Genomic DNA, 57671 nt, shown 5'->3' on the forward strand with positions numbered 1-57671 from the left:
TTCTTTTTCCAGACAACGCAGCACTGCCGCCTCCAATGCCGGCGGAATGTCTGGGCGTACCGTGCGCAGCGGCGTCGGTCGCGATTGCACCTGCTTGATCGCTATCTCGATCGGTGTGGCGCCGGTGAATGCGCAACGCGCTGTCAAACACTCATAGAGCGTAAGGCCGAGCGCATAGATGTCAGTGCGTGCATCGACCGCCCGTCCTTGCGCCTGCTCGGGCGCCATGTAGGCCGGCGTACCAATTATGGTTTGCGTCGTCGACGTGTCAACCGAACGGGCGATGCCGAAGTCCATCAGCTTCACGACACCGGACTTGGCGATCATGACGTTTTCCGGTTTGAGATCGCGGTGGACCACGCCCTGGGCATGCGCTTCGCGCAGACCGGCGCAAATTTGCAGCGCGATAGCGATCGCACGCGACGGCGCCAGCGGACCACTGCGATCGATCAGCGCGCGCAGCGTCTCGCCCTCGACGTACTCCATGGTGATGAACGCGAGCGCGTCGGTGCGGTTGAAATCGTAGATGCGACAAACATTCTTATGCGTGATGCGACGTGCCAATCGCAACTCATTCTTGAAGCGCTCGCTCATGCCCGGATCGGCGGCCAGCTCCGGCTTCAATGTTTTGAGCGCAAGGATCTCGCCGGTCTCGCGGTCACGCGCGCGATAAACGCGGCCCATGCCGCCGGCGCCGATTTCACCGAGCAACTCATAGCGTCCCGCCAGCAGTGTGGGTTCGGTGCCGCTTTCTGGCGTTGATATCAGCGTCGGATTTACCGGAGGCTGGGTCATACCTCTAAGTATAAGAAACTTGTACTAGGTCGGTTGGGCGACACGCCGACGATGTCGCCTCAACAACATGCAGTCCATCGCGAGCGGACGAGCTCCGAACACGAACCGTCTGCAGCAGCGATGGTCCGATTAATCGGTAATCCTTTATTCTAGGAAGAAACGTCACGCCATGGCCATCCTCGTCTTTAACGCCGGCAGTTCGTCGCTCAAATTTCGCGCCTTCGCCGACGACGCCGAGCTGACGCTCCTGGTCGCCGGTGTCGTCGAATCGTTCGGTGCACAAGCCAAATGGACCTGGGAGATCCATGGACAAAAGCACCACGGGCACGCGCGCGCCCGACACCTCGGCGAGGCGACGCAGTGGTTACTGCATCGGTTGCGCGAGGAATCGGTTGGCGTAACGCCGATCGCAATCGGTCACCGCATTGTTCATGGCGGCGATATTTTTCGTGAACCGGTGCTCCTGACCGACGATGTCATCGTGCGCCTCGCGGCGCTCACATCGCTGGCGCCATTACACAACCCGCCGGCACTCGACGTCATCGACATCTGTCGGCGCGAGTTTGGTGAGGCGCTGCCGATGGTCGCCGTGTTCGACACGGCATTTCATACGACGCTACCAGCGGCCGCCCGTTGCTACGCGTTACCGCACGCGTGGACCGAACCGCACGCCATTAAACGCTACGGCTTTCATGGTATCGCTCACCGTTACATGTATGAGCGCTACTTGGCACTGCGTCACAACACGATCGCCGAGCCGCGCGTTATTACCTTTCAACTCGGCAATGGCTGCTCGGCGGCGGCGATATGCAACGGCCGCTCGATCGATACCAGCATGGGCTACACGCCGCTCGAAGGACTCATCATGTCCAACCGCTGCGGCGATGTTGACCCCGGCGCGCTGCTGTCGCTCGTTGCCGCCGGTATGGACGCGGCAACGTTGAGCGACGGTCTTTATCGCTCATCCGGTTTGCAAGCGCTGTCGCGCGCCAGCGGCGACATGCGCACGTTGCTCAAGCTCGAATCCGAAGGGCACGTCGGCGCGATCCGCGCGATCGACGCGTTCTGTCATCGCGTGCGCAAGTATCTGGGGGCATATCTCGCGGTATTGGGCGGTGCGGAAGCAGTCTTATTCGGTGGCGGCATCGGCGAGCATGCACCGTCGATTCGGTCGCGCATCTGTGCCGACATGCAGTGGTGTGGATTACGTCTGGATACGAACGTGAATGCAACGGCACCCACCGAACAACCGCTAACAACGAGCGAATCGACGATTGCGGTGTATGTCATCCCAGTGAACGAGGAACTTCTAATCGCCCACGACGCGCGCACGTTACTGCAGCGCGGGTCAGGGGCGAGATGATTTTATTATGGCTGGGCGGCGGGCGACTTTAGGCGCCCTTGGAGGTTATGCATAAAATCCTCCAATCCCTTACTGATCACCTTTTCCCAGCTCGGAAACGTTACATCGGTCGCATGACCGACAATTTCCACGCCGCTCTGCAGCCCACTGAGCGGTGCTCTTATGTTGACTGTCGCTTTGAATTCATAGGTCGTAAGAAAAGTATCCAAGGGGAACCACGCCCAAAATTGAACGATGTCGGCGTAAACGGGGATCGCACCGGCATTCGATTCGCCCTTCATGACTACTCGATAACCCGCCTCCCTAAACGATTTCGCGATCGCCTCCTCCACAAGGTTCTCTACCGTACGCCCCTGTGGTAGCACGACGTCGCCCATCGCCTTACCGTAGTTATTACGTTTGCGGGCGATGGCGCGCGAGGTAATGGCTTTGTTTTGAATTTTTCCGTCCTTTAATGACGGCGTGGCAGGGTCAGTCGGTTTTAGCTCAAACGTTCGATGATCCGTAACCCGGACAATTTGCACAGCCCTTCCGGTTTGACTGTTGGTCGACGGTGAGATGCGCAAATCGAGCGTCTCTCGGCCCGATATGCACCCACTCAAAAAAACCGCCAGCACGACGATCGCGTTATGAAGAGAAAGGATCGGGCCTCGCGCCCGGCAATAAGTGATTGACATGATTGTCGTTCCTGGTAGGTCGCGTTAGGACACGGGCCTTCTAGAAAGTAGTAGCACAACCATAAAACAACGCTATTCAGCGGGGCATTGCAGCAGTGCCATTAGTGCGTGAACTGCCATAGAAGCGCAAGCCTTTCGAGGCGAGGCGCTTTTTGCCACAATCCACCCCGCTCCCCATTTAAACGATAAAAGGATTGTCCATGACCGCTCTCATCTGCGGATCGTTCGCGTACGACACCATCATGGTGTTTCGCGATCGCTTCAAGAATCACATCCTGCCCGACAAGATTCATATTCTGAATGTGTCGTTCCAAGTGCCGGACATGCGCCGCGAGTTCGGCGGCTGCGCCGGCAACATTGCTTACAACTTGAAGCTGCTCGGCAGCGAGCCATTGCCGTTGGGTACGGTCGGCATCGACTTCCGGCCGTATGCCGAGTGGATGGATCAATGGCAGATCGATCGCCGTTATTTGCGCGAGGTCGATGGCAGCTATACAGCGCAAGCCTTCATCACCACCGATTTAGATGACAACCAGATCACCGCTTTCCACCCAGGCGCGATGAATCACTCGCACACCGTGCAAGTACCACGCGACAGCGGTGCGCGTATCGGCATCGTTGCGCCGGACGGCCGCGATGGCATGGTGCAGCACGCCACGCAGTTCGCCGAAGCGAATATCCCGTTTATCTTCGATCCGGGTCAGGGCATGCCGCTGTTTAATGGCGCTGAACTGCTGCGCTTCATCGATCAGGCGACGTGGGTGACGCTAAACGACTACGAAGCGCAACTTATGCAAGAACGCACTGGCAAAACGCTGGCCGACCTGGCCGACCGGGTCGAGGCGATTATCGTGACGCTCGGGGCACAAGGCTCGAAGATCTATAGCAAGGGCCGCGTCATCGACATTCCAGCGGCGAAGACGCGCGACGCGCGCGATCCGACCGGTTGCGGCGATGCTTACCGCGCCGGCCTACTGTATGGACTGACCAACGAACTCGATTGGGAAACCACCGGACGTATCAGCTCGTTACTCGGCGCGATAAAAATCGCCCATGCCGGTACCCAAAATCATCGCTTCACGCGTGATGAATTTTTTAGTCAGTTCAAAAGTAATTTCGGTTACACCCCTTAAGTCTTTTCGTCCGTACTCCCGCGATATCTAGCGGTCTATGCCCGGCGGCACACGCCGGGCATGCCGACTTTTACCCATATATAAAGGTGCGCAACTTATGTGACGGCTTCTTGACGACACAACATGTAGCGACTACTCTTCCCATCGAACTCTACATGTTGTGTTTTCCCACTTTATCACCCATTTTTTAACGACCCGACCTAGCAGCCGCGGTCTGAACCCAGCAAGGATTATGGAGGGGAGAGAATGAACGCAGTTCCCTTACAGGCTGTCCCGGCAGTATCGACCGAGATTCCCTATCAACCCGCGTCTTACGACATTTGGGACAAAAAATATCGTCTCAAAGCCAAGAACGGGGAAGTCGTCGACCAAGATATGCAAGGCACCTACACCCGCGTCGCCCGCGCATTAGCCGAAGTTGAAATAACCGAAGACAAACGCAGTTTGTGGTATGAGCGCTTTTTGTGGGCGCTGCAGAATGGCGCGATTCCAGCCGGCCGCGTAACGTCGAATGCCGGCGCGCAAGAACATAAGCCGGCCACCAGCACGATTAACTGTACCGTCTCCGGCACAGTGCCGGACTCAATGGACGGCATTCTCGCCGCGGTGCATGAAGCGGGCTTGACCCTCAAGGCCGGCTGCGGCATCGGCTACGAATTCTCCACCTTGCGTCCCAAGGGGGCGTTTGTCAGCGGCGCCGGCGCCTATACCTCGGGCCCACTTTCCTTCATGGATATCTTCGACGCCATGTGCTTCACCGTTTCGTCGGCCGGCGGCCGCCGCGGTGCGCAGATGGGCACGTTCGATATCTCGCATCCCGACATCACCGACTTCATCCGCGCCAAGCGCGAGAACGCGCGGCTGCGCCAGTTCAATTTGTCTTGCCTCATCACCGATGAATTCATGCAGGCGGTGAAGAGCGATGGTCCCTGGGAGTTAGCGTTTCCGGCGAGCCAATCGGAATACGACAACAAGGACACCAAGATCGTTTGGCGCTATTGGCCGGAGAACCACAGCTACATTACCGACGACATCGGTCGCATCGCCTGCCGGGTTTACAAAACCCTGCCGGCGCAGCGCTTGTGGGACTTGATCATGGCGTCGACCTACGACTACGCCGAACCCGGATTCATCCTGATCGACCGCATCAACGAGATGAACAACAATTGGTTCTGCGAGAACATCCGCGCCACCAATCCCTGCGGTGAGCAACCGCTGCCACCGTACGGTTCGTGCTTGCTCGGATCGGTCAACCTGACGAAATTCGTCGAGGACGCATTCACCGATCGCGCCCACTTCAACTGGCAGAAGTATCGCGAGGTCATCGGCATATTCACCCGCATGCTCGACAACGTCGTCGAGATCAATGGCTTGCCGCTTGAGCGGCAACGTTATGAAATCGAACACAAGCGCCGCCATGGCATGGGTTTCTTGGGCCTCGGTTCGACCCTCACTCTGCTCAAGATGAAATACGGCTCGACCGAATCGCTCGCCTTCACCGAACGAGTGGCGCGCGAGATGGCGGAAGTCGGTTGGGAAGTCGGCGTCGAGTTGGCGGAAGAAAAAGGGCCCGCGCCGATTATGGTTGATGAATTCGAAGTCACCGAAGAGATGCTGGTGCGTCGCCCGGAGATGCGCACCGACGGTTACAAAGTCGGCGACAAGGTACCGGGTCGTATCCTACTCGGACGTTACAGCCGCTACATGCAACAGTTCGATAAGTCGTTGACCGAACGCATCGCCGAGAAGGGTGCACGCTTCACACATCACACGTCGATCGCACCGACCGGCACCATCTCGTTGTCGCTCGGCAACAACGCCAGCAACGGCATCGAGCCATCGTTCGCGCACAAGTACTCGCGCAATGTTATTCGCGAAGGCAAGAAGAGCAAAGAGAAGGTCGATGTGTACTCGTACGAGCTGTTGGCCTATCGCACCTTGATCAACCCGGATGCCGACCCAGAGACACAAGATCCGCAAAACAAGCTGCCCGACTACTTCGTCGCCGCCGACGATATCTTGCCGCGGCAACACGTCGATATTCAGGCGGCCGCGCAAAAATGGGTGGATTCTTCGATCTCGAAAACCGCCAATGTACCGACGGACTTCCCGTTCGAAGACTTCAAAGACATTTACATGTACGCCTACGACAAAGGCCTCAAGGGTTGCACCACCTTCCGCTTCAACCCGGCGGCGTTCCAAGGCGTCCTGGTCAAGGAAAAGGATCTCGAGAACACGACCTATCGCTTCACACTGGCCGACGGCAAAGTCGTCGAAGTGAAAGGCAACGAAGAAATCGAGTACGACGGTGAAATGCACACGGCCGCTAACCTCTATGACGCCCTCAAAGAAGGGTACTACGGCAGATTCTAACTAACGCGTCTCACATACTTCCCCTCAGGGGGAGGATAAAGGGTGGGGGTGGGTTTTCTCGAACAAAGCGAAACTCGCCCTCGCCAAATTTTGGAGGCCACTATGGCTATCAAGATCAGCGAAAAGATTACCGGTTTCGATGTCGTCAAGAACGAGGAGCCGGCGCGTCCTGAGAGCAACGTCGTGCACATGCACGAGAAGCTCGAGCGTCCCGACCTGCTCGAGGGCTCGACCTACAAGATCAAAACGCCGCTTACCGAGCATGCGCTCTATGTGACGATTAATGACATCATCCTCAACCTGGATACGCCGAACGAACGTCGCCGGCCGTTTGAGATCTTCATTAATTCCAAGAACATGGACCACTTTCAGTGGGTGGTAGCGCTAACGCGCGTCATCTCGGCAGTGTTTCGCAAAGGCGGTGATTGCACGTTCTTGGTCGAAGAGCTGCGCTCCGTGTTCGATCCGCGCGGCGGCTACTTCAAGAAGGGGCATTACACACCGTCGTTGGTCGCCGACCTCGGCGATGTCATCGAACGACATCTGAAGAAGATCGGTTTGATACCAACGGAAGAGATGGATGCGTCGCGCAAACAATTTCTCGCCGAGAAGCGCGCCGAAGTTTCGAATCGTAACGCTGCACCAAGCGCTGATAGCAACGGTGAGTTCCCCGCTGACGCTCAGTTGTGTGCCAAGTGTTCGGCAAAGGCAGTCATCCGCTTAGATGGATGTGTCACCTGTCTCAACTGTGGTGACTCGAAGTGCGGATGAGTTGTTCATCGCGCGTGATCGCATGATCACAACGCGTCACGCGCGATGATGTGTCGTTGTGTTTTCCAAAAAAGGTTTGCAATTTTGTATTTCTTGTTTTAATGTTCTTGACACATCAAGGAGATCTGCTAAAGAAAGGATGAGCTCGAGACATGGAACGTCGACCGCTGAATGAAGTTGAGCTGTGAAGCGAACGATTGCGATAGCGCGATCGCAGAAACAGCAAAAGCGGAACAGACAACAAGACGAGGCTAACGCAGATTGTTGGATCGATTGCGAAGTAACACAACCGCGAGTCACCGCGCTCTGTCAGAAAAAGAAAAACAAAAGACAATTGAGCGCCGGGCAACCGTCGAACAATGGAACGGATTGCAACCGAAGTGGACTTACCGCGGTCTCGCTCTCTCACTTACCGAATCCCTGGAAGAGATGGTCATGAGCCGTCTCTTGTCTTGCGCCACGAGCAGTACCGCAGGGGCGTCGCCCCTGTTTTAACTCCCTTAAACCTAAACCAAGGAGCCCATCATGGCCGCAAAGAAAAAGGCTAAGAAAAAAGCAGCAAAGAAGAAGAAGTAACGCTAGAGGCGGGAGTCTTCTAGTAACTGCTAGAGAGGGTGTGCGGGAAACCGCCGCTGTCTCGGTAAGGTCGAAAGGCTGCAGTTATTTGGATGAATCGCCCGCCTCGCAGCAGAATGAGCCGGTAGCATCGCCCAACCCCAAATCGGTGCGATGCTACCGGTTTTTTATCACCCTTAAACCTATCAACCCGCGCCACCCAAACCAGGCGGCGGAACCCGCTTCCTTATTTTGGCTGCATTCGCGACTAACGCCTAGCAAAAGTTTTCCCTTACGCATTAATAGCTTATGCGAACCTGCCTAAGAATCGGCCGTTATCGACCCCATACCTATTACTAATTGCCGGCCCGGCTAAGCAGCCGGTCGAGCTCTTGAAGTCGGGTAGGAGTGCCAACATCCAACCAGTATCCCGAATGGTGTTCGCCACTCACATGTCCATTCTTCATTGCTTGCCGCAACAACGGCGCTAACGGGAACCGCCCCGGCTGACATTGGGCAAACAATGCTGGCCGATAGACGCCGACACCGGCGAATGTAAACCGCGGCAAGCCGTCATCGCCGACGATACCTTCTCGCAACGCGAAGTCTCCCTGCGGATGATGCGAAGGATTGTCGACCAACACGAGATGCGCGAGATCGATCGAGATCGCTAGAAGCTTTTCAAAAGGATAATCAGTCCAGACATCGCCGTTGATCACTAAGAAAGGAACGTCACCCAGCAGTGGCAAGGCGCGATGAATACCACCACCCGTCTCCAACGGACCGTCCGACTCGGGTGAATAACGGATACGTACACCGTACTGCGCGCCATCAGCCAATGCGTGTTCGATGGCGCTTCCCAAATAAGAATGATTAATAACGATATCGCGCAAGCCGGCACGCGCCAACTTCTCGATTAAATGCACGATCAACGGCCGACCCCCGACAGGGAGCAATGGCTTCGGTAAGGTATCTGTCAGCGGTCGCATGCGCTCGCCGCGGCCGGCGGCAAGGATCATCGCCTTCATGACCGCCCTTTCGGTACGGCGTCGAGCTCAAGCAATAGCGCGCTCAACGGTGCCAGCTCGTGATAACGCGATGTGACATCGAGCACGTAACCCAACGTCCGCGGAATATCGTTCAAATACCCTGGCTTACCGTCGCGATGATTGAGTCGAGCGAAGATGCCGGTAGCCTTGAGATGGCGCTGTACTCCCATCCAATCGAACCAACGAAGCAAGCGCGCTTGGCTTTCACTCGATAAAAGACCGGCTTGCTGGGCCTTCGCCTGATAGGCCTGTACCCAACCCTCTACCCGCGCCCGCGGCCACGCCACGTAGCAATCGCGCAACAACGACACCAGATCGTAGGTGATTGGACCATGCACGGCGTCTTGAAAGTCGAGCACGCCGGGACTGGAAGTCGATGTCACCATCAAGTTGCGCGAATGATAGTCACGATGTACCCAGACTTTAGGCTGCTCCAACGCCGACTCAATGAGACAAGTAAAGATGTCGTCGAGCACGGCATTGTGCCGTGCCGACAAAGAGCGGCTAAGATGACACCCCAAGTACCATTGGCGGAACAATTCCATTTCACGCCGCAGCAGCTCGGCATCATAGGGCGGCAGGAACACAGGATCGGTGCGCGTTCCTGACTGTAGGACGATGAGCGCGTCGATCGCATCGCGATACAACCGCTCGACGGTCGACTCGTTCAACACTTGCAAATAGAGCTTATCGCCAAGATCGCTGATCAGCAGGAACCCGCGCGCCAAATCTTCGGCGATGATTTCCGGTACATTGAGGCCCAACGCACGAAAACGGCGGGCGATGCGCACGTACGGATGCGAGTCTTCCTTGTCCGGCGGTGCATCCATGACAATAAAAGTTGCACCGCTCGCGGTTTGCACGCGAAAGTAACGCCGAAAGCTCGCATCGGCCGACGCCGGGCGAACGGTACAATGAGAGTCGCTCAAGATTTGTGCCGCCCATTCGGACAGCGCGGTCAGTCGTTGATCAGACACTAGAATAAGTCTCGCGCGTTATGCCTTGATGGAGCGCGCATTGTATGCAAAGTTATCGGGACATCATAAACCTCATGCTTCCCCGTTTCCGCAAACCCCGCGAAGCCGTACGGCTTCTACTCTACGCATTGTGCGTCGCGTCCGGGAGCGTATGGGCAGAAGAATCCGTCGATACCTGTCCCATCGACCGCGTTACCACTCCGCCGGTCCCGCGGACAGCTTCATCGACACCTGGTCCAACTCATGCTCGCGCCGACAGCGTCGTTTCGCACAATGCCGATGTTACCGAGCTCAAGGGCAATGCCGAGGTCGAACGCGATGGAGAGCGGGTAGGCGCCGACTATCTGCGCTACAACCGCACAACCAGCCAAGCAGACGCCAACGGTAACGTCACGATGACCTCGCCGGACGGCGCGCAATTCCGAACGGGCGAGGCCCATCTCAAGCTCAACGATCGCATCGGCTTCACCGATGCCGGCACTTTCCGCCTGCCGACGAACCAAGGCCGCGGCGACATGCAGCACACCGACTTCGAAGGCAAGGACATGACGCGCCTCAAAGATGTGCGCTTCACCACCTGCCCCGAGGGACGCAACGACTGGTACTTACACGCCCGCACGCTCGATCTCGATAACAAAGAAGATCTCGGCACCGCACACCAGGTCACGCTCGATATCGGCGGCGTGCCGCTGATATATCTGCCCTACCTCAGTTTCCCAATATCGAACGAGCGTAAGAGCGGCTTCCTGATGCCGGAGTTCGGTTATGGCAGCGATCTCGGAGTTATCGTTGCCGCGCCGTACTACTTCAACCTAGCGCCTAATTACGATGCGACCCTGACGCCGCGGCTGCTGACCGAACGCGGCCTGCAATGGCGTGGTCAATTTCGATATTTAGGGCCTGGCTTCGAAGGCATATTCGACGGCGAATACCTACACGACGACAAACAGACGGAAGAGGACCGCGCCGCCTGGCGGCTGTTGCACGACCAGACGTTTAATGCCTTTTGGACGGCAAAAGTCGATCTGCGCCGCGTGTCCGATGCAAGTTACGTGAATGACTTCGGCGAGCGTCTTACCGAAACTAGCGCCACCGATTTGCCGCAGAATGCCGAGCTCACTTACCGCGGCGCAATTTGGACGTTTTCCGTGCGCGCTTCCGACTATCAATCGCTCGACCGCTCGGTCGATCCGCTCAGCCGGCCGTATGCCCGCTTACCGCAACTCTTGTTGAGCGCACAACCGCCGGTGACAGTCAGCGGACTACAGTACGGTTTCGATAGCGAGTTCAACCGCTTCAAACGCGATGTCGGCCTAATCGCGAATCGCACGAATTTGAATCCATCCGTCAAGCTGCCGGTGTCGCGGCCATACGGTTTCGTGACGCCCGAGCTTGGTTGGCGCTATATCGATTACTCGCTGGAACGTACCACCGAGCCCGATCCTAATTTCTCTATCGATGCGCCATTCGCCGATCTGGACAGCGGGCTGTTCTTCGACCGCGAATTCACATTCGGTGGCAAGGCCTATTCGCAGACGCTCGAACCCCGGCTTTACTATTTGTATGTCCCCTATCGCGAGCAACGGCAAATATCGTCGAAATTGCTTTTCGATTCCGGGGTACCGGAATTTACCTATGCCAATTTGTTCCGTAACAATCGCTTTGTCGGCGGTGATCGCATCGGCGATGCTAACCAATTGGCCATCGGTATAACCTCGCACCTCATGAACCAGAACGGCGCCGATCTTTTCGCCGTCAGCATCGGCCGTATCCACTACTTCAACGAACGCCGCGTCGTCTTAAGCGGCGGCGAAGGCCTGTTCGACGACTCGTCGAACATCATCGCCGAGGCCATTGCCTACCCGGCGTCAAGCTGGCTGGCGCGCACGACTGTTCAATACGAGCCCGAGATCAATGCCGCGGTACGCAGTAATTCCTACATCGAGTATCAGCCCGGTTCGCACAAGTTCTTTACGATCGGTTACCGGCGCGAACGCGGCTCCAAGGAAGAAGTCGACATAGCGCTCGAATGGCCGTTATGGGGGCCATGGGCATTACAGACCCGATCGCTCTACTCGACGCGCGACAATGAGAACCATGAGAGCACGGTCGGGCTCCAGTACAACGCCTGTTGTTGGGCGGTGCGGCTGTACGCCAATCGACGCCTGACACAAACCGACGAAGATGCGTCCGATGGAACGCCGTTCACCGAGCAGCGCACCAACTTCGGTTTTGAGATCGAGCTGGCCGGCCTCGGCAATTCCGCCCGTCGCTAACGGAATCGTTGGCGACTGTAAAATCAGCCATTTTTCCATTTCTCCAAACGACTACGCCGCGCCACAGCTCCAATAGCAGCGACACCCTGTGATACGCTCGCGCTATCCGGATTCGATCGAGAACTGTCATGCGCTTACTTTTCATTCCTTGTCTGCTTGCCGCACTGCTGGTCCCAGCGACCGCGTCGGCGGTGGCAGCGACCAGCAACCAAGTAAAGGACGTCGATCGCGTCGTCGCGATCGTCAACAACGATGTCATCACGCTTACCGAGCTCGAGGCGCGGCTGCATGAAGTAAAGGAGCAGCTCGCCGCGCAAAAGATCAAGTCGCCGCCGGATGACGTGCTGCGCCGACAGCTGCTGGAGCGGATGATCGTCGATCAGCTGCAGTTGCAGCTCGCCGCGCAAACCGGCATCCGCGTCACCGACCAGGACATCGAACAGGCGCTGCAGTCCATCGCCAGCCGCAATCAGATGACGGTCGACAAGCTCTATGAAACGGTTAAGCAACAGGGGATCGACCGGGCGGCCTATCGCGCGCAGCTGCGCGATCAAATAATGATGCAGCAGCTCACCGAGCGCGAAGTCAACAATCGCATCAACATCAGCGATAGCGAGATTAACAATTTCATCGAGCAAAGCCGCGCGCAACCGGCCGCCGACGAGTTCGAGCTGTCGCATATTTATCTCCCCATTCCCGAATCGGCCACCCCCGAGCAAATTCAAGCGGCGAAGAAACGCGCCGACGACGTCTCTCGGCAGATCAAAGCCGGTGAAGATTTCGCGCGCGCCGCGGTGACTTATTCGCAGGGCGCGGAAGCGCTCAAGGGCGGCCACATCGGTTGGAAGAGCGCCGGCCAACTGCCGGAGCTGTTCGTCGGCGCCCTCGAAAAATTAAAGCCGGGCGAGGTCAGCGACGTGCTGCGTGGCCCGAACGGGTTCCATCTGCTGCGACTCAATCAACGTCGCGGCGGCGCCATTAAAGAAGAAGCGGTACAACAAACGCGCGTCCGTCATATCCTCATTAAGCCCACCGAAATTCAAACGCGCGACGAGGTGACCCAAACTTTGCGTCGCCTGCGCGAGCGCATCAGCAACGGTGAAGATTTTGACCAACTGGCGCACGCCTATTCCGAAGATCCGCTATCCGCCAGTAAGGGCGGCGATCTCGGCTGGATAAATCCGGGACAGGTCGTGCCCGAGTTCGAGCGCGCCATGAACGCCCTAACGCCGGGACAAACCAGCGAGCCGGTGGCTTCGCCGTTCGGCTTGCACCTCATCCAAGTGCTCGACCGCCGCCAAGCGATGACGGACGAGCGCGCCCGTCTGACAGCGCGCAAACAAATCCACGCACGCAAGGCCGACGATCGTTATGAGCAATGGCTACGGCGACTGCGGGATGAGGCCTATGTCGAGGTTATGCTGGACGAAGTTGACTGATTTGCCGCTCGCCCTTCGTTAACTCTCTGCTCCTGGGAGAAGGGCTAGGAATGCATACGGTATTTATCGTCGGGGCGAACTGCGACTTCCCTCACCCCATCCCTCTCCCGAAGGGAGAGGGGGAGTTAGTACGCTGATGCGACCTGTAATAGTTGCCCTAACGCCGGGGGAACCTGCCGGCGTCGGACCCGAGCTCTGTGCGCGGCTCGCCCTGCAGCCGCGCGATTTCGGGTTGGTCTTCATCGGTGATCCGACGGTATTACAAGCGCGGGCGCGCTTGCTCAATCTGACATTGCCGTTGTCGCCGTGGCCCGGACGCACCGCCGCGGCCGCCGCCGGAACCTACGTCCTGCCGATCAACGCCGCCCACCCAGTCACACCCGGCCGACTCGATCCGGCGAATGCCGCGTACGTACTCGAAACGTTGCGGGTGGCGGTCGACGGCTGTCTGCATGACGAATTCGACGCGCTGGTCACCGGGCCGGTACACAAAGGCATCCTGAACGACGCCGGTATTCCATTCACCGGCCATACCGAGTTCTTCGGCGAGCGCACGAGCGCACAACCGGTGATGATGCTCACCTGCCCCGGTCTACGTGTGGCGCTTGCGACCACGCACCTGCCGCTAGCCGAGGTTAGCCGCCATATCACGCCGGAGCTGCTGCACCGCGTACTGACCATTCTGCAGCGCGACTTGCGCGAAAAATTCAACATCGCCGAGCCACGCATCGCCGTCTGCGGCCTGAACCCGCATGCCGGCGAAGGCGGACACCTAGGACGCGAAGAAATCGATGTGATCGAACCGGTGCTGAAACAGCTCAATGCCAGCGGCATGCGCCTGCGTGGGCCGTTACCGGCCGATACCGCGTTCCTGCCGTCGAACTTGGCTGAGGTCGACGCGGTACTGGCGATGTATCACGACCAAGGCTTGCCGGTGCTAAAGCATCGCGATTTCGCGCACGCGGTGAACGTGACCTTAGGATTACCGTTCATCCGCACCTCGGTCGATCACGGCACCGCGCTCGAACTCGCCGGCAGCGGCCGCGCCGATCCGTCAAGTCTGCTGGCGGCGCTGGCGCTCGCGGTTGAGCTGGCGAAAGCGAAACAGTCGGTACACGGTTCGGCATGACCGATTTCCTAAGACCGCGCAAACGCTTCGGTCAACACTTCCTGCACGACCGCTCGATCATCGAGCGCATCGTCAACGCCCTTAATCCGCGGCCCGGCGAAACCATCGTCGAAATCGGCCCCGGCCGCGGCGCGCTGACATTGCCGTTGCTCGAACGCGCCGGCACATTGCACGCCGTCGAGCTCGACCGTGATCTAGCGGCGCGCCTGCCGGCACTGACTGCCGGTCAGGGTCAGCTGGTGCTGCATCAAGCCGATGCACTCACGTTCAACTTTGCCAACCTCGCGCAAACGCAACCGCTACGCATCATCGGCAATCTGCCGTACAACATCTCGACGCCGCTGCTATTTCATTTGCTCGATCATGCCAGTGCCATCACCGACATGGTGTTCATGTTGCAAAAAGAAGTCGCCGACCGCATGGTGGCGGCGCCGGACATGGAAGACTACGGCCGCTTGAGCGTAATGATTCAGTGGCGCTGCCAGGTCGAACACCTGTTCGACGTCGGCCCCGGCGCATTCACACCGCCGCCGAAGGTCGACTCCAGCATCGTCCGCCTGCGCCCGCGACCGGCAGCCGACATCCAACAAACCCATCCGGAAAATTTCTATCGCGTCGTGAAGGCGGCGTTTGCGCAGCGGCGTAAGACGTTACGCAACTGTTTGCGCGGCTTGATCGACGATGCCGGCTTTGCCGCTGCCGGCATCGACCCGGTGCGGCGGGCGGAGACGTTGTCGTTGGCAGAATTTGCCCGACTCACAGCACAGATAAAAACTAATTCTATGTAGGGTGGGCAACACCTTTCTGCCCACATGTTTCTATTGAATCCGCGTGGGCAGAAAGGCACTGCCCACCCTACATTTTTTATTCGTTGCCGCGCGCGATCTCGCTCAATATTTTTTCACCATACGCTTCGAGCTTTTTCGCACCCACACCAGAAATGCCGCGCAACTGATCGAGCGTACGCGGACACGCATCGGCGATTTCGCGCAGCGTGGCGTCGTGAAAAATGATATAGGCCGGCATACCCTGCGATTTCGCAGTCTCCGAGCGCCACACGCGCAGACGTTCGTACAGCCCCAGTGCGGTGGGCGACAACCCTTCCACGGCGATACCCGCACGTTGTACGCGCTCGGTCCGTTCGCGTCGCGCCGGCGGACGTGCGATTTGCTTGCGCAACATGACTTGGCGCTCGCCCTTCAGCACCGCGCGGCTCGCTTCCGTTAACACCAGCGTGCCGTAAGCGTCGTGATCCACCGCCAGCAAACCGGCGGCAATCAACTGGCGTAACACCGTGCGCCAATCAGTCTCCGACAAATCGGCACCGACACCGAATACCGACAGCGTGTCGTGGCGCCACTGCTTCACTTTGTCGGTCGTTTGACCGCGCAACACGTCGGTCACATGACCGGCGCCAAAGCGCTGACCCCGTTCTTTCCATAAGCGGGCGACGCAGGACAGCACCTTCTGCGCGGCGATCGTGCCGTCCCATACCTGCGGTGGATCGAGACAGTTATCGCAATTGCCGCAGGCCCGTCCGCTTTCACCGAAATAGGCGAGCAAACGCACGCGCCGGCATTCGCTGGTTTCGCAAAACCCGAGCATGGCGTCGAGCTTAGCGCCGGAAATGCGTTTGTAATTTTCGTTGGCTTCCGAACCGTCGATCAGCCGCCGTTGCTGCACCACATCCTGCAAGCCATAGGCGAGCCAGGCGTTAGCCGGTAAACCGTCACGGCCGGCACGACCCGTTTCTTGGTAATAGCCCTCGATACTCTTCGGCAGATCGAGATGCGCCACGAAGCGCACGTCCGGTTTGTCGATGCCCATGCCAAAGGCGATCGTCGCCACCATCACCATGCCGTCTTCGCGTAGAAAGCGTGTTTGATGGCGTTGGCGCGTCCCGCCGTCCATGCCGGCGTGATACGGCAACGCATTGACACCGTCGGCGACCAGCGCGGCGGCGGTTTCCTCCACCTTGGCGCGCGACAAGCAATAAACGATGCCGGCGTCACCGGCGTGCTCGGCACGAATGAAATCGAGCAATTGCTTACGCCCGTTGTTCTTCTCGACGATGCGATAGCGGATATTCGGCCGGTCGAAGCTCGACACGAATATGCGCGCGTCGTCGAGCGCGAGCCGCTTGATGATCTCGGCCCGGGTGGCGCTGTCGGCGGTCGCCGTCAACGCGATCCGCGGCACCGACGGCCAGCGCTCGTGCAACACTGATAACTGGATATATTCCGGACGGAAGTCGTGGCCCCACTGCGAGACGCAGTGAGCCTCGTCGATGGCAAACAGTGCGACCTTGGCGCGATCGAGCAGGCTCAAACAGCGCTCCGTCAGCAAGCGCTCAGGCGCGACGTACAGCAGATCGAGCTTGCCGTCGACCACGTCGCGCTCGACGCGATCAGCCTCGCGCCAATCGAGCGTCGAATTGAGGAACGCGGCGTTGACGCCGACTTCGCGCAATGCCGTCACTTGATCCTGCATCAACGCGATCAACGGCGAGACGACAACGCCGATGCCGTCGCGCAACAACGCCGGAATTTGGTAACACAACGATTTGCCGCCGCCGGTCGGCATCAGCACCAGACAATCGCCACCGGCGCTGACCTGCTCGACGACCTCGGCTTGCTGACCGCGGAACACGGGATAGCCGAAGACGTCGTTGAGAATTTTTAGCGCGCGTTGGTCCATTGCGAATGCTAACTCCGCGCCCCGCTCTCCCGTTGCGGGAGAGCAGAAGGGGGAACGGGGTAATCATAATTGATTTGCATGATACCCCCTCTCCTCTGTCCCCTCTCCGGCAACGGGAGAGGGGAACTCTGTTTGAACGACTTACCCCGCTTACGCGGAAATCCTATTCGAGTAATCGCATCGTTTGGGTAATCCACGCCTCCGCCTCGCGATTGATTTGCTCGGCGGTCTTGCCGCGCGTTTCGATCGCCGGGCCAATGACGACGTCGATCGTGCCGGGGCGCTTGCGCAAACCGTGCCGCGGCCAATAGTGCCCGGCATTATGCGCAACCGGTACCACCAAGCAGCCGCTCTCCGACGCCAGCACCGCACCGCCTATCCCCCAGCGACGACGCTGACCGGGCATGACCCGCGTGCCTTCGGGGAACACCGTGATCCAGATACCTTCCGCCAGACGCGCGCGCCCTTGATGGACGACTTGCTGCATGGCGCGCCGGCCGGAGCGGCGATCGATAGCGATCGGCTTCAATAACGCCAGCGCCCAGCCGAACAACGGAATCCACAACAACTCGCGCTTCAATACCCAAGTCTGCGGCGGAAAGATTTGCGCGAAGGCGAGCGTTTCCCAGGCCGACTGATGCTTGGCCATGATGATCGCCGGGCCGGAAGGCAAATGCTCGCGTCCCTGTACTCGATAGCCAACGCCGCACAACACGCGCACCAGCCACACGTGGAAGCACGCCCAGCGGCTGATGAAATAAAAACGCAGCGGAAACGGGAACGGAAACGTCAGCAGCGACAACGGCGCCCAAATTGCAACCGCGAGCCACATGATGGCGCTAAACAGGAGCCCACGGAGGAAGTGCATTAAGCCGCCGGCAGATCACCCGAAAGTAGCGCGTCGGTAAACGCCGCTAAATCGTCGTACACCGGCACCTCGAGTTGCTTGTTCTTGCGCAGCGTGCGCCGACCTTTGCCGGTGCGCACCAACACCGGCCGCGCGGTCGCGTCGCGCGCGGCGATTAAATCGCGTTCGCTATCGCCGACGGCATAAACGTTTTGCAAATTCACTTTCAATCGATCCGCCACTTCCTCGAACAAACCCGGCAGCGGCTTACGGCAACGACAACCGTCGTCGGGACCGTGCGGGCAAAAATAAATCGAATCGATTTCGCCGCCCTTGGCGCGCACGGCCTCGATCATCTTGGCGTGGATCTGCATCAACATATCGGTGTCGAACAGGCCACGGGCCACACCCGACTGATTACTGATGACGACCACGCGATAACCCTCGCGATGCAAGCGCGCAATCGCTTCCAAACTCCCGGGAACCGGGATCCATTCTTCCGGCGACTTGATGTAATCGTCGGCGTCCTGGTTGATCACACCGTCGCGGTCGAGGATGACGATTTTCATCGCGGTTTATCCTTGCAGTTGCGAGACATCGGCAATTCGGCGGAACTCGGCACGGATCGCCGCCAGCAATTGTAAGCGGGCCGTGCGCAGATTTTCGTCGTCAACCATCACCATGACATGCTCGAAGAAGGCATCGACGGCACCGCGTAATTGCGATAACTCTTTCAATGCAGCCGCATAATCGCCTTTGGCAGCCAGCGGTTGCACCCGCATCGCCGCCTCGCCGAGCTGGCGCGCCAATTCCTTCTCGGCCGGTTCCTGAAATAACGCACCGTCGATCGCGGCAGCGATCTTCTCCGGATCGCCACCGCCGGCCTGGCGCAGAATATTGTGGATGCGCTTGTTGGCGGCCGCCAGCGCCTGCCCTTCCGGCAACGCGCGGAACTTGCGGATCGCTTCCAACCGTGGCAACACCTGATCGAGCCGCGCCGGGTTCAGCACCAGCACCGCTTCGATCTCGTCGGCGGTGTAGCCCTTCTCACGCAGGTACGATCGCAGGCGATCGAAGAAAAAGTTTTGCAGGTCGCGACTGACATTGGCACTAAGCACGCCGCTCTTGAATTGCTGACGCGCGTGGTCGATCAGCTCGCTCAGATCGAGCGGCAGCGACTTCTCGATCAATATGCGCAACACGCCGACCGCGGCACGGCGTAGTCCGAACGGATCTTTCTCGCCGGTCGGGATCAAACCGATACCGAAGATACCCGCCAACGTATCGAGCTTGTCGGCCAACGCAACCGCGACCGCGATCGGCCCTTGCGGTAAGTCACCGGCAGCGGCACGCGGCAAATAGTGCTGCTCGATGGCGTCGGCAATCTCCGCCGGCTCGCCGTCGTGGCACGCGTAGTAACGGCCCATGATGCCTTGCAGCTCGGGGAACTCGCCAACCATGTCGGTCAACAGATCGGCCTTGCACAAATAAGCGGCGCGTTCGGCGGCGGCGATGTCGATCTGCAACATCTCGGCGATCCAATGCGCCAGGCCGATCAGCCGATGTACACGCTCGAGCTGCGTACCGAGCTTGTTGTGATACACCACGTGCGACAACCGCGGCGTGCGATCTTCCAGCGGTTGCTTGCGGTCTTGGTCGTAGAAGAATTTGGCGTCCGACAACCGCGCGCGCAACACGCGCTCGTTGCCATGAATGATATGGCGCGGATCCTTCGGCTGCATGTTGGCGGCGAACAGGAAACGTGCGTGCAATTTTCCATGCGCGTCCGCCACCGGAAAATATTTCTGGTGCTGCTGCATGCTGACGATCAGGCATTCGCGCGGCACATCGAGAAACGACGGATCGAACTCACCGACATACACGTGCGGGCTTTCGACGATGCTCGTCACCTCGTCGACTAGCTCGAGCGCTTTGCCCTGCTGCCAGCTGGCACCCTTACCGAATTTGGTGACGGCCTTGTTGAGCTCGCCGACGATCGCCTGCCGCCGCTCGGCAAATGGTGCAAGCAGCTTGCCTTGCGTACGCAGCGTCTTTTCGTAATCGGTAGCGCGCTTGATGACAACCACGCCCTTGCTCAAGAAACGATGGCCGAGCGTTTTATTGCCGCTCTTTAATCCCAGCACCGTGCCCGCCACGACTTTGGTACCGTGCAACAAGATCACGCCATGCACCGGCCGCACGAACTGGACCTCGCTCACCCCCCAACGCATGAGCTTCGCCACCGGCAACTTTTTCAATGCCGCCTCAACGATCGTCGGCAAATGCTGCGCCAACGGCTCGCCCTTTTGTTTCAGTTGATAAACGAAATACTCGCCCTTGTCGTCTTTGCGGCGTTCGAGCTTGGCGACATCGGCATTGCAAGAACGAGCAAAACCAAGCAGCGCCGGCGTCGGCTGACCATCGGCGTTCAAGCCAGACTGCAGCGACGGGCCTTTGCGCTCGATCGTGCGATCGAGTTGCTTAGCGAGCACGGCACCGACACGCACCGCCAAACGCCGCGGCGTAGCGAACGATTCATGCGCGCTCGACTCGTTGAGAAAATGTTTTTCCTTCAAGCCATCGAACACGCCGTTGGCGAACGCTTCAGACAAACGTGGCAACGACTTCGGCGGCAACTCTTCGGTCAACAGTTCGATCAACAAACTGTCGCCGGAAATTTTGAGCAATTTCTTTTTCAACATTATCAGGCGCGCTTTTTCGTTTTTGCCGGCGCGGAAGCTTTTAGCATCGGAAAACCGAGCTTCTCGCGCGAGTCGTAATAGGCCTGCGCCACCAACCGTGCGAGGTTGCGCACGCGGGCGATATAGGCGGCGCGTTCGGTGACCGAGATCGCGCCGCGGGCATCGAGCAGGTTGAAGGTGTGCGAGCACTTCAGCACCATTTCGTAACCGGGCAACGACAGACCGGCTTCGATCAGGCGCTTGGCCTCGGATTCGTAATCGTTGAATTGCTGAAACAACCACTGCACGTTTGAGTGCTCGAAGTTGTATTTCGACTGTTCGACTTCGTTCTGGTGATACACGTCGCCGTAAGTCACACCCGGCGCCCACACCAGATCGAAGATGCTGTCTTTGCCTTGCAGATACATCGCCAGGCGTTCGATGCCGTAAACGACTTCGCCGGTCACCGGCTTGCAATCGAGGCCACCGACTTGCTGGAAGTAGGTGAACTGCGTCACCTCCATGCCGTTCAGCCACACTTCCCAACCGAGACCCCAAGCACCGAGCGTCGGCGACTCCCAGTCGTCTTCAACGAATCGAATGTCATGCTGCTTCGGATCGATACCGATTGCGCGCAGCGAGTCGATATAAAGATTTTGGATATTGTCGGGCGACGGCTTCAGCACCACTTGAAACTGGTAATAGTGCTGCAGGCGATTGGGATTCTCGCCGTAACGGCCGTCTTTCGGCCGGCGCGACGGCTGCACATGTGCCGCTTTCCACGGTTCCGGACCGAGCGCGCGCAGGAACGTCGACGTGTGAAAGGTACCGGCGCCGACTTCCATGTCGTACGGCTGCAGGATGACGCAACCTTGTTGCGCCCAATACTGCTGGAGCTTGAGGATCAGATCTTGGAAAGTCACGGCTGCCTGCTGGTGATGAAAGCAGCGGCGATTATAGCGACGGCTGGCCGCCGGCGCACCGAGCTTAAATGGCGTCCGGCGGAACTTGATCGGTAGTGACGACCGCCGGCGGTTCGGGGACCTCTTCGTCGGGATCTTCGTCGAACGCCGGCGCCTGCTCGCGGGCGATAGCCTCGGCCGCTTCGCCCGGGTAACGCGTCAACAGGTTCAGAATTTTATGTGAGCGCCGCTGAAAAAAACGCGTGCGCGTGGCCGGGTTGTGCTTGCGCGGGCCCGGCAGGCTGGCGATCAGCTCGGCCGACTGCGCGACCGTAAGCCCGGAGGCGGACGTACCGTAATACGTCTGCGCCGCGGCTTGCACGCCGTAAATACCGGTGCCGAACTCGGCGATGTTGAGATAGATCTCGAGGATGCGATGCTTACTCAAGTTCTGTTCCATGCCCCACGTCAGCACCAACTCATGCCATTTGCGCAACGGCGTCCGCGATGAGCTCAGAAATAAATTCTTGACGGTCTGCTGCGAGATCGTGCTGGCACCGAACTTGAATCGGCCTTCGTCCATGTTGCGATCCATGGCCTCGCGGAACGCGATTAGATCGAAACCACTGTGCTCGTAGAAACGCGAGTCTTCGGCGATGATCGCCGCCCGTTGCAAGTGCTTCGGCACTTGCGACAGCGACACCGGCCGCCAGCGCAACGCCGGCAGCTTCTTGTCCTCGGTCCGGCGCTCCTCGTAGTCGCGTATAAAGTTCGACTTCGGGATCGGCCCGCTGGCCAACGCCTTCCAATCCGGCCAGGTCACCATCAAATAGAACAAATCGATAATGAGGGCGATCAGCAAAATGCGGAACGTCCAACGCAGTACCGCGCTGATGCGGGAAATGTGCGTGCCGACCGCGCGCACCATTTTGCGCCGCTTGGGATTCGGAGATGTCATCGATGCATTCGGGATGTTAGCTGGAGAAAGTGCCCGTCCTGAACGCGGCATTCTAAACCATCAACATTAGTACAGCCGCAATTCCTTGATGGCGGCCCTTTCTCTAGCCGCTGGTATTCCCAAAGGCGGCCCTGCACCCTGTATCGACACCACCATTACCTGCGGAAAAAAGGCCCCCCGGCATCACCGGGGGGCAACTCGCTACGGCGCCGTTTTAAAAAAAGACGACGACAGCGTCTGATTACCACCGGCCTCGAGCGCGAGCACCTCCCATTCGTAGTCGGTATCTGGCAGCAGAAATCCGGGCGGGACCGCCAGGCTCGTTGCTGTCGGCGGCATCATGACGTCCAGAATAGTTTTCGGCAGCGCTGCCGGGCTGGTGCTGCTTTGCGGCTTAACGACTAATACCTGATAACCGATGATGGGGCTGGCGTTCGCGGCACCGACCGGGTTCCATTTCACCACCGCGTTATTGGAATCGACCGGAGCGCCGCCTTCCAGCGGCTCTACCAGCACCGGCCCGTCCGGCAGGTTGTGCGTCAGCGTGGCGCTGCCGACATATATTTCGCCGTTCAGACCTCTTCCCTTGAACGAGTACTTACCTTGCGGGAAGCGCTCGAGAAACGACGCGAGTGGCAGCTCGCTGAAGTCCGGCTCGGCGCTCTCAAGGAACAGCTCGGTTCCCCCCTGCCGGCCCATTCTGCCCGAGGTGGTCGATCGGAAGATGAGCCTGCCATTGGGATCGTAGATATCCATCGACTTCCAGGGATCGGCATCGATGAACACTTGGATGCCGGCGTCGCCGTCGGTAGCGTTCATTTCGATCTTGAGGCGGGCATCCTTGAGGTTGACGATTTTTGGCTTCGACCTTTCGCCCCAGTGGGTAGCAGCGACCTCGTTCATATCGCCTTGTGCCCAACTTGTCGAGGCGCCCGCGGTCAGCGCGACCACGGCGATCGTAACGGGAACAACAGTCAGTCTGCGTAGGAATTTATTCATTTTGCTTTCTCCGGTTTGGCGACGATTGCCACGCACAGGCTAAGGCGCGCACATGAGCGCAAGCTGGTCGGAGAATGAGCGATTGATAATGCCGCGGGCGCGAGTGGTTGCGTCTGCTAGAACGGATAGGTGAGCCTGAAAAAGATGTCGTTCGCGTGCGTCCCGCGAGCAGTGCCAAAGGCTTCGCCGGCGGTAAATACCGCCAGCGCCAATTCGATTTGCACGTCCCGCCACTCGCGGACCTCGACGAGCAGACTCAGCTCGTCGCCGATGTCTTTGCTCGCGCCGGTCAAATCGGCCTCGATACGGGCGGCGCGCAAAAACGTGGCGGGAACCACTTGCCGGAATCGGTGGTACGCCACGGAGAGTCGGGAGTCGTCATGGACTGAAACGCCGAAGTTGGCACCAGCGACGACGAGGTTCGACAACTCGGGTCGCAATAGCTCGCCGTAGGCACGAAATTCTCTATCGGAGTTCTGCAAGCCGGTTTGCCGGAAGGCGTGATCGATGTCGTCACTGGCATCAGCGTCGCCGCTGCCGCGAGCGTAGTTCACTGTCAGCGCCGGCCCACGGTTCGACGCCAACTGCCAGACGGTTCCGAGATCGATCGCTCGGCCGCGAACTCGGTGTTCGTACCGTGCGCTCACGCGACTGGATCCGGGTTCGTCGTCGTCAAACTCGAAAGTCGTTTCGTCGCCGGTCACCATCGCCGCATCGAACCAATACGACAGCGTCGCCGCCTGCGGCAGCGTCACGACGCCGGACGCACGCACACCGGCCCAGCGCAAATCGGCGTCGGCTTCATCGACACGCGCCGTCTCGATAACGCTGTCCACGTCCGACCGTTTTGAACGATCACGCTGTTGTAGAAAAAAAGCGTCGACGACGAGGCCATCCGATAATTTCCAGGTGCCGTGCCCGAACCAACGTCGTACACGTTGCTGCGACGGATCGATGAAATCGTCGGTCGACGAAGTCCGCGCGAGCTCTTCGGCGACACCGGTCGATAGGCGCCACGGCTCATGCACATAGTGAACCCGCACGGCGTCCAACTCGTCGTCCCACCACCACCCGCGCGGCTCGCTGATGTTCTGTCGCCCAATCTGCAACGCACCGCCGCCGTCGAACAAGCGCTCGATGTACAACCAGGTTTCGCCACGCGCCACGCCTTCTGAAGAGATGCGCGGCGATCCGTCAGTGCGCGCTTGCTGCTGGGCATTGAGCTTGACTTCGCCGAACGCGGACCAGAACTCGCTCGATCGATAACTGAGTTGTAATTTGATCTCCTGTTCGGAAACGCGCACGTCGTCTTGCGGCGGCTGCGCCAAGGCGGCGTTGGTCAACTTATCGCGGGTCCATTCAATTTCGCCGGCGACGGTGAACGGCTCATCCGCCGCTACCGAACTCGTCAGCGGCAACCCCAACAGTAGCGACGCGACAATACCTACCCCCGCTGACCGTGCAAAAAGCATCGCGATCAGCCGTCAACTTTTTCAACGATCAGCGCCGCCGGCGACTGCCGCGGTGCGTACCCAGACCGATCATACAGCGACCGCGGCAACATCACCGTGAACACACTGCCGACGCCTTCGTTACTGGTAGCAATAATGTCACCGCCGTGGGCGCGCGCAAACGCACGCGCCAGATTCAGACCTAAACCGATACCACTTTGCGAGCGACTGCGATCGCAGCGGTAGAACCGTTGAAAGATGCGCGGCAGATCCTCGGCCGATATACCGACGCCGGTGTCTTCGATGGACAACAACACGCGCTGGTCGAGCTGCTGCAACACGATCTGTACTTCACCGCCCGCCAGCGTGTACTTAAGGGCATTGTCGAGAAGATTCGCCACCAACCGCTGCAGCCGTTGCCGATCGCCTTCGACTAAACAACGTGCCGGAACGCGCGTCACCAACGTTAGCCGACGGTCTTCGGCGATGGTTTGAAACAACTCGTAAGCGTTATCGACGATCTCGACCAGATCAACCCGACCGAGATTCAACTTGGCGGCACCGGACTCGGCCTCAGCGATGTCGAGCGTGGTATTGACCATGTCCAATAGCCGATCGCACTCTTCGATGGTATTCAGCGCCAGCGAATCGCCAGCGGCGTTGGTGTCGCCATTCGCCAGGCTCATTTCGGCACCGGCGCGAATGCGTGCCAACGGGCTGCGCAGATCGTGCGCCAGGTTGTCGGTCATTTCGCGCATGCCGATGATCAACGCCTGGATACGATCGAGCATAGTGTTGAAGGTCTGCGCCAAATTATCGAGTTCGTCACCATGCGACCGAACCGACACGCGCTGGTCCAACGCACCATGGGCGATTTCGTTAGCGGTGCGCGTCACCGCCTCGACGCCGCGCAACGCGCGCCGCGCCATAAACCAGCCGATCGGGCCGCCCAACAGGAATACGACCGCCAGCGTCATGAGAAACCCGTGCAAAATGGCGGCGAGCAACTCTTCGTCTTCCGCCAGCGTTTGTCCGGCCTCGAACACGACGCCGGCGCCGATGCTGCCGATCATCCGGCGGATGCCGTGTTGATGCGACGGCAAATCGAAAGTTTCGAACCGTGCACCCGTGCCATCGCCGACGTCACGCACGACCTCAGCCGGTAGGTCCGACAGTCCTGACCAAGACGACACATCGGTCGTCACTAGCCGACGACCATCGGCAGTCCAGAGTCGCAAGAAAGTTTTCTCGGCCTCGTCGCCGGCCGTTTCCACCGCCATCTCCTTGCTGACGCGATCGAGTCCACCGGCCGCAAAGAACGCTGAGAACTCAGCGAGCGTCTCCCGTAGATCGTCGTCGGTACGTTCGGTCACGAACGCGGCAATCAATCCGTAGACAAGCGCGAACGCGAGCACCGACGAGACCGCAAAGATAGCGCCGTACCAGATCGTCAGGCGCAGCGCGAGCGTGTGCCGCCACTTATGGATTTTTTTTAAGAACATAACCCATCCCGCGTACCGTATGGATCAGCGGCACGTCGAAGTCCTTGTCGATTTTGTTGCGCAATCGACAGATGCGCGATTCGACGATGTTGGTCTGTGGATCGAAATTAAAATCCCAGACGCGCTCCATGATCATGGTCTTCGACACCACGCGCCCGGCATTGCGCGCGAGGTATTCGAGCACGCAGAACTCGCGCGGCTGCAACTCGATCGCGCGACCGGCGCGCGTGACCGTGCGGCCGAGCAAATCGATATGCAGATCGCCGACCGTGATCTTGGTCGGTTCCGGCACGTCGTTGGCGCGGCGTAGCAACGCATGAATCCGCGCCAACAACTCGGAGAAGGCGAAGGGCTTCGTCAGGTAATCGTCGCCGCCGGCCTGCAGCCCTTGCACGCGCTCGTCGACCGAACGCTTGGCACTGAGAATAATCACCGGCAGGCGCACGCGCCGGCGTCGCAGCTCCTCGATGACGGCAAGGCCGTCCATTCGCGGCAACATCAAGTCGATAACGGCGACGTCGTAGGGTTCCGCGAGCGCCATCTGCAAACCACTGTGGCCGTTGTCGGCGTGCGCCACGACAAAGCCAGCCTCTTTGAGTCCCTTGCCGACGAACGCGACTATCTTGAGATCATCTTCAATCAGCAACAGTCGCATCGTCAGTCAGCCCCCAAGGTCACCCCACTCTATGCGCCGGGCGCGGCGCTTGTCCACGCGGCAAACATTAGCAAATGCTCATGTTCGGAGAATCCTGCGGTTAAGTTGACCCAATAAGCTAGTGATCCTTAGCCGCCAACGGATGCGCCATGCGGTCGACGAACATCTGCAGATTTTGCCGTTATTGCGCGCTCGGACTGGGGCTGAACCTGCTCATTGTCGAATCGATCGCCGACGCCAGCGGTGTGTCGACATCCGCTGCCCTCAGACCTTCGCCGGGTGCCCGATCCAGCGGGGTTCAGTTTGGCGACGGCGTCTTGAGCGTCAATGCCAAAGACGTCGCACTGATCGAGCTGCTGGACGAAATTGGCCGACGCAGCGGTTTGACGGTAGTGCCGTTAGTGACACTGGCGCAGCGCGTGGACGTGACATTCGATCGGCTTCCGCTGGAGCAAGGATTGCGACAAATTTTGCGTCATCGAAGTTTCGCCTTGAAGTACACGCCGACAACGCGCGGGCAAGCGCGCGCCGAAACATTGTGGATCCTGCCACAGGGCGATGAAAAGTATGAGGCACAGGGTCCGCGACTCGCGAACGCGAGCAGCAATAAGGTCGGACAACGGAACATCGACGATGAGATATCGCAGTTGCGATCGACCCTGAGCAACAGCGACAGCGAGTATCGCCAGCAAGCGGCGGTCGAGCTCGGCGCCCAAGCCAATGTGAACGCGGTGTCGCCGTTGCGCCAAGCGCTCACCGACAGCGACGCCGATGTACAGCAGGCCGCCATCTTTTCACTCGCGCAGATCGGCGGCACGGAATCGGCACTGGCACTGGCCACCGCGTTGCACGATAGCAATCCGCGTATCCGCGAACAGGCCATCGAAGCGCTCGGTGACGTCGGCGGCGCGGTTGCCATGGGCCTCATTGAGAAAGCACTCACCGACGACGTCGCCGTCGTCCGCTTAGCTGCATCCGAAACGCTGGAACAACTCCGAGGCACCGGCCGATGACACAACGCCACCCATTCACACGTACCGGCAAACTCGACAATCGCGACGAAAATCGGCCGATCACGGTGACCACGGTTGGACCGCCGGCGAAAGATCTATTACCACCGTTACAACGCTTCCGGCCAGGTCACCACTAGATAAAACAGGTTGACAATAAGGGCGATCAGTAGGATGCGAAAGGTCCATCGCAACATGGCGCTAATACGGGAAAGATGCGTGCCATTGCGCGGGCTATCTTGCGCCGCTTGGAATTAGGAGATGTCATTGGTTCATTAGACGTTAGTACGGCCGCAATTCCTTGACGGTTATCCCCTTAAACTCTAGCCTTTGACGCCATAACACCAAATGCGCAGGGAAAGAGCGTGTGCTAGCACAACAAGGTCGTCTCATTTTTCGTTCCACATATTACCTCCTCACTGCTGTCCACCGGATCGCTCGCGCTGCGCAGCTGGTTGGGAGATGTGTTTTTTGCCAAAAAAATTAAGGGGGGAACCTCATGGAATTAGTGATTAACAAGGCATATGAAATTGCCAAAGACGCTCTCACAGAAATTCTTTTGGAACGCGCAAAGCGCGCGGTCGATGAAAATACGGCGATTGGACCGCAGGCGCTTGAGCATGTGAGAAAGGATATTGAAGCCTTAGAGAAGGAGGTAGAGGACTACGAAATACGCTTTGAAATGGCAAAAGAAGCGGTGCAACGCGGAAAGTTGGACATGTCTACCTACGTCCATACGTGCGTTACAACCTTTGCTTCCTCGGAGTCCAAAGGTATTGATAAGCTCATCAAGATAATAGAAGAAATCAGTGGGACCTCGACCAAGCTTGAGGAGGAAGCCCAGGCACGTATAAGCAAGCAGACGCAACAACTTCGGGATCGCTTAAAAAAGAGAGCGCGCGAATAGCAAACAAAGGGCGTTTGGTATTACACCCTTTGAGATGGGACAGATAGGCGCGGCCATCGAAAAATCCCTAAAGAACAGCATAGCCACGAAGAAAGAAGGGAACAATCTGCAACAGATTTGTGCCGATATAAGCATACGTCTTAGAAAAATCCGCGACGACATGACACATGATACAGATATCGTGTACTTCGCCAGGGAGTGCCGAGGCTGGCTCGACAATAGACGCCGTGCCGAAGGAACGCGCTGAGCCATGCGCACCTTCCTTCAATCAACCATTGCCTCGATATGCATCGTCTTCGCGACGGCATGCATCTCTAATCCCGCGACCTATCACGAACAGCGGGAACTTTGTCTTGGCAGGCTCCCCGGACCAGAAAGTCCGGATATGGACGCCTACTCGCAACGTCAACAGCAGCGCGAAGCATGCCAAACCTTGCTGAACGCGGGCCACGACGATGCGGAGCTGCACTACGCTGTAGGCCGCTTGCTGTATCTGACGGGGCTGACGGAGGAGATGCAGGAAGCGATTAAACATTTGCGCATTGCCGACAAGGCGGGGAATGCGAAAGCCACCACACTCCTCGGCAATCTGGTAAATAACGACCCGAACGTCACCAAAGCCATCGGCGGGAAAGATTCTCGGACGTTTTATGAAGAGGCCGCCGCTCGCGGGGATCCGTACGCGCAGGTGTTACTGACAAGCATTATTCAACAGAACGCTGTCCTCAAAGAGAACCGATTGCTTTCTCCCGAAGAGCGTCAGCATGTGCTTCATCTGTTACAACAGGCTGCGGCCCAAGGTTATATCCTGGCGGAGTACCATCTCGGACGCTTCTACTGGAACGTTGCATCCGATACCGATATGGCGATCGCCATGCACCATCTTGAACGGGCAGCTCGGGGCGGTGTTCGCCAGGCAGCGAAAGAGTTGCAGCAATGGGCCGAAAGGCGGTGCGAGGCGAAAAGAGAGGTCCAAACAGCATCCACCGCAAACTGTAAGGCGGCGGGCAAAAAACCCGAAGCCGAGACGCAGTGCAAAGCGGCAAGGAAGTTTCAGAAGGAGGCCGAGGCCGAATGCGCTCAAATTCCGGACTTCGGCAATCTGGATGCTATGCCCTATCAAAGCGTTATCCCGGACGTCATATTTCGGCCCTAAGCAGGCTCCAGCTCAAATAATTTAATTGTTCGGTATACAACAACCGACGCATACATCCTCTGAAAGGGGGAGCGATTCGTTGGACAACGTGCAGGCATTTGGGCTAAGGTGGCCCCCGCGTGCTAGGGCCGTGCCCGAATCACCCGGAGGAACAACCCGGTCGCTAAAGAACCGGAATGTTATAAAAAAGGCGGGCCCTAAAGGGGCCCGTTTCCATTCCGGACTACTACTACTTATCTATGACTACCTCCGCCAATCCGACACCCCGTAAAGCGGTCGCCCTAATTTCCGGCGGCCTCGATTCTATGTTGGCAGCGCGCGTGATGCAGGATCACGGCGTGCACGTCGAGGGCATCAACTTCTATACCGGCTTTTGCGTCGAGGGGCACACGCACGCCATCCGCAACGAGCACCGCGACAAGCCGAAGCGCAACAACGCGCTGTGGGTGGCGGAACAGCTCGGCATCAAGCTGCATATCATTGATGTGATCGAAGAATATAAGGATGTCGTGCTCAACCCGAAGCACGGCTACGGCTCGAATTTAAATCCGTGCCTCGATTGCAAAGGCTTCATGGTCGGCAAAGCGCGCGAGTGGATGGAGGCGAACGGCTTCGACTTCATCATTACCGGCGAAGTCGTCGGCCAACGGCCTATGTCGCAGCGCAAAGACACCATGCCGGTGGTCGCGCGCGAATCGGGCGCGTTCGATCGGTTGCTGCGGCCGCTGTGCGCCAAGTTATTGGCGCCGACATTGCCGGAAGCCGAAGGCTGGGTCGACCGCGAACGACTGTTCGATTTCAACGGCCGCAGTCGCAAACCGCAGATGGCACTAGCCGCGCACTTCGGCATCGAAGAATACGCCCAGCCCGCCGGCGGCTGCTGTTTCCTGACCAACGAACAGTACTCGAACAAGCTTGCCGACATGTGGCAATCGCGCGGCGAGAAGCGCTACGAGCTCGAAGATATCCTGCTGCTCAAGGTCGGTCGCCACATCCGACCGGCGCCGCATTTCAAATTGATCATTGCCCGCGACGACGGCGAAAACAATTTTCTGCTCGGCTTCCGCAAGCGCTACACGCATTTGTTTTCCACCAGTCACAGCGGCCCGTTGGCGCTGATCGATGGCAAAATCGGCGACGACGAGCTGGAGCTGGCCGCCCGACTGACGGCGCGCTATGGCAAGGGCCGGACCGCCGAGCGCGTGGTAGTTTCTGTTACCGACACCGCCGGCAAGTCGCACGATCTTGAAGTGGCGCCGCTGCCGATCAATCAAATTCCGGTCAGCTGGTACTTATGACGCACCAGGTCCTGGACGCGCGCTACCTGCTGTGTCCGCTGCCGGTGATTCGCACGCAGCAGGCGATCACCAAGCTCGTGCCCGGCGATACGCTCGAAGTTCACGCGACCGACCCGGGCGTGCTGCACGACATCCCGGCCTGGTGTCGGGTTCATGGACATGAAGTGATAGGGACGAACAAGGTCGAGGGCGAAATCCACGTGACGGTACGCGTAAAAGCGGCATGAGCGGATCGCACGCGCATCCGCACCATCCGTTCGATACCACCAATCCCGAACGCTACCGGGCAAGCCGCCGCGTTACCTGGGTCAGCGTTGCGTTGAATATCGTGCTGACAATCGCGCAGGTGATCGTCGGCCTGGTCGGTCATTCGCAAGCGCTGATCGCCGACGGCTTTCACACCCTGTCGGACCTCATCAGCGATATCATCGTGCTGTTCGCCTTGAAGCAAGGCGCCAAGGCCGCCGATGATGAGCATCCGTACGGCCACGGCCGCATTGAGACTGCCGTCACATTGATTTTGGGCGTGCTGTTAATCGTCGTCGCCGTCGGCATCATGTGGCGCGCCGGCGAGCGTTGGTTCGACGCGGCGCCGTTGGTGACACCGTCAGCGATTACTTTCTGGGTCGCGGTCATCACCTTCGGCGCGAAGGAGTGGCTTTACCGCTATACGTTGCGCACCGCCCAACGCTTCGACTCGGCCATGCTCAAAGCCAACGCTTGGCACCATCGCAGCGACGCGATTTCCTCGCTCATCGTCATCGCCGGTATCGGCGGCGCCATTTATGGCATCAATTATCTCGACGGCGTCGCCGCCATGTTGGTGTCGGTGATGGTGGCAAAGATCGGTATCGAGCTCAGCTGGCAAGCCCTGCGCGAATTAGTCGACACTGGCCTCGACGTCGACGACCGCGAATCGATCCGGCGCGTCATCCAAAGTGTCGACGGCGTGCGCGCACTGCACTTATTACGTACGCGCCGCCTCGGCGACCGCGCGTTTGTCGACGTTCACATTCTGGTGGATGGCGAGCTCAGCGTTTCCGAGGGACACCACATCGGCGAAACCGTGCGCACGCGCCTGATCGATGAAATCGAACCGGTAGCCGACGTTACGGTGCATATCGATTCGGAAGAAGATTTAGACGGCGATCCGGAGGCCGACTTGCCGCTGCGCGACGAAATAGTGGCGCGGCTCGAACGTTACTTCGCGACGATTCCTGAGGCTCGGCTGATCGACCGCACGACGCTGCACTATGTCGGCGGCCACGTCGATATCGAGCTGCGCTTACCGCTGTCGTCGGCCACCACGCCGGAAACAGGCCTTGCACTGGCGGCGCGCTTCGCCGCCGCTGCCAAGATCGATAACGACATTGGACGGGTGGAAGTATGCTTCCACTGACGCACCATGATAGTGTTACCCAACCTCGCCGTGCCCACTTCTGGTGCGCCTGCTAGCGTGCCGGAAGGACAGAACCACTAATAATCAATCGCTTAGGTGAACATTCGCCTGGGCATAGTTCGTGCACTATGGCGGTGTCCAAAAATTTTTTGGCCACCATTACGTTTTTTATTCCTACTTTAGGAGGACCCGAGATGTCTCCCGCCGATGTACTGAAGTTTGTAAAAGAAAATAAGGTGAAGTTTATCGATTTCCGCTTCACCGACACCAAAGGCAAGGAACAGCACGTCACCGTGCCGACCGGCCAGCTAGAAGCGGCCACCTTCGAAGAAGGAAAGATGTTCGACGGCTCCTCGATCTCCGGTTGGAAAGGCATCCAAGAGTCGGACATGATTTTGATGCCCGACGCCGCCACCGCCGTGATGGACCCGTTCATGGAAGAGCCGACCATCATCCTGCGTTGCGATGTCATCGAACCCGCAACCATGCAAGGTTATGAGCGCTGCCCGCGCTCGCTCGCCAAGCGCGCCGAGGCGTACTTGAAGAGCACCGGCCTTGCCGACACCGCGTTCTTCGGCCCGGAAGCTGAATTCTTCATCTTCGACGACGTTCGTTGGGGTGCCGATATCAGCGGCTGCTTCGTTAAGCTCGATTCCGAAGAAGCGTCGTGGAATACCGAGAAGGTTTACGAAGGCGGCAACATGGGTCACCGCCCGGGCGTTAAGGGTGGGTATTTCCCCGTGCCGCCGGTCGACTCGCAGCAGGACATCCGCTCGGCTATGTGTTTGGCGATGATGGAAATGGGCCTCGAGATCGAAACCCACCATCACGAAGTCGCCACCGCCGGCCAGAACGAGATCGGCATGAAGTTCAACACGCTGATCAAGAAGGCCGACGAGCTGCAGATCTATAAATACTGCGTACACAACGTCGCTCACTCCTACGGCAAGACCGCGACCTTCATGCCGAAGCCGATCGTTGGTGACAACGGCTCGGGCATGCACGTGCACATGTCGTTAGCCAAAGACGGTAAGAACCTGTTCACCGGCAACGAGTACGGCGGCTTGTCGCAAACCGCGCTGTACTACATCGGCGGCGTCATCAAGCACGCCCGTGCGCTGAACGCCATCACCAACTCGCTGACCAATTCGTACAAGCGCTTGGTACCGGGCTTCGAAGCGCCGGTCATGCTGGCCTACTCCGGCCGTAACCGCTCGGCGTCGATCCGTATCCCGTACGTTGCCAACCCGAAGGGTCGTCGTATCGAAGTGCGGTTCCCGGATGCGGGCTCGAACCCGTATCTGGCGTTCACTGCGCTGATGATGGCCGGCCTCGACGGCATCATGAACAAAATCCACCCGGGCGACGCCATGGACAAGGATCTGTACGACCTGCCGCCGGAAGAAGCGAAGAAGATCCCGACCGTGTGCCACTCGCTCGATATGGCGTTGGAAGCCCTCGACAAGGATCGCGCGTTCCTGAAGGCCGGCGGTGTGTTCACCGACGACTCGATCGACGCGTACATCGGCCTCAAGATGCAGGAAGTCACGCGCCTGCGCATGACGACCCATCCGGTCGAGTTCGACATGTACTACAGCGTCTAAGATCTTGATTTAATGCTGTGCGAAAACGCCCCCGCTGGGGGCGTTTTTGTTTTCCCACCTAGCCCGCTCGCTCCCGCTAAATCGCGTCGCCGCTCCTTGCCCCGTCCTAATCAGTCATCTATGGTCCAAACAAGACCATAACTATCCAAAGACTATGAACAAGGTCGGCAAGCTGCTGCTCGTCATCCTCCTACTAATACTCGCCGCTTACGCCGGCCTGAAGACTTATATCAAGTTTCAAGCCCGCTCCTCGATCGATCGCGCCATCGAAAATGTAGCGATGTTCGTTGACATCAAATACCGCAGCATCGGCTCTGATCTTATAAAAGGCTCGATCGAGATCGACGATATCAAAATCACACCGAGAGGCATCAACGACACCGTGTCGATTCGCCAAGCGGCACTCGAAACCGGCAACTTGCGCTACCTGTTCCGACTGTCGGATACCGCCAAGAAAAACGAAATACCCGACAACCTAACCATCGCTCTGCGCGGCCTACACGCCGATATGGACGGTCAGCTGCTGGCGCTGGTCGATCAGCCCTCGGCGCAACGCGATAGTCGTACGTCGTACGTATACAACTGCGGCGATGAGCCGGTGGCAATGAACATCGCGTTGTTACGCCGGCTCGGGTACAGCGAGCTGACGATGGACCTCGTGCTCAATTACACGCTTAACAAACAGGCTGAAGTTTTGCGGTTCAGCCTCGACTTCGATATGCAGGACATTCATCAGCTAAAGATGAATGCCAAGCTCTCTGGTGTGAATACCGATTTTAAGAACAGGCAACAGACGCCGCAGCTTAGGGAAATGGAGTTCCTCTATAAGGATCTCTCGTACTACCAACGTCTGAAAAATTTCTGCAGCCAGCAGGCGAAGATCAGTGCCGCCGATTATGTGAAGGCCGAATCCGCCGGCGATAGCCTGGTGTTGCGCCAGCTCGGCATCGTGCCCGGTCCCGGTTTGCGTGAGGCCTATGCCGAATTCCTGACCAACGCCGGCAGCGAATTCAAGGTACGCGTGGCGTCGAACGAAGACATCAATCCAAAGTCGCTACCGCTGTTCAAACCGGCGGACGTACTTGCGTTGCTGAATGCCGAGGTCAGTATCAACGGCAAGCCGGTCAAAGACTTGAGCTTTGATTTCCGCACGCGCGCCGAGCCGGTGGTAGCGAAGAGCGACACCGGTCAGGAGGCCACGGCGGCAACGCTACCGGGTCACGCTACCCCCACGACGCCGACGGCATCGAAAGAACCGGTCAGTGCCGAACCCGGCTTTCGCGCGGTACCGATCGCCGACCTCGGTCGTTACCTTAATCGCTACGTGCGCATCACCGAGATCGGCCAACCGTCGCGCGAGGGCGAGTTGATTGAAATCGCCGGCAAAACGGCCATCGTTCAGCGCTACTACAACGGCGGCAACATCCTCATCCGCGTACCGCTCATCCGCATCGATAAGATCGAGGTCATGTTCGAGTAGTCAGCAACGAAGCTCCGTTTAATCGACGACGCCAGTCTGAACAGCGCTATTTTCTGACGTCTCGCCCTTAAGTATTCCTCGAAGCCTCAATACCAGCCCAACATTGGGCGCATTATTTAACAATGCCCATTGTGTGCCCTATAATGGTGCGAATGTCGCCCCTAAACTCGAAGCGCAAGCGCCAAGCTATTAAAAATAAAAGGAAAGAAATATTGGCGCGGCGTTTGCTAACAGCGGTTTGAAATCCATGAAAGCGCCCGAACCCACCCAGCGGATCCTCGACAACCTCACCACGGCGGTGATGTTGTTCGACGCCGCGCTCACGCTCACCGCGATCAATCCGGCCGGCGAGATGCTGCTCGAGGTCAGCGCCAAACGTATCCTCGGCCAGCGCGTGAACGATCTGTTGGTAAGTGGCGAGCAGTTACTGCAGGCGCTGCAGGAGGCGCTGGCAACACGTCACTCCATCACGGCCCGCGGCGTCGTCGTCGACCTCCCCGGCCAACGCACACTTACGCTGGATTGCGCGATTACTCCGCTGGTCGACGGACACGCCGAACCGTCGGCGCTGCTGGTCGAGATGAATCAAGTGGATCGGTTGCTGCGACTGGCACGCGAAGAAAACCTGCTCGACCAGCAGAGTGCCAATCGCGTGGTCATGCGCGGCCTAGCGCACGAGATCAAAAACCCGCTCGGCGGTTTGCGCGGCGCCGCCCAGTTGTTGGAGCGCGAGCTCACCGACAAGGGACTCAAGGAATACACCCGCATCATCATTCACGAGGCCGACCGTTTGCGCAATCTGGTCGACCGGATGATGGGTCCGCACCAGTTGCCGCAAAAAAACCTGATCAACATGCACGCCATCCTTGAGCACGTGCGACTATTGATCCGCGTCGAGGTACCGGAGCTGACAATCGTGCGTGACTACGATCCGTCGTTGCCCGATGTCATCGCCGATCGCGAACAACTGATTCAAGCGGTATTGAACATCGTCCGCAACTCGGTGCAGGCGCTCGATGGCCAGGGCACGGTCATTCTGCGCACACGCATCGAGCGCGGCTTCACCCTCGGCCCGCGACGGCATCGGCTGGTACTGCGCGCCGATATTGAAGACGACGGGCCGGGTATACCGCCGGAATTGCTCGAGTACATCTTTTATCCGATGGTCACAGGCCGCGCCGGCGGCACCGGCCTCGGCTTGTCCATCGCCCAAGACATCATTACTAAACACGGTGGACTGATTCAGTGCCAAACCCGCCCGGGTCGCACCGCGTTCACCGTGTATCTACCTCTGGAGAACGATAATGGCTAGACCGGACATCGCCTGGATCATCGACGACGATCGTTCGATTCGGTGGGTACTGCAGAAAGCGCTGGAGCAAGCAGGCTTATCGGTGCGCGCGTTCGAAGCGGCGAACGACATCGGCGAAACGCTCGATCGCATGCAACCCGACGTCGTCATCACCGACATTCGCATGCCGGGTATGAGCGGGCTCGAATTGCTGACGCTGATTCAAGACAAAGCGCCGCAGATTCCGGTGATCGTCATGACGGCATTCACCGACCTCGACAGCGCCGTGTCGTCCTACCGCGGCGGCGCCTTCGAGTATCTGCCGAAACCATTCGACGTGGACGACGCCGTTAACCTCGTACGGCGCGCGCTCGAGCATCGCCGCGGCCGGCGCATTGAGCCGGCGCAAGATGAGCCGGTACCGGAGATCCTCGGTTCGGCGTCATCCATGCAGGAGGTGTTCCGCGCCGTCGGCCGACTATCGACGTCGCATCTGAACGTGCTCATCAACGGCGAATCGGGCACCGGCAAAGAGCTGGTCGCGCGCGCCTTGCACACCCATAGCCCACGGGCCGACCAGCCATTCATCGCCATCAACATCGCCGCGGTACCGAGCGAGCTCCTCGAATCCGAATTGTTCGGCCATGAGCGCGGCGCCTTCACCGGCGCGACTACGCAACGCAAGGGCCGATTCGAGCAAGCGAACGGCGGTACGCTGTTCTTAGATGAAATCGGCGACATGCCGATCGAGCTGCAGACGCGCTTGCTGCGCGTGCTGTCCGACGGCAAGTTCTACCGCGTCGGCGGTCATGAGCAAGTGTCGACCGACGTGCGCATTGTCGCCGCCACCAATCAAGATTTGGAAGAGCGCGTTAAACAAGGACGCTTCCGTGAAGATTTATTTCATCGCCTGAATGTCATTCGCGTTCACCTGCCGCCGCTACGCGAACGCCGCGAAGACGTGCCGATCCTCGCCGGTCACTTTCTCAAGCAATCGTCGCTCGAGCTCAGCGTCGAGCCGAAACAACTGGCGCCGGAAACCAACGAGTATCTATCGCAACTACCTTGGCCCGGTAATGTGCGTCAGCTCGAAAATACCTGTCGCTGGCTAACAGTGATGGCGCCGGGACAACTGATCCGCGTCGAAGATTTGCCGCCGGAGCTGCGCTCCGCCGAAACCGGCCGCGAGGACAACTGGGAGTCGAGCTTGAAGCACGTCGTCGAGCAACGACTGATGCGCGGCCAAGGAAAAATCTATCGCGACATGAATGCGAGCTTCGAACGGACGTTGATATTGGCGGCGCTGAAACACACCGGCGGACGTAAACAAGATGCCGCCAAGAAGCTCGGTTGGGGCCGGAATACGCTCACACGCAAACTGAAAGAGCTCGGCCTCGACGCCTAAACCCATAGGATTTTTACGTAAATAGCGCGTCGGTTTTACGACGCGCCCTGTAAAACCGACCGACAACCGGCGCGTCATTCCACCGCCGGCGACGCAGAAAATCCCGCCCATCGGCCGGCGCATCTCCACTTGCCAATCGCCTAGACAAGCCCACCCCCCTGTCTATGTTCCATAAGTACCGCTTAGGCGCGTACCCCAAGAAAAATTTCGCAGTGGAAGCGTCTCTAACAAGGAGGGTTCTCGTGCAACGTCCTGGAAAAATAATCAGCGCAGTGATTGGCGGAAGTCTCATCAGTTTTACCTTGGCGGCAACGGCCGATAACACCAACAAGGCCGTTGGCACCAAGGTTTCTTTTGCTCCCGCCGAAAACACCACCAATAGACCCGCCGTCGTCGTACCGTCGGAGAAAGACGCGTTCGTATTCAGTGCGCCACCGACCGGGAACTACGCCGAAGACTTGGCGATGTACCAACCGATCGCCGACTATCTGACGCGTGTCACCGGCAAGCACTTCGTCTACCGCTATGCCGACAACTGGCTGAGCTACAGCAAGGAAATGACCAACGGCACCTACGATCTCGTGGTCGACGGCGCCGCGCTGAACGGCTGGCGGTTGGATCGCATGAATCACACGCCGTTGGTGAAGCTGTCGGACGATCTGACATTCGTGACGATTGCGCGCAAAGACAACCGCAAGATCACGACGTTGAAACAACTCGCCGGTCAAAAAGTTTGCGCCAATTCGCCGGCCGATCCGGAAATGGTCGCACTACTATCGCAGCTCGATAACCCGGCGCGCCAACCCGTGATCGTGCAAACAAAGGGATGGGATGGCGCCTATCAAGGATTGATCGAAGGCAAGTGCGCCGGCACGGTGTTGCCGCTGAAGCATCTGGAGAAAAACGACGGCGGCTTGATCAATGTGCTGTATCAACACAAGCCGATACCCAGCCATACCTTCTCCGCCGGTCCGCGCATCACACCGGCACTGCAAGCCAAGATTCAAATGGCGTTACTTGCCGATGAAGGCAGGAACGCAACTGCCAAGTTGCGTGCGGTCTTCGGTAGCGAGGGGCTAGTGGAGGCGAATGCCGCGGAGTACGCCAACTTGGGCAAGCTGTTGAAAGACAGCTTGTACTACTACTAAAAAATTGCCGTTGATTGGCCGCCGGTGCGGAGACGCCGGCGGTTTTTTATTGGTGGAAGATGACGTTGATCGGCTACCGACAGCGATGCTTCAACGACCTGAGCGCCGCGCCAACATCGGCAAATCGCCCGCCAGGCCCGACGCCCGGCGCATGATGATTTGCTTAAGCGGCCCAGCACGGTCGGTCAACGAAAGCCCGGCAGCGCGCAACCCGCTTAGCAGCGGCCAGTCGCTGCCGAACAAATATTTGAAGCCGCCGGTTACGGCGATCATCGCCAGATTATCGCCCTTGCGCCAACGCTCGTAGCGCCGCAGCACATGGCGCAAACCGATATCGCGCCGACGTTCAGCGGCATTGAGAATCACCTCGGCCAACGTCGCCGCATCGAGAAATCCGAGATTCACCCCCTGACCGGCGAGCGGATGCACCGTGTGCGCGGCGTCGCCGATCAAAGCGATGCGCTCATCGATGTAACGTTCGGCATGGGCCAGCGACAACGGGAATGACAAGCGCGCACCTACCTGCTCGATCGCGCCTAAACGATCGCCGAAGGCCTCGGTCAGCGGCCCGACAAAACCGGCATCGTCGAGCGCCAACAATTCCTCGGCACGTACCGAATCCAGCGACCAGACAATGGAACAGGTGTGCGCATCCGGCAGCGGCAAAAACGCGAGCGGACCGGTCGCCAGAAACCGCTGCCGGGCGATATCCAAATGCGCCTGCGCGGTGCGCACGGTAGCGACGATCGCTTGCTGTGCCAAATTCATCGTCCGTAGCGGCATTCCCAAGCGCTCGCGCACGGCCGAATCGGCGCCGTCGGCGGCCACCAACAAACGGGCCTTGAGCCGCCGGCCGTCGACCAGCGCGATCTCCGCCGCCGCCTCGGTGATCGACACGTCGCTGATCTCGCCACCGACGAGCAAGTGCACATTCGTGCTCTGCTCCAGCCGTTCGTGCAACGCGGCGACGACCACGCTGTTCTCGACGATATAGGCGAGACACGGCTCACCAATCTCGGTGGCGTCGAACTGCACTTCGTTGGCATCTTCCCATACATGCATCGCCGCTACCGGCGCGAAACGACGCGCGGCCACACTGGACCAGGCATGGACCGCATCGAGCATCGCCCGCGACGCAAGCGTCAACGCGCTAACACGCCGATCGTAATCCGCCGGCACTTGTGACGCCGGCCGTTGGCGTTCGATGACAGCGACTTTGAGAGTCGAATCGCTGAGCGCGCAAGCTAGTAACGAGCCGACCATACCGCCGCCAACGATGACGACGTCATACGCCGCGGCGGCGCGGGGGTTAGGAGTGTTCATGAGTCAGCCGCAAACCACAGGCGAGCCGCGGCAGCCGTCCGCCTAAGCCGCTGGTTACGCGCACGAATGCACGCTTCAACGGCGGCAACAGATCGACCGCGACGAGCCCGACATTGCGTGCATACGCGAGTGGTAAATAGTTGTTGGAGAAAAGGCGGATCAATGAATGCGTCAGATTGGCCACCCGTTTATTGTCGCGCGCACGCCAGTCGGCATAGCGCTGTAGTACCGCAAGATCGCCGATATCGCCGCCGGCGTTCGCGCTCTCGAGCAGTACCTGCGCCAGCGCGGCAACATCGCGCAAACCCAGATTAAAACCTTGCCCGGCAACCGGATGCACCGTATGCGCGGCGTTGCCGATGAGCACGAGCCGCGGCCGTACATGCTCGCGCACCCGCGTCAGCATCAACGGATAGGCCTGCCGTTTACCGACGCGTCCGAAATTGCCAAGGCGTTCGCCGAAACATTCCTGCAACCGTGCACGAAAGGTGTCGTCGTCCCAACTCAACATCGCGTCGACCGTATCACGCGGCACGGTCCAAACGACGGCACAACGGTCCGGGCCGGCGGGCAGCAACGCCAACGGGCCGGTTTCGGTAAAACGCTCGTAAGCCGTACCGTGATGCGCGCGCTCGGGCGTAACGCTGCTGACAATGGCTGCTTGCTCGTACTCGACGCGCTGCGCGTCGATACCAACCGCGGCGCGTATCGGCGAATCGGCACCATCGGCAGCGATGATAAGGCGCGCACTCAGACGGCGTTCGTTGCCGCCGATATTGATAGTCACGTCGGCGCTTTGCGGCGCAAACGCCACCGACTGGACGATCGCCGGACACAGGAACTCGATTCCCGTGTGCCCTGCGATCGCGTCGTAAAGCGACCGCCCGATAACCCAGTTCGCCACCACATAACCCAGCGCCGGTACACCGGCCTCGGCCGCACTCAAGCGAGTGAAACCGAAACGGCCGCGATCGGAAATATGAATGCGCTCGATCGGCGCGGCCCCACGCTGCTCGATCGCCGACCACACGCCCATCGCCTCGAAAATGCGGCGCGAGCCGTAGGCGAGCGCGACTGTGCGATCGTCGTAGCCCGGTGTGTCGGTCGCCGGCGGCAACGCCGCTTCGACGATGCCGACGCGCAACCGACTATCGCGCAGCGCGCCGGCGAGGCTGGCGCCGACCATGCCGCCGCCGACGATGAGAATGTCAAAATCGGTTTGCATTAATTTAGTAAGGAGAAACGGCGCGCGTTAATGATACTTCTTAGCTACGCATCAACGCTTCGATATCGGCGACCGTCTTCGGTACATCGCGCGTCAATACATCGTAACCGTCGCGCGTCACCAGCACGTCGTCCTCGATACGCACGCCGATATTCCAGAAACGCTCGGGCACATCGTCGCCGGCGGAAACGTACAGGCCGGGTTCGACCGTCAACACCATGCCGGACTCGAGCTCGCGCCAGGCATCGGCAATTTTGTAATCGCCGACGTCGTGCACGTCCATACCGAGCCAGTGCCCGGTGCGGTGCATGTAAAAACGTTTGTAATCGCCGCTTTCGAGCAGGCCATCGACGCTGCCCTTCAATAAACCCAGGTCGACCAACCCTTGCACCAATACACGCAACGCCGCGTCGTGCGGATCGTTCCAATGTTTGCCGGGGCGCACTTGCGTGATCGCCGCCGCCTGCGCCGCCAATACGGTTTCGTAAATCGCGCGCTGCTCACCGCTGTAACGGCCGTTCACGGGAAACGTGCGGGTGATGTCAGCCGCATAGCCGTCGTACTCGGCACCGGCGTCGATCAACAACACATCACCATCTTTGAGCTCGGCATTATTCTCGGTGTAGTGCAGGATGCAGCTGTTGGCGCCGCCACCAACAATCGACGGATAAGCGAAGAACTGCGAGCCGCCCTTCTTGAACTCGTACAACAACTCCGCCTCGATCTCATATTCCATCTTGCCGGGCTTGCACGTCTGCATCGCTCGCTTGTGCGCCGCCGTAGAAATTTTCGCAGCACGCTTCATGAGTTTGATCTCTTCCGGCCGCTTGATCAGTCGCATCTCATGCAGGATGTGATCGAGATCGACGAACTCGCCGGGCGCGTGCACACCGTGGCGACTCTTGCCGCGAACCTCGTTGACCCAGGCGGTCAGGCGCGTATCGAAATCGGCATAGCGGCCAATCGAATAAAACACCTTCTCTTTGTTCTCGAGCAATCCCGGCAGGATCTCGTCGATATCCTCGATCGGGAACGCGTCGTCGGCACCGTAAGTCGCGCGCGCGCCTTCGAGACCGGCGCGGCGGCCTTCCCAAATTTCTTTTTCGGGATTGCGCTCGCGACAAAAGAGGATGAATTCGCCATGCGCGCGACCAGGAACCAGCACCGCGACCGCCTCCGGTTCGGGGAAGTGCGTGAGATAGTAGAAATCGCTATCGGCCCGATAGGGGTATTCCACGTCGCGATTGCGGGTTCGCACCGGTGCCGTGGGGATGATAGCGACGCCGCCGCCCATGTGATCCATGAGCTCTTGCCGCCGTTGGCTGTATACCTTGCTGTCCATACTTTAATTATGCCGCAAACTCGAACTCGCTGCTGGTAGATACGCAACACCTACAGCAGACACTCGATGGAGCTATCGGTCGCTCTTGTTATACTCCCCGGTCCCGCGCCAGCGTGCGCGCGATAATCCGGTCACGGATTCGCCGTGAACCACGCAGAGGAAATTAAAGATGAATAAGCCTCGTAGCCATAAGTCCCGCAGCCAGGAGATTCCGTTTATGGACAAATTTCGTCGCCTTTCCGCACCCATCGCCTACATCGTCACTTTCGGTATCCTCGTGCTCGGCATACAGATGCCGGCGCAAGCCGCTATCGTCGGCACCGATGCCGTCGTCAGCAGCGAGCTGCATCAGCAAAACCGTGATCGCCTCCAGCAAATGCTCGGACGCGACGACGTCAAGCAACAGTTACTAGCGGCCGGCGCTGATCCGGCGCAGGTAGTTGAGCGCGTAAACGCGCTAAGCGATGACGAAGTACAAGCATTGACCGCCAAAGTCGATCAGATGCCGGCGGGCGGCGATGGCGTCCTCGGCGTGGTCGTGTTCGTGTTCATCGTGCTGCTAATCACCGACATCCTCGGATTCACCGACATCTTCCCGTTCGTGAAGAAGACCGCTCGCTGATTCTTCGATGTATCGGCCATCAGCCGCCCGCCGATCGGCGGGTGGTTTTTTTATCCTGCTGGTAGCGTTACTCACCGGCTGCGCGACGTTACAGTCGGAGCGATTGGCGCCGGCCGCGTTTCTCGAGCCGGTCGAGCTGACAGCCGTACCGTTTTTCCCACAGACCGAGTACCAGTGCGGCCCCGCGGCGCTAGCAACCGTGCTCACCTGGGCCGGCACGCCGGTCACACCGGAGCAGCTCACGCCGCAAGTTTATCTGCCCGAACGCCGCGGCAGCCTGCAGCTCGAGCTACAAGCTGCCGTTCGGCGTTACGGCAAGATTCCGTACGTGCTCCGCCCCACTTTCGAAACACTACTGACAGAAGTAGCAGCCGGCCATCCGGTCGTCGTGTTTCAAAACCTCGGGCTTTCTTGGTATTCGAAATGGCATTACGCCGTGGTCGTCGGGTTTGACCGCAACCGCAACGCGCTGCTACTGCGCTCCGGCGTCGAACAACGCCATGCGATATCGTTTACCGTGTTCGAACGCACCTGGCGCCGCGGCGATTATTGGGCGATGGCGGTGCTGCCGCCGACGGAATTACCGAAGACGGCGGAAGAAGTACCGTATTTACAATCGGTCGCGACACTCGAACGATTAAAACGCTGGCAAGAAACGCGGGTGGCCTACGAAACCACGCTAACACGCTGGCCCAACAGTCTCGGTGCATGGCTCGGCCTGGGTAACAGTCGTTACGCCTTGCGGGATCTTAGCGGTGCGGAACAAGCTTATCGTGCGGCGGTGACGGCGCACCCGGCTTCGGGCGATGCACTCAATAATTTGGCACAGACGTTGGCCGAGCAAGGCCATTGGCACGACGCTGAAACCATGGCGCGGCGAGCCATTGCCGCGGCCGGACCGCGACTAGACGCTTACGAAGCGACGCTGACGGATATTTTGGCGCGGCGTTTACCCTAACCGCGGCAAGTTTCGTATACCACCTGCACGCCCACCCGCAGGTATTCGATGAGCTCGGCAATTTCTCGCGCTTGCGCCTCGCTTGGGGCTTCGTCTGCCTGTACTTCGCCGATCGCGACCGCATCGCGCATGAACTCACCGGCCTCGTCCGGTAACTCGGTCGGCTCGCGGACACCGGCGGCGGTCAGGCCAAGCACAAAACCCCGCGCCCAGTCGCCGATTGCTTCGACCTGAGCAGTGCCCGCTTCTTCCGGCAACAACGGCTCGAATTCGAAATCGGTTTCGCCCAGTCGCCGCTGCGTGTCCTCTTGCAGTACCACCAATAGCGTCAACAAATACTCGACTTCGCGTGTGGGCGCATCGCTGCTGGTCCCGAAAAATAAATGATTGAGCGGCGGTGTCTGCGGCGCGCAACAGGCGCCGGCAATGATGCCGTGCGCTTCGGCCGCACTCATGGCGACCTCGGCGGTGGCGAGGACATCGGTCAGCGTGTCATAGTCGGGAGCGATTTCCATAAGCGTTCTCTGCGGAAATAAGCAGTTTACCGTGCCGCTGCGCCACCGCCCACGGTTAACCTCAGGTTGACCTTACATAGTGTCGAACATATATTGATAAAAACCTCCGTGATACGTGCCGTGGACAACGACGATCTCAAGCAGCTCGAAAACCGCATCGACCAACTGATCGAGGCGTGCCAACAGCTGAAGAATGAGAATACCGTGTTGCGCTCAGAGCAAGACAACATGCATGCCGAGCACGCGCGCCTGATGGAAAAAACGCGCATCGCCCGCGAACGTATCGAATCGATGATCAATCGCCTCAAAGCCCTGGAACGCGCGTGATGAAAGAAACCGCAGAGGGCGTCTCGGTAAATATTCTCGGCAAAGAATTTATCGTCGCTTGTCCGCCCGAAGAGCGTGAATCGTTGTTAGCAGCGGCCGCTTATCTCGATCGCAAACTGCGCGAGATTCAAACGAATGGCAAAGTACTCGGCACCGAGCGCGCCGCCATCATCGCTGCACTCAACATTAGCCACGAACTTCTTGAGCAACGTCGACACGGTGACATTTCTGAAAGCGTCACGCAGCGACTTCGCTTCTTGCAAAGTAAGATTGATGCAGCGTTGCATTGGGATGCAGCGCTGCATCAATAGGTATATAGTTAATGCGCGCCCCCTGCGGTGTTTGTGTTGTTCCGGCATCCCTTCGAACCTAGCGTAAAGCTACGGGAGCCGAATAGTGGATGTTGTTGTGCAAGTCCGCCCTGGTAGCGGAAAGCCTGAAACATCCCTTAGGCTCCCACTTGAACCTCCCGGTTCAAGGTACTTGGGACAATACGGCACCTGCGGAGGGCGTCTTACTTTCACGCTCAATAAATAATTCTGAAAATTTCCGCCATGGAATTTTTTCTGCCGGCGATATTTCTAACCATACGATCGCCGTTCGTGCCAACAATAACTCCATGAGTGCTTCGCTTCCTTGAAAGCTGAACTACGTCGCAACATGCGCGCGCAGCGGCGCGCGCTTTCACCGGCCGAACAAAAGTCGGCCGCACGCCACTTAGCCGGGCATGTAGCGGCGGCGCGTTGGTTTCGCGTCAGCCGGCGTGTCGCCTGTTATCTGCCGAACGATGGCGAGATCGATCCGAGCGTCGTGATCGAACGCATCTGGCAGATGCGCAAGCAGGCGTTCCTACCCGTGCTTGGGCGCGGTGCCCGCCATCAGCTTTGGTTCGCCGAGCTCAAACCCAACATGAAAATGACGACCAATGTCTTCGGCATCCTCGAACCGAAGGTAATACCACACCACCTGATACGCGCGCCGGAACTGGATTTGGTGCTGATCCCATTGGTCGCGTTCGACGATCATTGCAATCGACTTGGCATGGGCAAAGGATTTTACGATCACACGCTCGAATTTCTACGGAATCGGCACTACTACCGCAAACCTCATCTGATCGGCCTAGCGCACGATTTTCAGCGGCTGCCGCGTCTAGCGTGCGATCCATGGGACGTTCCGCTCAACGGTATCGTCACCGACCGCGCCATCTACACGGCACCGCTCTAATCGGCGGCGCTGCATGAACCTGCTTTTTATCGGCGACGTCATGGGCGCACCCGGTTACCGCGCACTCGCCGCGCATTTACCGAGTCTGCGCCAACAACTCACGCTCGACCTTATTGTCGCCAACGGTGAAAACATCGCCGGCGGCAACGGCATCACCGGCGACACCGCGCGCGACTTGTTCGCGCTCGGTATCGACGTCATTACCAACGGCAATCATGCGTGGGACAAGAAAGAAGCGCTCGACTACATCGTGCGCGAGCCGCGCCTGCTGCGTCCGCACAATTTTCCGCCGACCACACCCGGCAGCGGTTGGTATGTCACCGACACGCGTGCCGGTCGCGTCGGCGTGCTGAATGTAATGGGCACATTATTCATGCAGCCGACGCTTGCATGCCCGTTCCATGCCGTCGATGAAGCGTTGGCGCGTAAGCCGGATGACGTCAAAATCGTGTTAGTCGACATTCACGCCGAAACCACCAGCGAAAAAACAGCGATGGGCTGGTATCTCGACGGCCGCGTCAGCGCCGTCGTCGGCACGCATACGCACATACCGACGGCCGACGAGCGCGTCTTGCCGCGCGGCACCGCCTATATCACCGACGTCGGCATGGCCGGCTGTTATGACTCGGTCATCGGTCTCGACATCGCTAAGGCGCTCAAACGATTGATGTACAAATTGCCGGAACGCTTCGACTTGGCCGAAGGCAAGGGTCGGCTCTGCGGTGTGGTTATCGATATCGACGAGCCTACTGGCAAGAGCCGGTCGATTCGTCGGTTAGCGCTGGACGAACCTTAGGCGTGGTGTCCTAAAAAAACCCACCGAACTATATCTCCCTCCCCCTCAGGGGGAGGGCTGGGGTGGGGGTGGGTTTACCGAGGCTTGATGACACTGACGAACCTTAGCGACACCCACCCCCACCTCTTGTTTCCACCCGGGGTGCACGAAAACCATGTGCACCCGTTCGGCGGCGCAGATGCACGTCAAGTGCATCTGCGAAAACCCCGCCTCACCCCCCTGAGGGGGAGGAGGAGTTGGTGCGCTAACGCGAGCTTTATGAATATATGCAATATTGGCTAATGAAATCCGAGCCCGACGTCTTCTCGATCGACGATCTCAAAACTCGCCCCAAAAAAACCGAGCATTGGGACGGCGTGCGTAACTTCCAGGCGCGCAACTTCATGCGCGATATGAAGCAAGGCGACCTGGCGTTCTTCTATCATTCCAGCTGTCCGGAACCGGGTGTTGCCGGCATCATCGAAATTGCCGAAGCCGCCTATCCCGATTTCACCGCCTGGGATCCGAAAAGCGCTTATTGCGATCCGAAAAGCCGGCCGGATAAACCGCTCTGGTATATGGTCGACGTACGCTACCAGCGCAGGCTAAAACAACTCGTACCGCTCGCGGAGTTGCGGCAGAATCCCGCCCTGAAAAACATGCGACTGCTCGCGCGCGGTAATCGGTTGTCGATCTTGCCGGTGACCGCCGCCGAGTGGAAAGCAATTCTCAAAATGGAAAATGGATAACTACGAGCCGACGGCTCAATCATGTAAGTAAGGAGAAATAACGACATGCGGAAGCTTTTCGCCCTACCCCTGTTCGTCACCCTCTTGATCGCGCCATTGATCAGCATTGCCGCCGATGTGTCGCCGAAAGTACGCATAACAACCAGCGCCGGCGTCATCGAGATCGAACTCGACGCGAAAAAGGCACCGGTCAGCACAGCGAATTTCCTCAGGTACGTCGACAAGGGTTTTTACAACGGCACGATATTTCATCGGATCATTCCCGGTTTCATGGTCCAGGGTGGCGGCTTCTTGCCTGGGCTGAAACAGAAACCGACCGACTCGCCGATCAAAAATGAGGCCGACAACGGTCTCAAAAATCTCGCTGGCACTATCGCCATGGCCCGCACGATGGACCCTGACTCCGCCAGTGCACAATTTTTTATTAATACGATCGATAACAACTTCCTCGACCATCGCGCCAAAAACCCTCAAGGCTGGGGCTATGCAGTGTTCGGCAAAGTAACGAAGGGAATGGACGTGGTAAAGAAGATCGAGTCGGCACCGGCCGGAACGACCGGGCCGTTTGAAAATGTCCCGCGTGAGGACATTGTCATCAAAAAAGCCGAACGGATGAAAGGCTAACCCATCACCGTCCTCTTTCCTGCAAGAAAGAGGACGGCGCCGCTTAGCTCAGAAACAACTTGTATGCCGGATTGCCGGTCTCCTCGGCGTACTCGTAGCCCAAGTTGTCGAGAAATCCCTGGAACTTCTTCTTGTCGGCCGGCGGCACTTGCATACCGATCAATACGCGACCGAAGTCGGCGCCATGATTACGGTAATGGAACAAGCTGATGTTCCAGGCGCCGCCCATCTTGTTCAGGAAATTCATCAATGCGCCCGGGCGCTCCGGGAATTCGAAGCGATACAGAATTTCGTGCACCGCATTGGGCGCGCGACCGCCGACCAGGTGGCGGATGTGGAGCTTCGCCATTTCGTTGTCGGTCATGTCGAGCGTCGGATAGCTCTTAGCGCGCAATATCTTTATCAGCGGCGTTACTTCACCGGCATGCACCTGGATACCGACGAAGATGTGCGCATTTTTTGGATCGGCATAGCGGTAGTTGAACTCGGTGATGTTGTGATCGCCGATGATGGCGCAAAACTGACGGAACGCGCCCGGGCGCTCGGGGATCGTCACCGCTAGGATCGCCTCGCGGCGTTCGCCGATTTCGGCGCGCTCGGCAACGTGCCGCAAACGGTCGAAGTTGACATTGGCGCCGGAAGCGATGGCGATCATGTGCTTGTCTTTCAACTTTTCGCGTTCGACATAACGCTTCAAGCCGGCAAAGCCAAGAGCGCCGGCCGGTTCCAATATCGAGCGGCGGTCTTCGAAAATATCTTTGATCGCGGCGCAGATTTCGTCGTTCGATACGACGATCATCTCGTCGACGAACTTCTTGCAAAGCTTGAACGTCTCCTCGCCGACCTTCCGTACGGCAACACCGTCGGCGAAGATGCCGACATGATCGAGCAGTACGCGTTTGCCGGCTTTGAGCGAGCGATCCATGGCGTCGGCATCTTCCGGCTCGACGCCGATGATTTTTACTTCCGGACGCAGTTGCTTGATGTAAGCAGCGATACCGGAAATCAATCCGCCGCCGCCGACCGGCACGAACACGGCGTGCAATTCCTTGGAGTGCTGCTTCAGGATCTCGAAACCGATAGTGCCCTGACCGGCGATGACCTCGGGATCGTCGTACGGGTGAATGTAAGTCAGCTTTTTCGATGCGCGCAACTTCTGGGCATGCTCGCTGGCGGCGTCGTAATTATCGCCGTGCAACACTACCTCGCCGCCTAAGTTGCGGACGGCATCGACCTTAATTTGCGGTGTCGTGCGCGGCATGACGATAATCGCCTTGGCGCCGAGCTTCTTCGCGCCCAACGCAACACCTTGCGCGTGGTTGCCGGCGGAAGCGCAAATCACGCCGCGCTTGAGCTCGGCCGGCGTCAGACCGGCCATTTTGTTGTAAGCGCCGCGGCATTTGAATGAAAACACCGGTTGTTCGTCCTCGCGCTTGATCCACACGTGGTTTTGCAAACGGCGCGATAATATCGGCGCGTAGTCGAGCGGCGTTTCATTGGCGACTTCGTAAACGCGCGCCGTCAAAATTTTCTTTATGTATTGCTGGGACACAGGGACCGCCGTTGGAAATCCGTAATTAAGGTCGGGCTTAATCTATCAGAAGTTCATTCTTTATAAATACACAGCAGCTCGCTATTCTCGCGACCGGTACTCGGAGAGCAATCATGAGCGCAGACGACAAAAAGAAAGCAGCCGCAACGGCCGCGTTGGACTATCTCGAAGATGGCATGGTCATCGGTGTCGGCACCGGTTCTACGGCCAACCACTTCATCGACCAACTGGCAAAATCGAAGGTCAAACTCGCCGGCGCCGTGGCGAGCTCCAACGCCACCGCTACCCGCCTGAAAAAGGCCGGTATTGCCGTGCTCGACCTGAACAACACCGGTGATTTGCCGCTGTACATCGATGGCGCCGATGAAGCGAACGAACACCTGTATCTGATCAAGGGTGGCGGTGGCGCGCTGACCCGCGAGAAGATCGTGGCAGCGGCCAGCAAGAAATTCATTTGTATCGCCGATGATTCCAAGATGGTCGCGGTACTCGGTAACTTCCCATTGCCGATCGAGGTGATTCCGATGGCGCGCTCTTATGTAGCACGGCAATTGGTTAAGCTCGGTGGCGAACCGGTATTGCGGCCGGACTTCACCACCGACAACGGCAACCTCATCATCGACGTCCACAACTTGAAGATCATCAATCCGGTCGAGTTGGAGAGCGAGATCGATCACATCGCCGGCGTCGTCAGCAACGGCCTATTCGCGCGCCGTGCCGCTGACGTGCTGCTGTTGGGCAACAACACCGGTGTCCGCAAATTCGACTAACGCCGACGGAATCGCAATGCCAGCTCGCGCGCGTCGGGGTACAGATACACCTGGCTGGCGATCCATGGGTCGGGATAACGCCGTAGTCGTTTTACCGTCGTTAACCAAGACAACTCACCGGCGCGATAGCGCACGATCGATCGACGGACTTCATTGCGTTCGCGCAGGTTGAGCCGCGGCTCGAGCCGCGTCAGTACGTACTGCAAGGCGCGCGCGTGACCGGCGATGGTCACCGGCCGTGCCAACGCCTGCATGAATCTGCGCCCATACGCTGTTGCCGTACTTTTTTTACTGTCAGACAACAAGCGACCGAGTGCCGCATCATGCGATGCACCATGCGCGACAAGAGTAAGAATATGGGCGTTATGAAAATTCATGAGGCGAGCGCGTGTAATGCTGCCCGCGTGAAGCGTACGCCAACGCGCGTAAGCAAAAACGCGTTCCCAAAAATTATCGCGTAGCAACGGATCGGCGAGCCGGCCGTCCTCTTCTACCGGCAATAACGGTCGCGCTGTCATCAACGCCGAGGCAAAAATGCCACGGCCGGCACGCACCATACTGCGCGCACGTTGCACCTTCACCCGTTCCATACCACAACTCGGTGACCGGCTTTTCAAGAGATAGCCGCTAATGTCGTCCAATCGATGTGCGGTCTGGCGACCGTAAGCCGCAAGCGACTGCGTCACATCAAGTGACGGGTCGACAACACCGACCGCACGCGGCGCCGCCGGATCGCCGACCAACTGGATCGGCGGCCGTGGCACACCGAGGCCAATGGCCATTTCCGGGCAGATCGGCACCAGCTCGACCAGACGTGCCAGCGTACGGGTAATATACGCGTCGCGCTTGTGGCCACCGTCGTAGCGCACCGGTTCACCCAACAAGCAACTGCTGACACCGATGCGGATCGGCGTGTCATCTGGCGGCAATACGGCGGTTGCGCGGCTCATGCGGGCGCATTGTACCAGTGGGTGAGATGAGGCAAGATCGCCACCGGTTGGACCACATTCGCAAACGCCATGATTGTTCTGCGCACCGTGCAATGCCCGTACTGCGGCGAATCGTTCGAAACCAACGTCGACCCCAGCGGCGGTAATCAGGAATATATCGAAGACTGCTACGTCTGTTGCCGACCGATCGTGTTTCAGGTCGAGGCCGACGACGATGGCGCCGTGCTCGCGGTGGAGACGCGCCGCGACGAAGATTGACGACACGATAATCGATCACTCCCTCTGCGACGACCCTATCAGCGGATAAAACCTAACAATGAATTTTCTTCGCGCTACCGCTTTCTTGTGGGCGCTGCTCTCGGTCGCTCAGTCGGCGAATGCCAGCAGCCATATTACCGACGTCGATGAATGCAACACCCAGGGCCTTAAGGTGCAGACACTCGGTTCCGGTGGCGGCGACTTCGCTGACCATCGCGCCGCCAGTGGTTATCTCCTCTGGATCGACGGCAAGGCGCGCGTATTGATCGACACCGGCAGCGGCACCGCCATGCGCTTTGCCGAAAGCGGCGCACATGCCACCGATCTCGATGTCATCCTGTTCACGCATCTACATGTCAATCACACGGCTGACTTGCCGATGCTAATCAACACCGCTATGAACGAGGCCCGCGAGCGCCCACTCACGCTCTACGGACCCACCGGTAATCGCTCTGCTCCTTCGACCGTCGCCTTCGTGCGCGCGTTACTCGACGGCACGCGCGGTGCCTATCGTCATCTCGGCGGTGTCTTGAGCCCGCTGTCTAACGATGACTTCAAACTCGAAGTGCACGATGTGCGCGAGCACCCATCATCGGCAATGGGTACTCGCAACCGTCGCGACAACGGCGATCCCGTGTTACCGGTCCATTCCGGTAAAACTTTCCAAGCAGCAGCGACTACCGTGATTAACGGCGCCTACCCCGCCCTCGCCTGGCGTATCACCGTCGGTAACCACCAGATCGTCTTCAGCGGCGACAGTAACGGCGAAGGCGGCAACCTTGAGCGGTTAGCGCGGAACGCCGATTTACTCATCGCTCATCTTGCCGTCCGTGAAGACGCCTCGGCCGCTGATCGTGCGCGACGAATGTTGCCGTCTACGATCGGTCGCATTGCCGCGCAGGCTGGCGTTAAACGGTTGGTGCTCTCGCGCCGAACGCGGCAAACGTTGGGGAGCGAAGAAGCGACACTGGCGGCGGTTCGTACGCGTTATGTGGGGCCAGTGGGTTTTGCGGAGGATTTGGGGTGTTTTGCGGTTTACTAGGTTGAATCGCCCCTTTGGGGCGATTCAATCTAACGAGCCAGCACCGAAGAAACCACCCGCGGCCCAATGTCCGCCCGCGGTGAGGCGATGTAATAACCTTGCGCAAAGTCGACGCCGACGGTTTGCAGCATGCCGAGGATATCGCGACTCTCGACGAATTCGGCGACGGTACGCTTGCCGAACGAATGGGCGATGTCGTTGATCGAGCCGACGATGGCGCGATCGATGGGGTCGCTATGCATGCCTTGCACGAACTGGCCGTCGATCTTGATGAAATCCACCGGCAAGTGTTTCAAGTGATAGAACGAGCTAAAGCCGCTGCCGAAATCATCGAGCGCGAAACGGCAGCCGATGTCGCGTAGCTCGTTAATCAGACGCTTGGCGGCTTCGATATTGGCAATGGCGCTGGTCTCGGTGATTTCGAAGATGAGGTAGCGCGAATCGATCGGATGTCGATCGAGCAATTGCTTCAGCAACGGCACCAGTTGCGCGGCGTCCATCGTCTGACCGGACAAATTAATGGTGAACGTCGCCGCGCGACCGCGCGCATGTAATGCAGTCAGCTGGCGGACGGCATTCGTTAGAATCCAGGCGTCGATTTGCGGCATCAGACCGAAGCGTTCGGCAGTCGGTAAAAATGCGCCGGGTGAAATCAACGCGCCGCCGTGGTCCAGCAGGCGCACCAGCACCTCGTAATGGCCGGCGGCGCGTAGGGCGACCGCTTCAAGCTGATCCCACAAACGCCCCTGCTCCACCGGCATTGCGCCGGCACCTACCGCGTCCACCGCCACAATCGGTTGGTACATCAACTGAAAGCGATCGCTCTTCAACGCGTCTTGCAAGCGCGCTGACCAGCCGAGTTCGAGACCCATCGAACCCCGCTCGTCGTCGCACGAACGATAGACATGCGTCTGATTGCGGCCGCGACTCTTGGCGATGTGGCAGGCAATGTCGGCGTTGGCCAAGACTTCACCCGGCGACAACGCGTTACGGTCGATCAGCGCGACGCCGATGCTGCCGTTGACGTTGTAGCTTTTGGAATTGTAAACAAAACTAAATTCTTCCAGGATCTCGCGAAAACCGTCGGCCGCAGTACGCACGCTTTCTTCGCTGACGTTGCGCAGAATGATCGCGAACTCGTCACCACCGAGACGCGCCAAGGTGTCGGAGTCGCGCAGACGCGATTTCAAGCGCGCGCTGATTTCACAAAGCAAACGATCGCCGGCGGCGTGGCCGGCGGTATCGTTGATGTATTTGAAACGATCGAGATCGATATACAGTAACGCCGTGAGCTCGCGGCTGCGCTTCAAGCGCGACACTTCGGCCTCGAGTGCGCGTTCGAAAAAGTTGCGGTTGTAGAGATGCGTCAACGTGTCGTGATTCGCTTGCCACACGAGCTCGCGCTCGAGCTGCTTGCGTTCCGACACGTCGCGGAATGCAACCACCGATCCTTCCAGCCGACCTTCGACCCGCAGCGGATAGACCGTGCATTCGACCGGCACAGCATCGCCCGCGCGATTCCAAAATACAGTTTCCCACTCGCGCAACTCATCGCCGGAGACATAGGCCTGCTGCAAGAAACAGGTATCGGCCGGATTTGCGCGGCCATCTTCTGTCGCATAGTGGAACAACTTGTGCGCTAAGCGGCCAATGATGCTGTTTATGTCACTCAAGCCTAAGATCGCGCTGGCCGCGGGATTGATGAAGGTAACCTGACCGGCGCGGTTGACGCCGTATACACCGTCGCCGACCGAAGCGAGGATGCCGGCCAAGCGCTGGCGTTCGGCATCGATCGACTTCTTGGCGCGAATCGCTCGGCTCATGGCGGCGAGCCGCGTCAGGAACAACTCGTCCGACTCGACTTTGAACATGCATTCAATCGCACCGGCGTCGAGCGAATCGCGGATCACTTGATCGAGATAACTGCCGGTGAGGATGGCGGTGGTGATGCCGACGGTGCGCGGGTCGTGGCGCAACTGTCGGCATAGCACGTCGCCGTTGCCGCCGGGCATGTGATAATCGACGATGGCAATATCGAACGACCGCGCGAGCGCGAGCTCCATCGCGTCGGTAATGTTGGTTGCCACTTCAACCATATAGCCATGCCGTACGAGCAACCGCTGGTAGGCCGTGCGCACGGTGCGGGCATCGTCAACGAACAGCACGCGGATATCGTCGACTGCGTCACTGACGGCAACCGGCGATGGATTCGGTGTCAGCAGCCGCTCCAGCGTCGTCAGGCAGCCGCTGTAATCGTCCCACAGCAACATCGCCGAGCCCGGTCGGCGCGCGACCCAATCGAAGGTCTCGGTGGTCGCAGCGTGGGTCAGCAGAATAACGGCGGTGGCTAAATGTTGCGGCTGGCGCAGGGCCGCCAGCAGCTCGTCCGAGGCAGTCGTAAGCTGCGACGGGTAACCAATTAATGCGGCTATCGGTGGTGCGCCGCTCTTGGGTTCTTTCAGTTCGGCAAGGCCAGCTTCGTAAGAAGTCACCACGAAAAATGGATACTTCGCCTCATTCCCGAGTCGCTGCAAGGCGTGACGCAGCGTGGCGGATGGCTCCACCACCAGCACCCAGCCGGTTGCGTTCGTACTGACCCCCTTCACCTATCCCCCTTGGCAGGCGATACTCCCTACTTCAAGAGCATTTTGCATGCCATTCCCCCTCCCTCCCCCCGGGGAAACTAGGCGACCGCCATCAGGAAAGGCGCCATTGCAGCTTCATGTGGTGCAGAATAGTTGTGGCGATTTCCTCGACAGACATCGTAGTTGTCGACAAATAGGGGATATTTTCGGCTCTAAACAGGGCTTCCGCCTGCGCCACCTCGTATTGGCATTGGCGTAACGAGGAGTACACGCCCTCGGCTTTACGCTCGCGGCGGATCTGTTGCAGCCGCTCGGCATCGATCGTTAAGCCATACAACTGCCGTCGATGCGGCACGAGCGAGGTTGGTAGGCGTTGGTCTTCGAGGTCTTCCGGGGTCAGCGGGTAATTAGCGGCGTACACCCCGAAAGTCAGTGCTAAATAGAGGCAAGACGGGGTTTTACCCGAGCGCGATACACCGACGATGATGACGTCGGCGTTTCTATAATCCTGCGTGTGCAGGCCGTCGTCTGTGGTAAGTGCGTAGTTCACCGCGTCCATGCGCAAGTTATATTTCGACTGGTCGACCGCTTCGCGCGCGCGGCCGATGGTATGTGACGATTTCTGGCCGAGGGCAGCCTCGAGCGGAGATATAAAGGTATCGACCAGATCGAACAGGATGCAATCTGGCGCCGTCACCGCCCGCCGCATCTCGTCGTCGATCATGGTGCTGAACACGATCGGCAGTACGCCGGTCTCGACCGCGGCGCGATGAATTTCGTCGCAAACGACTTGCGCCTTGTCGAGCGAATCGATGAAACGATGGGTATATTTTTTAAATTTGATGCCGTTGAACTGCGCGAGCAGACTCAACCCGAGCGTTTCGGCCGCAATGCCTGTACGGT

At 58.7% G+C, this 57671-nt stretch carries 53 protein-coding genes and 1 other RNA gene (2 of these 54 cut by a window edge); 32 read left to right on the top strand and 22 right to left on the bottom strand.

What is annotated here, in order from left to right; all coding sequences use genetic code 11:
• Positions 1 to 795, bottom strand: partial view of a protein kinase gene (locus tag HY308_19395; protein ID MBI3900427.1) — the 5' portion only. The gene continues 666 nt to the left of window position 1, outside the view; only the first 795 of its 1461 coding nucleotides appear in the window; its start codon is at positions 793 to 795; the stop codon falls past the left edge of the window.
• 169 nt (positions 796 to 964) lie between these two features.
• Here HY308_19395 and HY308_19400 point away from each other — a divergent pair, with 169 nt between their 5' ends.
• Positions 965 to 2158: an acetate/propionate family kinase gene (locus tag HY308_19400; protein MBI3900428.1), complete on the top strand. Its 1194-nt coding sequence runs from the start codon at positions 965 to 967 to the stop codon at positions 2156 to 2158.
• Positions 2159 to 2163: 5 nt separating this feature from the next.
• On the opposite strand, the gene HY308_19405 is transcribed toward HY308_19400, so the two are convergent.
• On the bottom strand, positions 2164 to 2835 hold the full coding sequence (locus HY308_19405) for a flagellar biosynthesis protein (GenBank protein MBI3900429.1): 672 nt from the start codon (positions 2833 to 2835) through the stop codon (positions 2164 to 2166).
• A 200-nt stretch (positions 2836 to 3035) separates the two neighbouring features.
• Between HY308_19405 and HY308_19410 the strand changes: the two genes are divergently transcribed.
• The 3 genes from HY308_19410 (at position 3036) to HY308_19420 (ending at position 7112) form a co-directional block, all read left to right on the top strand.
• Positions 3036 to 3968: a carbohydrate kinase family protein gene (locus tag HY308_19410; protein ID MBI3900430.1), complete on the top strand. Its 933-nt coding sequence runs from the start codon at positions 3036 to 3038 to the stop codon at positions 3966 to 3968.
• A gap of 246 nt (positions 3969 to 4214) precedes the next feature.
• Positions 4215 to 6341: an adenosylcobalamin-dependent ribonucleoside-diphosphate reductase gene (locus HY308_19415; GenBank protein MBI3900431.1), complete on the top strand. Its 2127-nt coding sequence runs from the start codon at positions 4215 to 4217 to the stop codon at positions 6339 to 6341.
• Between the two features lie 102 nt (positions 6342 to 6443).
• Complete coding sequence (locus HY308_19420) at positions 6444 to 7112, top strand: NrdJb (protein ID MBI3900432.1); 669 nt, start codon at positions 6444 to 6446, stop codon at positions 7110 to 7112.
• Positions 7113 to 8023: 911 nt separating this feature from the next.
• Here HY308_19420 and HY308_19425 read toward each other — a convergent pair.
• The gene (locus HY308_19425; GenBank protein ID MBI3900433.1) at positions 8024 to 8695 is read right to left on the bottom strand and encodes a nucleotidyltransferase family protein; all 672 of its coding nucleotides are present in this window, start codon (positions 8693 to 8695) and stop codon (positions 8024 to 8026) included.
• Positions 8692 to 9678, bottom strand: a complete 987-nt coding sequence (locus HY308_19430) for a phosphotransferase (protein ID MBI3900434.1) — start codon at positions 9676 to 9678, stop codon at positions 8692 to 8694. The genes HY308_19425 and HY308_19430 overlap by 4 nt, the downstream gene beginning before the upstream one ends.
• Positions 9679 to 9737: 59 nt before the next feature.
• Here HY308_19430 and HY308_19435 point away from each other — a divergent pair, with 59 nt between their 5' ends.
• The 4 genes from HY308_19435 (at position 9738) to rsmA (ending at position 15325) form a co-directional block, all read left to right on the top strand.
• Positions 9738 to 11969 carry an LPS-assembly protein LptD gene (locus HY308_19435; protein ID MBI3900435.1) on the top strand — a complete coding sequence of 744 codons (2232 nt, stop codon included), beginning with the start codon at positions 9738 to 9740 and terminating at the stop codon, positions 11967 to 11969.
• Between the two features lie 128 nt (positions 11970 to 12097).
• Positions 12098 to 13408, top strand: a complete 1311-nt coding sequence (locus HY308_19440) for a peptidylprolyl isomerase (GenBank protein ID MBI3900436.1) — start codon at positions 12098 to 12100, stop codon at positions 13406 to 13408.
• Positions 13409 to 13544: 136 nt separating this feature from the next.
• Complete coding sequence (gene pdxA, locus HY308_19445; protein ID MBI3900437.1) at positions 13545 to 14537, top strand: 4-hydroxythreonine-4-phosphate dehydrogenase PdxA; 993 nt, start codon at positions 13545 to 13547, stop codon at positions 14535 to 14537.
• A complete protein-coding gene (rsmA, locus tag HY308_19450) occupies positions 14534 to 15325 on the top strand; it encodes a 16S rRNA (adenine(1518)-N(6)/adenine(1519)-N(6))-dimethyltransferase RsmA (protein ID MBI3900438.1) in 792 nt (263 codons plus the stop codon). Before pdxA ends, rsmA begins: the two co-directional genes overlap by 4 nt.
• Positions 15326 to 15401: 76 nt before the next feature.
• Here the strand turns inward: rsmA and recQ are convergent, their stop codons facing one another.
• The 10 genes from recQ to HY308_19500 all read right to left on the bottom strand — a co-directional run bounded on the left by recQ (position 15402) and on the right by HY308_19500 (position 27229).
• Positions 15402 to 17234: a DNA helicase RecQ gene (gene recQ / locus HY308_19455; protein ID MBI3900439.1), complete on the bottom strand. Its 1833-nt coding sequence runs from the start codon at positions 17232 to 17234 to the stop codon at positions 15402 to 15404.
• Positions 17235 to 17397: 163 nt separating this feature from the next.
• Positions 17398 to 18102 (bottom strand): 1-acyl-sn-glycerol-3-phosphate acyltransferase, encoded by a 705-nt coding sequence (locus HY308_19460; GenBank protein MBI3900440.1) that lies wholly within the window; start codon positions 18100 to 18102, stop codon positions 17398 to 17400.
• A complete protein-coding gene (gmhB, locus tag HY308_19465) occupies positions 18102 to 18650 on the bottom strand; it encodes a D-glycero-beta-D-manno-heptose 1,7-bisphosphate 7-phosphatase (GenBank protein MBI3900441.1) in 549 nt (182 codons plus the stop codon). Before gmhB ends, HY308_19460 begins: the two co-directional genes overlap by 1 nt.
• 6 nt (positions 18651 to 18656) lie before the next feature.
• Entirely contained in the window at positions 18657 to 20783 is a 2127-nt protein-coding gene (locus HY308_19470) for a glycine--tRNA ligase subunit beta (protein ID MBI3900442.1), read from the bottom strand.
• Between the two features lie 2 nt (positions 20784 to 20785).
• A complete protein-coding gene (gene glyQ, locus HY308_19475; protein MBI3900443.1) occupies positions 20786 to 21670 on the bottom strand; it encodes a glycine--tRNA ligase subunit alpha in 885 nt (294 codons plus the stop codon).
• Positions 21671 to 21749: 79 nt separating this feature from the next.
• Positions 21750 to 22622 carry a monofunctional biosynthetic peptidoglycan transglycosylase gene (gene mtgA / locus HY308_19480; GenBank protein MBI3900444.1) on the bottom strand — a complete coding sequence of 291 codons (873 nt, stop codon included), beginning with the start codon at positions 22620 to 22622 and terminating at the stop codon, positions 21750 to 21752.
• A 201-nt stretch (positions 22623 to 22823) separates the two neighbouring features.
• Positions 22824 to 23621, bottom strand: a complete 798-nt coding sequence (locus HY308_19485; protein ID MBI3900445.1) for a hypothetical protein — start codon at positions 23619 to 23621, stop codon at positions 22824 to 22826.
• A 116-nt stretch (positions 23622 to 23737) separates the two neighbouring features.
• Positions 23738 to 25093, bottom strand: coding sequence for an alginate export family protein (locus HY308_19490; GenBank protein MBI3900446.1), 1356 nt, complete (start codon positions 25091 to 25093; stop codon positions 23738 to 23740).
• Positions 25094 to 25098: 5 nt separating this feature from the next.
• A complete protein-coding gene (locus HY308_19495; GenBank protein ID MBI3900447.1) occupies positions 25099 to 26574 on the bottom strand; it encodes a HAMP domain-containing protein in 1476 nt (491 codons plus the stop codon).
• The gene (locus tag HY308_19500) at positions 26552 to 27229 is read right to left on the bottom strand and encodes a response regulator transcription factor (protein MBI3900448.1); all 678 of its coding nucleotides are present in this window, start codon (positions 27227 to 27229) and stop codon (positions 26552 to 26554) included. The genes HY308_19495 and HY308_19500 overlap by 23 nt, the downstream gene beginning before the upstream one ends.
• 149 nt (positions 27230 to 27378) lie before the next feature.
• Between HY308_19500 and HY308_19505 the strand changes: the two genes are divergently transcribed.
• The 12 genes from HY308_19505 (at position 27379) to HY308_19560 (ending at position 39927) form a co-directional block, all read left to right on the top strand.
• Positions 27379 to 28242, top strand: coding sequence for a HEAT repeat domain-containing protein (locus HY308_19505; GenBank protein ID MBI3900449.1), 864 nt, complete (start codon positions 27379 to 27381; stop codon positions 28240 to 28242).
• Positions 28239 to 28379: a hypothetical protein gene (locus tag HY308_19510; GenBank protein ID MBI3900450.1), complete on the top strand. Its 141-nt coding sequence runs from the start codon at positions 28239 to 28241 to the stop codon at positions 28377 to 28379. The genes HY308_19505 and HY308_19510 overlap by 4 nt, the downstream gene beginning before the upstream one ends.
• Positions 28380 to 28738: 359 nt before the next feature.
• Positions 28739 to 29146, top strand: coding sequence for a hypothetical protein (locus HY308_19515; GenBank protein ID MBI3900451.1), 408 nt, complete (start codon positions 28739 to 28741; stop codon positions 29144 to 29146).
• A 250-nt stretch (positions 29147 to 29396) separates the two neighbouring features.
• Entirely contained in the window at positions 29397 to 30302 is a 906-nt protein-coding gene (locus HY308_19520; GenBank protein ID MBI3900452.1) for a sel1 repeat family protein, read from the top strand.
• A 239-nt stretch (positions 30303 to 30541) separates the two neighbouring features.
• A complete protein-coding gene (locus tag HY308_19525; GenBank protein ID MBI3900453.1) occupies positions 30542 to 31600 on the top strand; it encodes a tRNA (5-methylaminomethyl-2-thiouridylate)-methyltransferase in 1059 nt (352 codons plus the stop codon).
• Complete coding sequence (locus HY308_19530) at positions 31597 to 31827, top strand: sulfurtransferase TusA family protein (GenBank protein MBI3900454.1); 231 nt, start codon at positions 31597 to 31599, stop codon at positions 31825 to 31827. The genes HY308_19525 and HY308_19530 overlap by 4 nt, the downstream gene beginning before the upstream one ends.
• Positions 31824 to 32999 carry a cation transporter gene (locus HY308_19535; protein ID MBI3900455.1) on the top strand — a complete coding sequence of 392 codons (1176 nt, stop codon included), beginning with the start codon at positions 31824 to 31826 and terminating at the stop codon, positions 32997 to 32999. The genes HY308_19530 and HY308_19535 overlap by 4 nt, the downstream gene beginning before the upstream one ends.
• Positions 33000 to 33193: 194 nt before the next feature.
• A complete protein-coding gene (glnA, locus tag HY308_19540) occupies positions 33194 to 34603 on the top strand; it encodes a glutamate--ammonia ligase (protein MBI3900456.1) in 1410 nt (469 codons plus the stop codon).
• A 154-nt stretch (positions 34604 to 34757) separates the two neighbouring features.
• Entirely contained in the window at positions 34758 to 36083 is a 1326-nt protein-coding gene (locus tag HY308_19545) for a hypothetical protein (protein MBI3900457.1), read from the top strand.
• 247 nt (positions 36084 to 36330) lie between these two features.
• Positions 36331 to 37395, top strand: coding sequence for a nitrogen regulation protein NR(II) (gene glnL / locus HY308_19550; GenBank protein MBI3900458.1), 1065 nt, complete (start codon positions 36331 to 36333; stop codon positions 37393 to 37395).
• Positions 37388 to 38779, top strand: coding sequence for a nitrogen regulation protein NR(I) (ntrC, locus tag HY308_19555; protein MBI3900459.1), 1392 nt, complete (start codon positions 37388 to 37390; stop codon positions 38777 to 38779). The genes glnL and ntrC overlap by 8 nt, the downstream gene beginning before the upstream one ends.
• A gap of 242 nt (positions 38780 to 39021) precedes the next feature.
• The gene (locus HY308_19560) at positions 39022 to 39927 is read left to right on the top strand and encodes a PhnD/SsuA/transferrin family substrate-binding protein (protein MBI3900460.1); all 906 of its coding nucleotides are present in this window, start codon (positions 39022 to 39024) and stop codon (positions 39925 to 39927) included.
• 90 nt (positions 39928 to 40017) lie between these two features.
• Here the strand turns inward: HY308_19560 and HY308_19565 are convergent, their stop codons facing one another.
• The 3 genes from HY308_19565 to pepP are packed head-to-tail and all read right to left on the bottom strand — an operon-like array spanning position 40018 to position 43817.
• Complete coding sequence (locus tag HY308_19565) at positions 40018 to 41250, bottom strand: UbiH/UbiF/VisC/COQ6 family ubiquinone biosynthesis hydroxylase (GenBank protein MBI3900461.1); 1233 nt, start codon at positions 41248 to 41250, stop codon at positions 40018 to 40020.
• On the bottom strand, positions 41237 to 42475 hold the full coding sequence (gene ubiH, locus HY308_19570; protein ID MBI3900462.1) for a 2-octaprenyl-6-methoxyphenyl hydroxylase: 1239 nt from the start codon (positions 42473 to 42475) through the stop codon (positions 41237 to 41239). Before ubiH ends, HY308_19565 begins: the two co-directional genes overlap by 14 nt.
• Before the next feature lie 40 nt (positions 42476 to 42515).
• Positions 42516 to 43817, bottom strand: coding sequence for a Xaa-Pro aminopeptidase (pepP, locus tag HY308_19575; protein ID MBI3900463.1), 1302 nt, complete (start codon positions 43815 to 43817; stop codon positions 42516 to 42518).
• 169 nt (positions 43818 to 43986) lie between these two features.
• Between pepP and HY308_19580 the strand changes: the two genes are divergently transcribed.
• Entirely contained in the window at positions 43987 to 44439 is a 453-nt protein-coding gene (locus HY308_19580) for a PA2779 family protein (protein MBI3900464.1), read from the top strand.
• 7 nt (positions 44440 to 44446) lie between these two features.
• The gene (locus tag HY308_19585; protein MBI3900465.1) at positions 44447 to 45397 is read left to right on the top strand and encodes a PA2778 family cysteine peptidase; all 951 of its coding nucleotides are present in this window, start codon (positions 44447 to 44449) and stop codon (positions 45395 to 45397) included.
• Here HY308_19585 and HY308_19590 read toward each other — a convergent pair.
• A complete protein-coding gene (locus HY308_19590; protein MBI3900466.1) occupies positions 45394 to 45912 on the bottom strand; it encodes a UPF0149 family protein in 519 nt (172 codons plus the stop codon). The genes HY308_19585 and HY308_19590 overlap by 4 nt on opposite strands.
• Before the next feature lie 120 nt (positions 45913 to 46032).
• Between HY308_19590 and HY308_19595 the strand changes: the two genes are divergently transcribed.
• The 7 genes from HY308_19595 to HY308_19625 all read left to right on the top strand — a co-directional run bounded on the left by HY308_19595 (position 46033) and on the right by HY308_19625 (position 49611).
• Entirely contained in the window at positions 46033 to 46239 is a 207-nt protein-coding gene (locus HY308_19595) for a TIGR02449 family protein (protein ID MBI3900467.1), read from the top strand.
• Positions 46239 to 46550: a cell division protein ZapA gene (locus tag HY308_19600; protein MBI3900468.1), complete on the top strand. Its 312-nt coding sequence runs from the start codon at positions 46239 to 46241 to the stop codon at positions 46548 to 46550. The genes HY308_19595 and HY308_19600 overlap by 1 nt, the downstream gene beginning before the upstream one ends.
• A 16-nt stretch (positions 46551 to 46566) precedes the next feature.
• Positions 46567 to 46752: non-coding RNA, 6S RNA (gene ssrS, locus HY308_19605), on the top strand.
• 123 nt (positions 46753 to 46875) lie between these two features.
• Positions 46876 to 47463 (top strand): 5-formyltetrahydrofolate cyclo-ligase, encoded by a 588-nt coding sequence (locus HY308_19610; protein ID MBI3900469.1) that lies wholly within the window; start codon positions 46876 to 46878, stop codon positions 47461 to 47463.
• A 13-nt stretch (positions 47464 to 47476) separates the two neighbouring features.
• Complete coding sequence (locus HY308_19615; GenBank protein MBI3900470.1) at positions 47477 to 48259, top strand: TIGR00282 family metallophosphoesterase; 783 nt, start codon at positions 47477 to 47479, stop codon at positions 48257 to 48259.
• Between the two features lie 266 nt (positions 48260 to 48525).
• Positions 48526 to 48987 carry an EVE domain-containing protein gene (locus tag HY308_19620; GenBank protein MBI3900471.1) on the top strand — a complete coding sequence of 154 codons (462 nt, stop codon included), beginning with the start codon at positions 48526 to 48528 and terminating at the stop codon, positions 48985 to 48987.
• A gap of 45 nt (positions 48988 to 49032) precedes the next feature.
• The gene (locus HY308_19625) at positions 49033 to 49611 is read left to right on the top strand and encodes a peptidylprolyl isomerase (GenBank protein MBI3900472.1); all 579 of its coding nucleotides are present in this window, start codon (positions 49033 to 49035) and stop codon (positions 49609 to 49611) included.
• A gap of 43 nt (positions 49612 to 49654) precedes the next feature.
• On the opposite strand, the gene ilvA is transcribed toward HY308_19625, so the two are convergent.
• Positions 49655 to 51163, bottom strand: a complete 1509-nt coding sequence (gene ilvA / locus HY308_19630) for a threonine ammonia-lyase, biosynthetic (protein MBI3900473.1) — start codon at positions 51161 to 51163, stop codon at positions 49655 to 49657.
• Between the two features lie 113 nt (positions 51164 to 51276).
• Here ilvA and rpiA point away from each other — a divergent pair, with 113 nt between their 5' ends.
• A complete protein-coding gene (rpiA, locus tag HY308_19635; protein ID MBI3900474.1) occupies positions 51277 to 51933 on the top strand; it encodes a ribose-5-phosphate isomerase RpiA in 657 nt (218 codons plus the stop codon).
• Here rpiA and HY308_19640 read toward each other — a convergent pair.
• The gene (locus HY308_19640; protein MBI3900475.1) at positions 51930 to 52883 is read right to left on the bottom strand and encodes a DUF1722 domain-containing protein; all 954 of its coding nucleotides are present in this window, start codon (positions 52881 to 52883) and stop codon (positions 51930 to 51932) included. The two genes, rpiA and HY308_19640, sit on opposite strands and share 4 nt — an antisense overlap.
• A gap of 69 nt (positions 52884 to 52952) precedes the next feature.
• Here HY308_19640 and HY308_19645 point away from each other — a divergent pair, with 69 nt between their 5' ends.
• A complete protein-coding gene (locus tag HY308_19645) occupies positions 52953 to 53141 on the top strand; it encodes a CPXCG motif-containing cysteine-rich protein (protein ID MBI3900476.1) in 189 nt (62 codons plus the stop codon).
• 58 nt (positions 53142 to 53199) lie between these two features.
• Positions 53200 to 54183, top strand: a complete 984-nt coding sequence (locus tag HY308_19650) for an MBL fold metallo-hydrolase (protein ID MBI3900477.1) — start codon at positions 53200 to 53202, stop codon at positions 54181 to 54183.
• Positions 54184 to 54212: 29 nt separating this feature from the next.
• On the opposite strand, the gene HY308_19655 is transcribed toward HY308_19650, so the two are convergent.
• Both HY308_19655 and HY308_19660 read right to left on the bottom strand, forming a co-directional pair.
• A complete protein-coding gene (locus HY308_19655) occupies positions 54213 to 56789 on the bottom strand; it encodes an EAL domain-containing protein (protein ID MBI3900478.1) in 2577 nt (858 codons plus the stop codon).
• 91 nt (positions 56790 to 56880) lie between these two features.
• Positions 56881 to 57671 carry the 3' portion of a kinase/pyrophosphorylase gene (locus HY308_19660; protein MBI3900479.1) on the bottom strand. The gene runs 28 nt beyond the window's last position, so the window shows 791 of its 819 coding nt (coding positions 29-819); its start codon lies off the right edge, out of view; the stop codon is at positions 56881 to 56883.

This window comes from Gammaproteobacteria bacterium (assembly GCA_016199745.1).
Taxonomy (GTDB): Bacteria; Pseudomonadota; Gammaproteobacteria; order Acidiferrobacterales; family Sulfurifustaceae; genus JACQFZ01.

Bases quoted from the DNA above. Each gene is read 5' to 3' on its own strand.
- HY308_19405 (MBI3900429.1), bottom strand. From the start codon at position 2,835: ATGTCAATCACTTATTGCCGGGCGCGAGGCCCGATCCTTTCTCTTCAT.
- glnA (MBI3900456.1), top strand. From the start codon at position 33,194: ATGTCTCCCGCCGATGTACTGAAGTTTGTAAAAGAAAATAAGGTGAAG.
- HY308_19435 (MBI3900435.1), top strand. From the start codon at position 9,738: ATGCAAAGTTATCGGGACATCATAAACCTCATGCTTCCCCGTTTCCGC.
- gmhB (MBI3900441.1), bottom strand. From the start codon at position 18,650: ATGAAAATCGTCATCCTCGACCGCGACGGTGTGATCAACCAGGACGCC.
- HY308_19620 (MBI3900471.1), top strand. From the start codon at position 48,526: ATGCAATATTGGCTAATGAAATCCGAGCCCGACGTCTTCTCGATCGAC.
- HY308_19500 (MBI3900448.1), bottom strand. From the start codon at position 27,229: ATGCGACTGTTGCTGATTGAAGATGATCTCAAGATAGTCGCGTTCGTC.
- HY308_19545 (MBI3900457.1), top strand. From the start codon at position 34,758: ATGAACAAGGTCGGCAAGCTGCTGCTCGTCATCCTCCTACTAATACTC.
- HY308_19535 (MBI3900455.1), top strand. From the start codon at position 31,824: ATGAGCGGATCGCACGCGCATCCGCACCATCCGTTCGATACCACCAAT.
- HY308_19485 (MBI3900445.1), bottom strand. From the start codon at position 23,621: ATGAATAAATTCCTACGCAGACTGACTGTTGTTCCCGTTACGATCGCC.
- HY308_19530 (MBI3900454.1), top strand. From the start codon at position 31,597: ATGACGCACCAGGTCCTGGACGCGCGCTACCTGCTGTGTCCGCTGCCG.
- HY308_19590 (MBI3900466.1), bottom strand. From the start codon at position 45,912: ATGGAAATCGCTCCCGACTATGACACGCTGACCGATGTCCTCGCCACC.
- rpiA (MBI3900474.1), top strand. From the start codon at position 51,277: ATGAGCGCAGACGACAAAAAGAAAGCAGCCGCAACGGCCGCGTTGGAC.
- HY308_19600 (MBI3900468.1), top strand. From the start codon at position 46,239: ATGAAAGAAACCGCAGAGGGCGTCTCGGTAAATATTCTCGGCAAAGAA.
- HY308_19520 (MBI3900452.1), top strand. From the start codon at position 29,397: ATGCGCACCTTCCTTCAATCAACCATTGCCTCGATATGCATCGTCTTC.
- HY308_19425 (MBI3900433.1), bottom strand. From the start codon at position 8,695: ATGAAGGCGATGATCCTTGCCGCCGGCCGCGGCGAGCGCATGCGACCG.
- HY308_19640 (MBI3900475.1), bottom strand. From the start codon at position 52,883: ATGAGCCGCGCAACCGCCGTATTGCCGCCAGATGACACGCCGATCCGC.
- pdxA (MBI3900437.1), top strand. From the start codon at position 13,545: ATGCGACCTGTAATAGTTGCCCTAACGCCGGGGGAACCTGCCGGCGTC.
- HY308_19625 (MBI3900472.1), top strand. From the start codon at position 49,033: ATGCGGAAGCTTTTCGCCCTACCCCTGTTCGTCACCCTCTTGATCGCG.
- HY308_19415 (MBI3900431.1), top strand. From the start codon at position 4,215: ATGAACGCAGTTCCCTTACAGGCTGTCCCGGCAGTATCGACCGAGATT.
- HY308_19645 (MBI3900476.1), top strand. From the start codon at position 52,953: ATGATTGTTCTGCGCACCGTGCAATGCCCGTACTGCGGCGAATCGTTC.
- HY308_19515 (MBI3900451.1), top strand. From the start codon at position 28,739: ATGGAATTAGTGATTAACAAGGCATATGAAATTGCCAAAGACGCTCTC.
- recQ (MBI3900439.1), bottom strand. From the start codon at position 17,234: ATGGACCAACGCGCGCTAAAAATTCTCAACGACGTCTTCGGCTATCCC.
- HY308_19565 (MBI3900461.1), bottom strand. From the start codon at position 41,250: ATGAACACTCCTAACCCCCGCGCCGCCGCGGCGTATGACGTCGTCATC.
- HY308_19525 (MBI3900453.1), top strand. From the start codon at position 30,542: ATGACTACCTCCGCCAATCCGACACCCCGTAAAGCGGTCGCCCTAATT.
- HY308_19460 (MBI3900440.1), bottom strand. From the start codon at position 18,102: ATGCACTTCCTCCGTGGGCTCCTGTTTAGCGCCATCATGTGGCTCGCG.
- HY308_19440 (MBI3900436.1), top strand. From the start codon at position 12,098: ATGCGCTTACTTTTCATTCCTTGTCTGCTTGCCGCACTGCTGGTCCCA.
- glnL (MBI3900458.1), top strand. From the start codon at position 36,331: ATGAAAGCGCCCGAACCCACCCAGCGGATCCTCGACAACCTCACCACG.
- HY308_19410 (MBI3900430.1), top strand. From the start codon at position 3,036: ATGACCGCTCTCATCTGCGGATCGTTCGCGTACGACACCATCATGGTG.
- HY308_19505 (MBI3900449.1), top strand. From the start codon at position 27,379: ATGCGGTCGACGAACATCTGCAGATTTTGCCGTTATTGCGCGCTCGGA.
- HY308_19580 (MBI3900464.1), top strand. From the start codon at position 43,987: ATGAATAAGCCTCGTAGCCATAAGTCCCGCAGCCAGGAGATTCCGTTT.
- ubiH (MBI3900462.1), bottom strand. From the start codon at position 42,475: ATGCAAACCGATTTTGACATTCTCATCGTCGGCGGCGGCATGGTCGGC.
- HY308_19470 (MBI3900442.1), bottom strand. From the start codon at position 20,783: ATGTTGAAAAAGAAATTGCTCAAAATTTCCGGCGACAGTTTGTTGATC.
- HY308_19495 (MBI3900447.1), bottom strand. From the start codon at position 26,574: ATGTTCTTAAAAAAAATCCATAAGTGGCGGCACACGCTCGCGCTGCGC.
- pepP (MBI3900463.1), bottom strand. From the start codon at position 43,817: ATGGACAGCAAGGTATACAGCCAACGGCGGCAAGAGCTCATGGATCAC.
- HY308_19510 (MBI3900450.1), top strand. From the start codon at position 28,239: ATGACACAACGCCACCCATTCACACGTACCGGCAAACTCGACAATCGC.
- mtgA (MBI3900444.1), bottom strand. From the start codon at position 22,622: ATGACATCTCCGAATCCCAAGCGGCGCAAAATGGTGCGCGCGGTCGGC.
- HY308_19585 (MBI3900465.1), top strand. From the start codon at position 44,447: ATGTATCGGCCATCAGCCGCCCGCCGATCGGCGGGTGGTTTTTTTATC.
- rsmA (MBI3900438.1), top strand. From the start codon at position 14,534: ATGACCGATTTCCTAAGACCGCGCAAACGCTTCGGTCAACACTTCCTG.
- HY308_19400 (MBI3900428.1), top strand. From the start codon at position 965: ATGGCCATCCTCGTCTTTAACGCCGGCAGTTCGTCGCTCAAATTTCGC.
- ntrC (MBI3900459.1), top strand. From the start codon at position 37,388: ATGGCTAGACCGGACATCGCCTGGATCATCGACGACGATCGTTCGATT.
- HY308_19650 (MBI3900477.1), top strand. From the start codon at position 53,200: ATGAATTTTCTTCGCGCTACCGCTTTCTTGTGGGCGCTGCTCTCGGTC.
- HY308_19420 (MBI3900432.1), top strand. From the start codon at position 6,444: ATGGCTATCAAGATCAGCGAAAAGATTACCGGTTTCGATGTCGTCAAG.
- HY308_19490 (MBI3900446.1), bottom strand. From the start codon at position 25,093: ATGCTTTTTGCACGGTCAGCGGGGGTAGGTATTGTCGCGTCGCTACTG.
- HY308_19615 (MBI3900470.1), top strand. From the start codon at position 47,477: ATGAACCTGCTTTTTATCGGCGACGTCATGGGCGCACCCGGTTACCGC.